Here is a 54,655-nt window from a genome sequence, read left to right on the forward strand (position 1 = left end):
TGGGGCGCTCGGCTCGCCAGTCCCCCCCGAAGCGGAAATCGAACCAGCCCAGCGCACAGGCCAGCGCGATGTCGCCGACGTTGGGGGTGCCGGAATAAGGCGTGACTTCCGCCTCCAGCGCATCGATCGCGCGGAGGCGCTTGCCGGCCTGATGTTCCAGCCAGCGCGGCTCATGCTTCTCCTGCGGCCGGAAGCGCGCCTCATAGAGAATGAGGATGCCCGCATCCATCATCCCGTCCACGAGGGCCTCCCGGCGCAGGACCTTGATGCGCGCGGCCGGCTCGGTGGGCAGGATGCGACCGTCGCCCGCCAGATGGTCCAGATAGGCGAGGATCACCGACGAATCGAACAGGACCTCTCCATCCCCGGTCAGCAGGGCGGGAATCTTCCCGAGCGGGTTCTGCTGGCGCAGCGTGTCGTTGGGGTCGAGCGTGTCGGCGGCCTCCAGCTCGAGCGGAATGCCGAGAATGCCGGCGGCGACGCGCACCTTGCGCACGAAGGGAGAGGTCGGGGAGTGGCGGAGCAGCATGGGAGGGGGCATCCGGATGAGAATGCCCTTCCCTAGATCGTTTGAGCCCGTTGTGAAAAGAGCAAATCGCGCGGGCTCAGGGCGCGGGGGTGACGGTGACCACCGTTGTGTTGGTGTGCTTCCTCTTTTGGCCGCCCGCGCTTCCTTGCACGGTCAACTCTGCGCGCAAGCGACGAACCATGCCGTCTTCTACGTCAATCTTCTGGTTCAGACGAACGTCCAAATTCATCTGGCGGAACGCCTCTTCGACCATTCGCTCGTTGATGGCGGGAGCGGACGGTTGGTCGGCCGCAACCCGCCGTAAGATCGACAGCATCATTTCGCGAAAGGAGGCCGGGTCGGGCGCGACAGTGGCTAGAATGGTGAAGTGTTCCGGCCTCGCATCGAAGGTGAGTCGCTGGACCCTCTCGCTTCGCAGGGTGCCGCCGAAAGGACTGGGTAGAACGCTGTCGGTTCGCTGTTCGACGCCGGGTGTCAGGCCGGTGTTCTGCCACTCGGCGAGCATTGGAAGTGGATCAAGCCAGATAGTGGCCACATGCCCGTCCTTGGGTTGCAGCAGGGAGGACATCGCTTGCCGCAGAATGGCGGCGGTCTGCGGTTTATCGGCGAAGGGAACCGCGATGCGCTCGACGACGGCGCTGGCGAGCGGGCGCACCTCGGCTTCATTCACCACGCGCAGCGGCTTTCCGGCAGGGTCGGTGATGCCCTCCACTGTAATGTCGCGGAACACGGCGAAGGCGGCTGCGGTAAGTTTCTCGGTTTCAATATTGCCGTCCGAATTGACCTCGCGCAGCACTCGCGTCACGCGATATCCCGCGCCCTCGCGCGCCGTGTAGGCAACTTCATAGCGCATGGTCGTCCGCGATTGGCGCGGAGTGGAGCCGCTTGCGTCGGAGTCGATGGTCTCGGTAACGATTTGCCACCGGCTGCCGATCGCCGGTGCGAACGGCTGGGCCCATTGCGTAGCGGCGGGAGTCGTCTGGGGTGCGGGCTTCTCCGCCCCCTGCGAAGCTGGCTCGGCGATGGCGGGGCCGGCGAGAAGCAATGCTGCGACGAGGCCAAAGGTCCTCACGCGCATGGGCCTCCCCTGCAGCCGCCGCCGTCCCTCTGCCCCGAGCGCTCCGTGCCGCGCGACTATCCCCGTCATGCCCTGACCCCCGAGCCGGGCTCAACCCCCGGCGGTAAGCCAGGATACACGCACGCGGCCGGCCCCGTCCCGCGCCAGCAGGGGCGCGAGGGCGTTGAGCACCGTTTTCATCTCATCCGCCAGCGTGAAGGGCGGATTGACGATGATGAGGCCGGAGCCGGAAAGCGTGTCGAGCGCACGCACCTGCGCGAAATCCAGCTCTACCCGGAGGGTCTTCGGCAGCCTCAGGTGGGCCACGTCGCGGCGGAAAGCGTCCACCGCGCGCAGGTCCTTGATGGGATACCAGAGCATGAAGATGCCAGTGGCGAACCGCCTGTGCGCCGCTTCCAGCCCCGCCACCATGCGCTGGAACTCGCCGGGCTCCTCGAACGGCGGGTCCACCAGCACCACGCCGCGCCGCTCGCGCGGGGGGAGGTGGGCGGCGAGCGCCTGCCAGCCGTCCTGGGCGAGGATCTTCACCCGGCCCTCGGCGCGCGGGTCCTCGCCCACGCGCTTCTCCAGCTTCACCCGCTCTTCCTTGTTCAGCTCGCAGAACAGGAACTTGTCCTGCGGCCGCGACAAAGCGAGGGCGAGGGCCGGCGAGCCGGGATAGAGCTTGCGGCCGCCTTCCCGCAGAGCGCGCACGCAATCGAGATAGGGCGCGAGCAGCGCCGCGGCGGGGGCGGGAAGGGTGCCGGCGTCCTGCGCGGCCAATACCGCCTCGATGCCCGCATCCGCCTCGCCGGTCTTGCGGGCGTTGATGCCGTCGAGGTCGTAGAGCCCGGTGCCGGCATGGGTGTCGAGCACGCGATAGGGCGCATCCTTCTTGCCGAGATAGGCGAGCACGCGCGCCAGCGCGGCGTGCTTCATGACATCGGCGGGATTTCCGGCGTGGAAGGCGTGGCGATAGTTCATCTCGGCTCGGCGGTGCGCGGAAGGGAATGTGGATGGCGCGGGCAGCTGTGACGTAACGGTATTGTGGCCCTCGTGACGCCGTGCGACCGTCCCGGCGTGACGCATGGACGCCGGCGCGTCAAGCGGCAGGGCTCTGCGCGCGGCCCCGCGTCCGCAGGAGGGAAACATGAAGCCTCTCGTTTTCGCGCTGTCCCTTTTCGCCACGCTCGCCGTCGCCGTGCCGGCCTCGGCCCAGCAGATCCCCTCCCTCGTCGGCACCTGGAAGGGGCCGAGCGACGGGGTGGGCATGGAAATGGGCTATGTCACCGCCGAATACGGCCTGGTGGTCGAGGAGCAGCGCGGCCGCTCCTTCAAGGGCAAGGTGATCTATCCGGTGCCCGGCGGTACCAAGTCCGAGCCCATCCATGGCACCATCACGCCGGACCTGAAGACCGTCTATGTGGTGGGCGACGACGGCTTCCACATCGGCACGCTGCAGCCCGACGGTGCGTTCGACCTCTGCTATCTGGAGGTGGACGATGACGACGCGCTGGCCTTGTGCGCGCGCCTCACCAAGCAGCCGTAAAGCAGGTTCGCCAACCGGCCGGCGGGTGCCTCAGCGCCCGCCGCGCACCGGCGGCATCACCATGCGCGAAAGGCGGCAGGCGCGGCGGTCCACCTCTGGGCAGGGCTGGAAGGCGAGGTCGCGGCTGAGGCACACACGCACTTCCCGGAGCCGGCGCCGGTCGCAGTCCACCGAGATCATGCCGGCGTCGAGGCCGGGATTGGCGGCGCGGAAGGCGTCCTCCACCTCCTGCGGCGACACCATCCGGTAGTCATCGAGGCGGGTGAAGTCCGTGGGGATGACGACCTTCGCCTTCGCCGCGCGCACCTGATCGAAATAGGCTTGCGGCGTCAGGCCCGAGCAGGTGCCGTGCTTCTTCCACTCATAGATGACGAGGCGCCGGCTCGGCATCACGTCCAGCATGGAATTGACCAGCGGACCCGGCACATAGGGCGGCGGGTTCTGGCAATATTGCGGGAAGCCGCGCGCATATTGCGGCCACAGGCCGTGCACCACGAAGGCATAGGGGCGGGTAAGCGAGCATTGCGGCTCGCTGTCCGCGCGCTTGCCCTGGTCCTCGCAATAGGTGGGCGACCAGGACAGGGAGAGGACGTAGAAATCGAACGCGCCGGGCTGGCCCTCGGCCCGCGCCGGCTCGATCGCGGCAAGCGCCAGAAGCAGTGCGAGGCCAGCGGCAAGCCGGCCTGCAAGAGCTGCGAGGGCTCGCGTCACGGACCCGCCATCTTGCAGGACGGGGCGTAGGCGTAGTTGCGGTCGAGACCGACCACGCACCATTCCACGCCCCAGCTGGCGCCGATGAAGCCGCCGTCCTCGATGATGGAATAGTAGATGGCGCGCTTCTTGAGATCGTTGGTGAAGACGGTGCCGCGGCAATAGCGGCGCGGCTGGTATTCCGGTCCCCACGGGCGATAGGCGATCTCGTGCACCTTCTCGAAATCGGTGATCGAGAGCGTGGAGGCCCAGAAGCGTCGCTCGGTCTCGGCGAAGCGGGTGGCGATGAGGTCGAGCGCTTCCTGGCTGTCGCAGGCCGGGATGACGCCGGAATAGTTGGGGCCGGAAAGCCAGAAATTCAGCTCGGCCAGATTCGCCGCCTTGGCCGGGGCGACGGAGGCCGGCGCAAACGCCAGCGCAGCCACGGCCGCCGCGGCGGCGATCCGGCCGATCGAGGCGCCCACGGCTGCGCGCACGCGCTTCATCTTGCCGCCAGCCTGTTCGCCAACGGCCTTCGCGCCCAGCGCCCGCTCACCCATGGTCGTCTCCACTTCGGCCTTCCGCCCCTCCGGGCGTACCTCGGCGGGACGATGCGACCGGCTTTTGCCGCGGTCAAGGACGCGGCGGCAACACCTTAAGAGAAAATGAACGATCGGTTCGGTGGAGGGTGTCGTGCTCTCGCCGGAAAAGATGGGCAAGCTCACGCAATCCGACTCGCGCGGGAGGAGCCCCATGCCGCAAACGACGCCCCATCTCGTGGCCGCCGGCCGGAGCAACCCTGAGCCCTCCCGCCTGCCGCGCTTCGCCACCGGGCGGGAGGCGGCGCTGGAGATGCGGCCCGACCAGCCGGTCTATTGCTTCCGGCCGGACGTGCTGGCGGAGGACGCCGCGGCCTTCGTCAAGGCCTTCCCCGGCAAGACGGCCTATGCGGTGAAGACCAATGGCGAGCCCATGGTGCTCGACGTCCTGGCGCGCTCGGGCATCAATGCCTTCGATGTGGCCTCCCCGGCCGAGTTCGCGGCCGCCCGTGCAGCGGCACCCGGGGCGGAGCTGTTCTACATGCACCCGGTGAAGGCGCAGTCGGATATCCGGCTCGCGCTGGAGCACTACCGCATCCGCGCCACCGCCCTCGACCATGAGGACGAGGTGGCGAAGATATTGCGCATCGTCCGGGCGCTCGATCTCGACCCGGAAGACCTCACCCTGTTCGTGCGCATCGCCTCCAAGGGGGAGGCGGCTTATGAGCTGTCGCGCAAGTTCGGCGCGGCGCCGGGCCATGCGGCGGAACTGCTCCAGCGCATCCATGGCCTCGGCATCCGCTGCGGGCTCTGCTTTCACGTGGGCAGCCAGGTGGAGGACGTGGACACCTACGCCCGCGCCGTCGCCACCGCGGCCGAGGTGCGCGACGCGGCGAAGGTGCCCATCTCGGTGCTGGACGTGGGCGGCGGCTTTCCAGCCACCTATGCGGTGGACCCGCGCCGGCCGGTGCCGCCCATGCCGCCGCTCAATGAGATCGTCGGCGGGCTGATGGGGGCGGTGGAGCGGCATGGCTTTGCCGGCGTCCCGCTGGTGGCGGAGCCGGGGCGGGTCATCGTCGCCCGCGCCTTTTCGGTCATCGTGCGGGTGCTGCTGAAGAAGGGCCAGCGGCTCTATATCAATGACGGCGTGTGGTCGTCCTTGTCGGATTCGTGGACCGGCAAGATCCTGCTGCCGGTGCGTCATATCCCCGATCCCGCCCGCCGCCGCCGGCCGGGGCGGCCGGACGTGATGGCGCCGTTCCGCATCTATGGCGCCACCTGCGACAGCGTGGATGTGCTTTCACGCCCCTTCTATCTGCCGGAGAGCGTGGACACGGGCGACTGGATCGAGATCGGCCACATTGGCGCCTATTCCCTCTCCCTGCGCACCCGCTTCAACGGCTTTTATCCCGACACCTTCGTGGAGGTGACGACGCCGTTCGACGCCGGCGAGGCGCCGGACGGCTTCGCAGAGCCGGAACGGCGGGGCGGGGTGGAGAGGTAGGCCCCCCGCGCTAGAACCAGATCTTCTGGGTCTCGCGGCCCTTGTAGAGGTCGGCGACGTATTCGCCGTAGCCGTTGAAGAGCACCGTGGGGATGCGCTGGCCGGTGGCGATGTCCTCTTCGGTGGCCTGGCTCCAGCGGGGATGCGGCACCTTGGGGTTCACGTTCGCCCAGAAGCCGTATTCGGAGCCCTGCAGCTGCTCCCAGAAGCTCACCGGCTGCTTGTCGGTGAAGGTGAAGCGGACGATGCCCTTGATGGACTTGAAGCCGTATTTCCACGGCAGCACCAGCCGGAGCGGCGCGCCGAACTGGTTGGGTGCGGGCTTGCCGTAGACGCCGGTGACGAGGAAGGCGAGTTCGTTGGTCGCCTCTTCCAGCGTCAGGCCCTCCACATAGGGCCACGTGTAGCGGAAGTCCCGCTGGTTGGGCGCCACCTTCGGATCGAGGAAGGTCTCCATCTTGATGTATTTCGCGCCCGAGGTGGGGGCGGCCAGCGCCACGAGGTCCTTCATGGGAAAGCCGGTCCACGGCACCGCCATGGACCACGCCTCGACGCAGCGGTGGCGATAGAGGCGCTCCTCGAACTTCACCTTCTTGAAGAGGTCGTCGATGCCCATCTCCTGGGGCTTGTCCACGAGACCGTCGATCTTCACGAGCCACGGCCGGCGCTGGAAGCGCGTCATGGAGGGGCCGACGACCTTGCCGTAGCTGAACTCGTAATAATTGTTCACGAGGCTGGAGCGCGCCTCCGGCGTCACCGGCCGCTCGAGCGTGTAGCGCGGATTCTGCGGCGCGGGATAAAGGCTGGCCGAGGGATCGGGCACGTCGCTGACGCGCTGGGCCGCGGCGGGGCTCGCGAGGGTCCCGGCACCCAGGCCAGCGAGAAGCATCGCGCCCGCGCCCATGGCCTGCCGGCGGTTGAGATAGACGTCCTCGGGCGTCGCCGCCGATTCGGGAAGTTCCCAGCCGCGCCTTGATCTGATGAGCATTCAGTGTCCTCCGTCGCGGCGCCAAGATCGTGGGGGGCCGACGAAGGGGCAAGTCACAGCGACGTGTCTCACACGGGCGTGTAGGCGTTCACTGAGGGGCGGCGGCGGAGGGTTCGAGCGTCAGCGTGGCGCCGGCGATGGAGAGGCTGAGGCCGCTGTCGGAGGAGACGCTGAGCGGCTGAAGCGTCACCTGCTTGGTGGCGTCATCGGAGGCGAGCATGTTGGCGGAAAAGCCCGGGCCGAGAGAGAAGCCCGTGGAGAGGCCGACATAGCGCCCCGCCAGCGCGCCGGGCGCCACGGCCGGGGAGGTGGCGATCACCGCCCACAGCATGCTGGCCTGGTCGGACACGCCGAAGTCGAGCCCGACCCGTTCCATGGTGCCGCTGTAATAGTGATTGACCCCCATGGAGGGCCGGTATTCGCACTTCACGGGTCGGGTGGAGCCGAAGCCGTAGCCGGTGGCGAAGGCGCTGCGGCATTCCAGCAGCCCGGCCGCCATCTGGGGCATGGCCGGGCCGGCGCCGAAGGCCGGGGGCAACGCCAGCGTCGCGGCGAGGCCGGCGCCGGCGAGCGCGACCGCCACGGAACGAGACAGGAAACTGGACATGCCGAACCCCTCCGCACAGGGATGGCGCCATGGCCGGAACACGCCCGTCCCGGCTGAGGCAAAGCTCACTCTGCCACGAAGGCTGCGGCCCTTTTGTGGTGGGCCGCGAAAAGCGTTCAGTTCGGCAGCAGAACCAGGGTGAGGTCGGCGATGCCGGCCGCCACGTCCGCGCCCACCATGCCTTCCACCGAGACGGTCTGCAGGGCGATCTGGTTGCTGGAGCCGCCGAGCAGCACGTTGGCGCCAGCGCCGATGGTCCAGGCAGCATCGGCCGAGACGCCGATATAGCTGCCGGCGATGTCGCTCGGGCTGGGCCGGGCGGTGGGGGCGAACACCGCCCAGGCCAGCGTGTCGGTCGCGAGCACGCCGAGGTCGATGCCGAAGCGGGAGATGGTGCCCTTGTAGCGCGACAGCACCACGTAGGGCTGCGCCGCGTTGTCCCGGAATTCGCAGGCCGCCTCGCGCATGGAGCCGAGCACGAAGCCGATGGACGGCGCCACCTTGCACACCAGCATGCCCGACTGCACCAGCGGACCCGTAGGCGGCGGCGGCAACTGAACCGGCGGGAGGGGCTGGGCGGCGGCCGGCGTCGCGGCGGCGAGGACGGTCGTGGCGGCAAGAAGGGCGGCGGCGATGGTGGCGCGCATGGAAGATCCCCCGGATGGCGACGAGAGAGACCTACGTGGCGGCGGAGTCTCGCGCAATCCCGCCGTTCCGATGGCGTGGCGCGTGCGGACTCATCGTGCGGGGCCGGGAGAATCAGGGGCTTGAAAATGCTCGCGCCCCCGGTTGGGCCGGGGGCGCGGGGCAAGGTTGCGAATGGGGGCAGATTCCGCTGCGGCAGGCGGCCCGAGGGCTCGGCCTGCCGCAGGGCGGGCCGAATCAGCGCAGGGTGAGGTCCGACACGCCGAGGGCGAGGTTGAGACCGGTCTGGCCTTCGAGCGACAGCGGCTGCAGCGCGAAGGTGTTCTGCGAACCGCCCACCAGCACGTTGGCGCCGAGGCCCACGCCGATGGAGGCCGAGCCGGTGGCGCCCACATAGGTGCCGCGCAGCGCGCCGGCGGGAACCTTGGCGGACGGAGCGAACACGCCCCACACCAGCGTGCCGCGGCCGTTCACGCCGACGTCGAGGCCGAAGCGGCGCACAGTGCCCTGATAGGTGGCGCGCTTGACGCCGTGCACGGCGGGACGGAACGCGCAGCTCATCTCGCGCACCGAGCCGATCACGAACGCAACGTTGGGCGCCATGTTGCAGGTCAGCGTGCCCACCTGGACGCGGGACTGGGCCGAAGCGGGAAGCGCGCCGGCGACGAGCACGGCGGCAGCAGCGAGGCCGGCCTTGAGAACAGTCTTCATGATGTCGTTCCTCCTGTGGGAAGCGGGCGGGTCGAATCCGGCGCCCGACGACCGCGCAGCCTTAGCCCAGACTTCACCGCTGCGCCAACGCTCCAGTTGGCGCGAGGTTCCGTTTTCCCGCTGCTGTTGCAATTCGCACCCTGCCGAAAGGTCACTTTCGCGGGAGGTGGGGCGGGCCGGTGTGCCGGCGGGTCGAACGCGAGCGGCGGGTGCCGCTCGCGATGCGTGGGTCAGACCAGGGAGCCGCAGAAGCGCTGGATGCGCCGGCAGGCTTCCTCGAGGTCCGAGGTGGCGGTGGCGTAGGAGATGCGGAAGGCCGGGCCGAGGCCGAAGGCCGAGCCATGCACCACCGCGACGCCCTCGGCATTGAGCAGCTCCGTGGCGAACACCTCGTCGTCGGTGATCTTCACGCCCGAGGGGGTCGTCTTGTCGATGGTGCCGGCGCAGGACGGGAAGACGTAGAAGGCGCCTTCCGGCTTCGGGCAGGTGAGGCCCTTGGTCTGGTTCAGCATGGACACCACGAGATCGCGGCGCTCCTTGAACACCTTGTTGTTGGCGGCGATGAAGTCCTGCGGCCCGTCCAGCGCCTCGAGCGCCGCCCACTGGGCGATGGAGGAGGGGTTGGAGGTGGACTGGGACTGCAGCGTCCCCATCGCCTTGATGAGCGCCTCCGGCCCGGCGGCGTAGCCGATGCGCCAGCCGGTCATGCAATAGGCCTTGGACACGCCGTTCATGGTCAGCGTGCGGTCGTAGAGCGCGGGCTCCACCTGCGCCGGGGTGACGAACTTGAAGTCGTCATAGACGAGGTGCTCGTACATGTCGTCGGTAAGGATCCACACGTGGGGATGCTTCACCAGCACGTCGGTCAGCGCCTTCAGCTCGTCGAAGCTGTAGGCCGCGCCCGAGGGGTTGGACGGCGAGTTGAAGATCAGCCACTTGGTCTTGGGCGTGATGGCGGCTTCCAGCACCTCGGGACGCAGCTTGAAATTGTCTTCCAGCGTCGTCATCGCCGGCACCGGGGTGCCGCCGCAGAAGTTCACGATGTCCGGGTAGCTCACCCAATAGGGGGCCGGGATGATGACCTCGTCGCCGGCATCCACGGTGGCGAGAAGGGCGTTGAACAGCACCTGCTTGCCGCCGGTGCCAACCGACACCTGCGAGGGCTTGTAGTCGAGCCCGTTCTCGCGCTTGAACTTGCGGCAGATGGCGGCCTTCAGCTCGGGAATGCCGTCCACGGCCGTGTACTTGGTCTCGCCGCGACGGATGGCCGCGATGGCGGCTTCCTTGATGTTTTCGGGCGTGTCGAAGTCCGGCTCGCCGGCCGAGAGCGCGATGATGTCCCGCCCCGCCGCCTTCAGCTCCCGCGCCTTGTTCGAGATGGCGATGGTGGGGGAGGGATTGATGCGCTTGAGGGCGGACGAGAGGAGGCTCATGGCCTTTGGGCTCCGGGACGCGCGATCGTGGGCGGAGCGGATGCCGCGGCACGGGCGCAACGATGACAGGTCGAGGGCCGGCCGGATGCCGGCGCGCGGACACTAGTTCAGAGCCTTGCCGCGAACAAGCAAGGATCGTGAATGTCGCGCCACGCCGGATTGATGGATCGCCATGCGGTGCAGGCCACTGCCATCGGGGCTTGCGGCCGCCGGGGCCTGCCGCCACATGCTGGAGCGTCGGGGGTGGGAGGACGGTTGAGGTGCTGACGCTCTATTCCACGCAGTCGTCGGGTAATTCCTACAAGGTCCGCCTGATGCTGGCGAAGCTGGGCCGGCCGTTCCGTCTCATGGAGGTGGACATCTTCGCCGGCGAGCACCGCACGCCGGAATTCCTCGCCATGAATCTGGAGGGGCGGGTGCCGCTCCTCGATGTGGACGGGCGCTTCCTCGCCGAGTCCAACGCCATCCTCTTCTATCTCGCCGAGGGCACGCCGCTTCTGCCGGCCGATGCCTTCGCCCGCGCCGAGGTGTTGCGCTGGATGTTCTTCGAGCAGAACAGCCACGAGCCCGGCATCGCCACCGCCCGCTTCTGGCTGCGGCAGGTGCGCGGCGGGCGCGAACTGCGCGCCCATGATGTGGACCGCTGGATGGAGGAGGGCTACGCGGCGCTCAAGGTGATGGAGCGGCACCTCTCGACGCGCCGCTATTTCGTCGGCGATGCGTTAACCATTGCCGACATCGCTTTGTTCGCCCACACCCACGTGGCGGAGGAGGGCGACTTTTCGCTTTCTGCCTTTCCCGCCGTGCGCGACTGGCTTGCCCGCGTCGCGGCGGAGCCGGGGCATGTGGACATGGGCTGGCGGCCCGAGACCGAGGTGGCCGTTCGGCCCTCGCCTGAGCGACGCGATGGCGCGGCAGAACAGCGGGGATGGCTCGCGCGTCCGTGAGCGTCCGACATCATCTTGCCATCATCCGTGAAGGCTAAGCCGCGGTGGCGCCACGATTCTTTTCCACCTTGCCTTGCGTCGGCGGAACTGATTCGCCCTGAGACACGTTGCTTGAGAGCGCGCGGACCCAAGGGGATGAGGAGGCTGCCCCAATGAGCGAGACCATCATGTCCGGACGTTGTGACGTCGGCGGTCCCATGGAAGCAGGGCACTTCTCCCTGACCCGCCGCGCCGTGCGCCAGTCGCCGGCGGATCCCGAGCTTCTGGCCCGTGCCGTGCGCGCCCACAAGGAAGGCGACGCGCTGGCGCAAGCTGTTTTGACCTTCGCCCTCATGGTCGCCATCGGCGCCGTGGCGCTGGTGCTGGGCGGCCGTGCGGCGATGGCAGGGGATCTTATCGTCGGCAGCGTGAGCGATTCTTCTGGTTTCCTCCTGTCCCTCGGCGCGGTCGGCGGTGCAGTTCTCCTGTCGGCTGTCGCGGCCCGGCGCCTTGCGACCTCTCGTATCGCGACCTCCCGCAGCGAAGCCCGGACGCGTGCGCCGCGTTGATCCGGCGTCTCGACACACGCCGTCCCCGCTGAACGCCGTGTTGCCGGAGGCGCAGCTTGCCGCCGGGCCGCGCGCCAAACGACGGCGCGGCATGGGTGGAGCGGCCCTCGGCTCCATCCTTCTCCTCATCCTGCTTGCAGCGGCGACCTACGCCTTCGCCCAACCTGTGGAGGCTCGGCTCGGCGGTGAACAGGTCCGCGTGGTGCCGTTCGCCAGCGGCCTGCAGACCCCCTGGAGCATCGCCTTCCTGCCCGATGGCCATCTCCTCGTCACCGAGCGCGACGGACGGCTGCGCCCCATCGATGCGACAGGCAAGGTGGGTGCGCCCATCTCCGGCGTGCCGCAGGTGGCCGCGCGCGGGCAGGGCGGCCTGCTGGACGTGGTGCTGGACCCCAAATTCGCGCAGAACCGGCTGATCTATCTCAGTTACGCCGAGCCGAGGCCGGAAGGCGCAGCCACCGCGGTTGCGCGCGGCAAGCTCTCCGACGATCTCACCCGCCTCACCGATGTGGACGTGATCTTCCGCCAGCAGCCGGCGGTGTCCGGCGGCAACCATTTCGGCTCCCGCCTGGTGTTCGCGCCGGATGGCATGCTGTTCGTCACCCTCGGCGAGCGCTTCAACTATATGGACAAGGCGCAGGACCTCTCCACGACCTTGGGCAAGGTCGTTCGCATCGCGCCGGATGGGTCCATTCCCTCCGACAATCCGTTCGTGGACAAGGACGGCGCGCGCCCGGAAATCTGGAGCTACGGCCATCGCAATGTGCAGGCCGGCGTCATCGAGCCCGCGACCGGCCGGCTGTGGACCGTGGAGCACGGCCCGCGCGGCGGCGACGAGGTAAACAAGCCGGAGGCGGGCAAGAATTACGGCTGGCCGGTGATCGGCTATGGCCGGCACTATTCCGGCGCCCAGATCGGCGTCGGCACGGCCAAGGAGGGCATGGAACAGCCCCTGTTCTACTGGGACCCCTCCATCGCCCCCTCGGGAGCGGCCTTCTACAGCGGCGATGCGCTGCCGGGCTGGCGTGGCCAGCTCTTCGTCGGCGCGCTGGCGGGTCAGGCGCTGGTGATGGTGAAGGTGCGCGACGGTGCCGTCCTCGGCGAGGAGCGGCTGCCCCTCGGCAAGCGCATCCGCGACGTGCGCATGGGGCCGGATGGCGCGCTCTGGCTCGCGGCCGAGAGCACGGGCGAGATCCTGCGCGTGGTGCCGGCGGGCCGCTGACCGGATTCCCTCCCACCCCTAAAGCGACCTAAGATCGGCCGGCCGCAGCCGCACCGCACCCGACCCGGAGTTCCCATGGCCTCGACCCTGCTCGCCCGCAACGCCCTCGTGCTCGTGACCATGGACGGCGAACGGCGGGAGATCGCGGGCGGCGGGCTCTATGTGGAGGATGGCCGCATCGTCGCCGTGGGCCGGCCGCAGGATTTGCCGGCGAGCGCCGACGAGATGATCGACCTGTCCGGCCATGTGGTGATGCCCGGCATGGTCAACACCCACCACCACATGGTGCAGAGCCTGACCCGCGCGGTGCCCCGGGCGCAGGATGGCGAACTCTTTACCTGGCTGAAATCGCTCTATCCGCTGTGGGCGGGCCTCACCGGCGAGATGGTGGAGGCGGCGACGGAAACCGCCATGGCGGAGCTGATCCTCTCCGGCTGCACCACCTCGTCCGACCATCTCTACATCTATCCCAACGGCGCGCGACTTGATGATTCCATTCGCGCGGCGCGGCGGATCGGCATGCGCTTCCATGCGGCGCGGGGCGCCATGACCATCGGCGAGAGCAAGGGCGGCCTGCCGCCTGACCGGGTGGTGGAGGACGAGGGCTTCGTGATGAAGGACGCGGAGCGGCTGATCGGCGCCTATCATGACCCCGACCGCTACTCCATGCTGCGCATCGTGCTCGCGCCCTGCTCGCCCTTCACGGTGAGCCGCGACTTCATGCTGGAGACGCTGAAGCTCGGCCGCGACAACAATCTGACCCTCCACACCCACCTCGCCGAGAACGACTCGGACGTCGCCTTCTCGGAACAGACCTTCGGCATGGGCCCCACCGAATATGTGCGCTCGCTGGGCTGGGTGGGGCCGGATGTCTGGCACGCCCACTGCGTGAAGCTGGACGACGACGGCATCGCCCTGTTCGCGAAGACCGGGACGGGCATCGCCCATTGTCCCTGCTCCAACATGCGCCTCGCCTCGGGCATTGCGCCGGTGAAGCGCTTCCTCGCGGAGGGCATCCGCGTGGGACTCGGGGTGGACGGCTCGGCCTCCAACGACAGCGGCCACATGCTGGGCGAGGCCCGGCAGGCGATGCTGCTGCAGCGCGTCGCCTCCGGTCCCGACGCCATGAGCGCGCGCACGGCGCTGGAGATGGCGACGCTGGGCGGCGCGCGGGTGCTGTGCCGCGACGACATCGGCGCGCTGGCGCCGGGGATGGCGGCGGACTTCATCGCCTTCGACATGGCGCGCCTCGCCTATGCCGGGGCGCTGCACGATCCGGTGGCGGCGCTGATCTTCTGCCAGCCGCAGGATGTGTCGCTCAGCGTCATCAACGGGCGGGTGGTGGTGCGCGACGGGCGGCTCCTCACCGTGGACCTTGCCGCCGTGGTTGCGCGGCACAACGCCATGGCCGCCGAACTGGCGCGTCTCGCCTCAGCTTGATAAGACGACCCGCGGCGGCTGGCGGCCCGCCGCCCCGGTGCCGGAAACGGCGCCGCCCTGTGCAGACGACCGTCCGGAGTTGACGATGGGCAAACGCATCGTCGCGGTGCGCTACAGTCCCGACTGGCTCGCCCTGACCGACGACGACACCCGCCGCTTCCTGCGCCGCCACCATATCGACGAGAATCTGCTCGTGGATTTCATGGCGCTGTGGGACAGCAACCTGAAGGTGGATTACCGCAGCTTCCGCGACGAGATCGCCAAGCTCTCCCGCGCGAGCTTCGCCGCCGTGCGGGGCGCCGAGGTGATCCCCCACGAGGTGCTGCGCGAGACCAAGCGCGCCCCCGACGATCTCATCGCCTTCGTGGACGACGACGACTGGCTCTCCCCCGGCCTGTTCGAGGAACTGGAGAAGGCCTGCCCGCGCCCGCTGAACGGCATCTGGTGGGGCTCGATCCTGGTTGGTCCGCAGCTGACCACCTATGAGGAATCGCAGACCGTGCCGCTGATCGAGCTGCGGCCGCTGAAGCGGGTGATCTACACCAACAACTACGCCGTCACCGGCCGTGCGCTGAACCACCACGGCTATCCGCGCCTGTTCGAGCACTATCACGCCGACCGGCGCTTCGGAAAATTCTGGTGGCCGCCCAAGAAGGTGCCGCTCTATCTCTCGGCCGCCTCCAAGCACCCGTGCTCCACCGTCTCGGTGCAGTTCTTCATGGCCCAGCCGCAGTTCCGCGCCGACCCGCGCCGCCATGTGGAGCGCTTCGCGGATCAACTGGCCGAAGCGGTGATCCCCGCCGAATACGGCTGGCTGAAAGAACCGGTGGATGCCGTCGAGGCACTGGTGCGCCGCGCGCTGGGCTGAGGTTCTGGCGACGCTCGGGCGCCGGGCGGGGGCTGTGTCCGCCCGCCCCGGCGCCACGCTGTCAGAACTTGTGGAAGATGAAGAAGGCGCCAGCCGAGATGAAGGCGAAGCCGAGCAGGTGGTTCCAGCCCAGCGGCTCCTTAAGGTAAAGCACCGAAAAGCCGGCGAAGACGACGAGGGTGATGACCTCCTGCATCGTCTTGAGCTGTGCCGTGGAATACACCTCCGAGCCGAAGCGGTTGGCCGGCACGGCGAGGCAATATTCAAAAAAGGCGATGCCCCAGCTCGCGACGATGGCGAGAACGAGCGGCGCCGACTTGTGCTTGAGGTGTCCGTACCAGGCGAACGTCATGAAGACGTTCGAGGCCACGAGCATGACGATGGGGAGAATTTGGGGAGGCAGGAGGTTCGTCAGGGGGGGCATAAGGCTGTGTTCCGGCGGATCTGAACCGATCCGCCGTCTAGCACGGAATGCGCGGCGGCGGGCCGTGCCTACTTTGGCTTTTCAGCCGCCTTCGCCTGCGGCGTGACTGACGCCGCGTTGGCTGCCTGCGCGTCAGGCTTGTTGGAGGTCACGGCGAGGCTGGTCACGCCGGACATGAAAGAACATGCCTGATGGTAGGATTGCGCATCACGCAGCGCCAGGGCGACCGAATAGTCCGTCAGCGTCGCGTTCTTGCGATTGGCGATGATCTGGTCGCGAATGCGGGTGCGATTGGCCTGGATCTGGTTGGCGATCAGCGACACCAATTGGTTCTGCATCAACGTGCTGTCGCTAAGCGTATCGGTGCCCTGGGCCAGGGCGGAGACGAGATTGAGCGCCTGCGCCGCCTGTCCGCCAGCAAATGCGCCAACGGTGGAGGCGACCATCGCGATTTCGCCGAGGAAGAGCTTACGGTGCGACACCCGGACATAGAGATCGTCGATAAAGGCTTCGCACAGCACGTCCGACCGCTGCATCAGCGCATCTTGGACGAAATCGCGGTTCGCTGTGCTGCGCTGGGCGAAATCAAGGATATCCCAGTCGATCAGCGGGACATAGCGACCGGAAAATGCCGATGGCTGTGGCGCGACAGTTTCACCGGCGGCCGAAGCGGCTGGTAGCGCAGTGACGGTGCGTCCATTCTGCTGGTCCACGTAGGACAGTCGCAGGTTGTAGTCCACGAGGGTGGTGGGGCGCATGGGTGCCCGCATCCCGGCTGGCAGTGATTCGCATCCAGTCAGGGCGAAGCCCGTGACGAACATCAAAATTGTGGTGCCCCGGCGCCCGAATTCCATCTGCATGATTGCCTCCCCCTCCACCCATGATGGAGGGACGGGGGGTATCTGCAATTAAAAGTAGTTGTTTGTTAATCATTCTATCATTGCGTGTCTTTTTTGCACCAGAGGTCCAGTGCGGCAGACCCGGCACGTGGGTTGTCGGTGCCGCCTTTTCATGGTGGGTCATCGCCCCCATATTCCCCCCATGGCCAAAGCATCCCGTCCCGGAAAGCTCGGTGAGCGCTCCCAGCGTCATTTCGAGCCGGCGCCCCAGCAGGCGCTCGATCCCGCCGTCGCCAGTTCCCTGGCACAGTCCCTCGGTCTGAACCCGGGCGACCTCACGGTGGATTTTGAATCCGCCGGCGCCTCCGCCACGGTGCAGGCGCTGGCCAAGCTGATCGAGACCGGGCGGCCCGAGGTCACCGGCCAGACTTGGGTGCCGCACCGTCCGCCGCGGCCGGAGAAGTCGGAAGGCGGCGTTGCCTTCACCATGAAGAGCGACTTCGAGCCCGCCGGCGACCAGCCGCAGGCCATCAAGGAGCTGTGCGCGCAGGCCGAGGCAGGGGAGCGCGACCAGGTGCTGCTCGGCGTCACCGGCTCGGGCAAGACCTTCACCATGGCCAAGGTGATCGAGCAATTGCAGCGCCCGGCCATCGTGCTGGCGCCCAACAAGACGCTCGCAGCGCAGCTTTACGGGGAGTTCAAGAGCTTCTTCCCCGACAATGCGGTGGAGTATTTCGTCTCCTACTACGATTACTACCAGCCCGAGGCCTATGTGCCCCGGACGGACACTTATATCGAGAAGGAATCCTCCATCAACGAGCAGATCGACCGCATGCGCCATGCGGCGACGCGCTCTTTGCTGGAACGGGACGACGTGATCATCGTCGCCTCGGTGTCGTGCATCTACGGCATCGGCTCGGTCGAGACCTATTCGGCCATGACCTTCGACATCAAGGTGGGCGAGCGCATCGACCAGCGCTCGCTCCTCGCTGATCTGGTGGCCCTGCAATACAAGCGCATCCAGTCGGATTTCGCCCGCGGCACCTTCCGGGTCCGCGGCGACAGCGTGGAAATCTTCCCCGCCCACTATGAGGATCGCGCGTGGCGCGTCTCCCTGTTCGGCGACGAGGTGGAGAGCATCGCCGAGTTCGATCCGCTCACCGGCCAGAAGAGCGGCGACATGAAGAGCGTGCGCGTCTACGCCGCCTCGCACTATGTGACGCCGCGCCCGACGCTGATCCAGGCCATCTCCGGCATCAAGGCCGAGCTGAAGATGCGGCTCGACGAATTGTACAAGATGGGCCGCCTGCTGGAGGCCCAGCGGCTGGAGCAGCGCACCCGCTACGATCTGGAGATGATGGAGGCCACGGGCTCCTGCGCCGGCATCGAGAACTATTCGCGCTGGCTCACCGGCCGCAAGCCCGGCGAGCCGCCGCCCACCTTGTTTGAATACGTGCCGGACAACGCCCTCGTCTTCATCGACGAGAGCCATGTGACCGTGCCGCAGATCGGCGCCATGTATCGCGGCGACTTCCGCCGCAAGGCGACGCTGGCGGAATACGGCTTCCGCCTGCCGTCCTGCATGGACAACCGCCCGCTCCGCTTCGAGGAATGGGAGGCCATGCGGCCGCAGACGGTGCATGTCTCCGCCACCCCCGGTCCGTGGGAAATGAACCAGACTGGCGGCGTGTTCGTGGAGCAGGTCATCCGCCCCACCGGCCTCATCGATCCGCCGGTGGAGGTGCGCCCGGCGCGCACGCAGGTGGACGACCTCCTTGGCGAGGTGCGTGCGGTGGCCGCCAAGGGCTATCGCACCCTCGTCACCGTGCTGACCAAGCGCATGGCCGAGGACCTGACCGAATATCTGCATGAGAACGGCATCCGCGTGCGCTACATGCACTCGGACATCGACACCATCGAGCGCATCGAGATCATCCGCGACCTGCGCCTCGGGGCGTTCGACGTGCTCATCGGCATCAACCTGCTGCGCGAGGGCCTCGACATTCCCGAGTGCGGCCTTGTCGCCATTCTCGACGCGGACAAGGAAGGCTTCCTGCGTTCGGAGACCTCGTTGGTGCAGACCATCGGCCGCGCCGCGCGCAACGTGGACGGCCGGGTGGTGCTCTATGCGGACCACATCACCGGCTCCATGGAGCGGGCCATGGCGGAGACCTCCCGCCGGCGCGAGAAGCAGGTGGCTTACAACACCGAGCACGGTATCACGCCGGAGAGCGTGAAGAAGGCCATCGGCGACATCCTCAATTCCGTCTACGAGCGCGATCACGTGCAGGTGGACGCGGGCCTCGCGGAGGAAGGGGCGGCCTTCGGGCACAATCTCAAGGCGGTCATGGCGGATCTGGAAAAGCGCATGCGCGCCGCCGCCGCCGACCTCGACTTCGAGACCGCCGCCCGCCTGCGCGACGAGATCCGCCGGCTGGAGGCCACCGAGCTGGCCGTCTCCGACGATCCTCTGGCGCGGCAGGAGGCGGTGGACGACCGCACCGGCGGCTTCAAGGGGGCGCGCAAGTACGGCAAGGCCGCGAACCTGCCGCCGAAGGAGGAGGCCGGGCGCCTGTTGCCACGGGGCCGGGGCAAATCGTCCGCCAAGGGTCGGGCGGCACCGTCCGACGACGAGGGCATGGGGGAGGGGCAGGCGCCCTATGCGCCGCCGGAAATGCCCATGTATGCGCCGAGGTCCGGGACCGCTCGCGCGCACAAGCCGTCACTGGACGACATGGGGCCGGGCACCGACCGCGCGGTGCCTCTCTCCGAAGACAGCTTCCGCCCCGGCCCGAGGCCCGATCCCGGCACCAAGGGCTATCGCAAGGGCGGGAGACGGAAGGGGTAGGGCGGCAGCCCTCGCGACCAGCGCCGGCTCAGGCCCTGCGTTCGCCGATGAAGGCCATGCGCTGCTGGTTGTGGCCCACGTTCGGCTGGACCCGCCGCGCCGCGAGGCCGGCGTCCTCGATCAGCTCCAGCATATCGGCCTCCTCGTAAGTGGTGAGGCCGAGCTGGGAGCGCAGCTTGCGGTAGGGCGAGACGGCGGTGCGGGCGAGGCCGGCCACCGCCGCCAGCAAGAACTTCTCCCGAACGGCGAGCCTGAGCAGCGCCTCGGCATCGGCCAGCGCGCTCACATGGGGCGGGATGACGTCGGCGATGAGCAACTGCCCGCCCGGCGCCAGCAGCCGCCGCCATTCCCGGGCGAAGCCGGCGAGCTGCTCGCGGGAGAGATACTGCGCCACCGAATTGCAGATGATGAGATCGAAGCTGCCATTTGGCAGGGCCGAGACCTCCTCGGGGGCCATCACGTCGATGCTGGGGGCGGCGACGAAACGCCCCTTCAGGCGGCGGCGCACTTCAGGCGCGGCATCGGTGAGCACCAGGTGAGCGCAGCGCAGCGCCAGCTCTGCCGAGGCGAGGGCGTCGCCGCAGCCGAAGTCCAGCACCCGGGCATGCGGCCCGGGCAGGAAGCCGACCAGATCCGCGGCGACGGCGGCGTAATGCACTGCCTTGTGCCGGTCATTCACATAGATCGCGTGACTACCGTTCCAGAACGAAATCCAATCGGCCATCAGGGACTTTCCGAAAGCAGGACGGCGACGCGGTCAGCGCGCGAACTGGATGCCGGCCTCGGTCTCGCCGATGGCCCGGTCCACGAGGTCGATGGCGCGCTCGCGATGGCCACCCTTGTTGGGCTCCGCCTGCTGCAGGAAGGCGCGGGCGGTGCGCAGCGCTTCCAGCGCGCGCTGCATGTTGGGCTGGTCGGCGAAGGCCGACTGGACGAGCCCGGCGGTGGCAAGGCCCGCGGCGAAGGTCAGGGCGAGCGTCAGCGGGCGCAGGGTGGGGCGGATCATGATGTCTCTCACGGTTGCGAGAAGCGGCGGCCGGTGGCAGCGAAGTCGTACCACACGCTGGGGAAACGGCACCAGCAACACGGCGCCATCATGGCGGCGGCCCCCTCCAACGCGAACGCCCCGCCGTGGGTTCCCGGCGGGGCGTGCGTTACAGGGTCAAACGTGAACTCACCAGCGGCAGTGCAGGCCGCCGTACGGGCCGCGCCAGCAGCCGCCGCCGCCCCAGCGGCCGGGTCCGGGGCCCCACCAGCGGTGATAGTGCCACCAGTCGATGAACAGGCTCGCATTGGCGCCGGCGAGGGGCTTGTCCTCGCTGAGGAGCTTGTAGTCGTAGGTCAGCGTGTCGCCGGTGAGCACCGGGTTGGAAAGCTCGACCACCGACAGGTTGGGCTCGCCGTTCACCGTCACCGAGAGGGTGGCGTTGGGCGGGTCCTTCTGGAAGCTGTCCTTGCCCTCGTTCCAGATCTTGATGAAGGTCGCCGTGGAGGCGTCGCCGGTGATCCGCTCGGGACGGTCGGCGAACATGATGACCTGCGGCGCGACGCCCTTCAGCGTGATGGTCTTGTCGGTGACGGTGATGGAATCCGCCACCTGCACGAACAGCCACTGGACGCCCTTCAGCTCTTCGATGTTGACGGGCGGGCCACTCATGCCGCCGGCGGGTCCGCCGGCCAAGGGGGCGTTGGCAGCGGGGGCGGTGGCGGGCGCCCCCTGTGCGAAGGCCCCGCTGACGGCACAGACGGCCCCCAGCAGCGCTCCTAGGATCAGGCGTTTCATTGGAAGTGTCTCCCGCGGGCGGTGGGGTCCGCGACGCGCAGGGGGACTCTACAACCGTTGCGCCCCTTGAAAAGGCGGCGGCGCAAGCTTGGCGGTATTTAGAGAGCGTTAATCTTAATGCCGGCGCTGGTTTCGCAAAACGCAACGGCCGGCGCCCGTTGCCCTAGCGGTAGTTGACCCAGAACACGCCCACGCTCGGGTTGGCGGCGCGGATGCCGGCATCGTTCGAGGTATAGACCTTGGGGCCGGAGATGCGCGCCTGCGCGCTGTCGGATGCGGTGGCCGAAAGCGCAAGCTGCACCCCGAGCACGCAGCCGCCACCCAGGTTGCCGAGCCGTCCGCCCCGCCAGTCCGCCACCACGCCGCCGGCGTTGCCGCCGAAGCCCTGGATGCGGAACGGCTTGCCGTTGGCCCGCTCGAGGTCGGCGAGGCTGGCGCCGATGCCGATGCCGTTCACGGTCCAGGCCGAGCTTTCGGTGAAGGCGACGCGGCGCGGCGCGGCCATGTTGGCCGGGTCCTTCCAGGCGATCTCCAGGCTCAGGGCGGGATCGTTGGGCAGAAGGATGATGCCCGGCGCGGTGCTGCCGTCCGGCGACATGATGTTGCCGGTGATGACGTTCGCCTGCCCGAAGTCGGCGGCGATGTTGGTGGCGGTGGTATTGGGCGCGAAGGGCCCCGTGCACTCGAACTGGCGCGGCCCGGCGGTGGGCTTGGGGATGGAGACCACCGTCTCCGAATAGTCGCCGAAGGCGTCGGTCTGCTTCACCACGCCGGTGCCCCAGCTGTCCGGATTGCCCTGGCAGGCGGCGAGGGCGAGGCAGAGGGCCGCGAGGGGCAGGGCAGAGACGCGGGAAAAGACCATGGGAACCTGCGGCGCCGGACGGGAGGGGGCGCGCCTTGCGCTGAGAGGCCGCGAACGGCCGGGCAGCACGCCGGTGAACATCTTTCTTAGCCGGTCCCCCTTCGGCCCGCCAGCCCCTGCGGCGGTAGCCGTCTCCGGGGCCGTCATCGGCAATTCACGGGCCGTCCGCTTTCTGTCACGCTGTTGCCGGGGGAGACGTCGATGAACGAGATGCGGGACCTGCGCGGGCTCGACCACAAGCGCTCGGTGCAGGACTATATCGATGAAACGCCCGTCTGGCGGGACGGCACGCGGGTGGCTGCCACCCCCATGACCGCCATGCAGTGGCGCATCTGGTGGCTGGCCGCGGCGGGCAAGTTCTTCGAGGGGCTGGTGGTGTTCATGACGGGCGTGACGCTGCCCCTCATGGCCCGCGAGTTCGGCATGAACGCCTTCCAGCACGGCCTCGTGGGCGCGGCGAGCCTCGCCGGCATCCTGGTCGGGGCGCTGCTGCTGGGCGGACTCGCCGACCAGTTCGGCCGCAAGCTGATGTTCGTGTCCGAGATGGTGATCTTCATCATCTTCCTCGCGCTTCTGGCGGTCAGCCCCTCCTTCGTCTGGACCGTGGTGTTCCTGTTCGGCATCGGCATCGCGCTCGGCTGCGACTATCCCACCGCCCATCTCGTGATCTCCGAAAGCATCCCGTCCCTGGCGCGCGGGCGGCTCGTGCTCAGCGCCTTCGGCTTCCAGGCGGTCGGCGCGCTCACCGGCACGTTGCTTGGCTACCTGGTGCTGTCCAACATGGAAGAGGTCTCCGCCTGGCGCCTCATGTACGCGGCGGCCATCCTGCCGGCGGTGGCGGTCGCGGTGGCCCGGCTGTTCGTGCCGGAAAGCGCGAGCTGGCTGCTCGCCCACGGCCGGGTGGAGGAGGCCCAGCAGGCGGCGCAGCGCCTGCTCGCCCGCTCGCCGCAATATCCGAAATTCATCGAGCTGACCCATCGCCACCACGGCCATGCCGGCGCCGCCACCCACGATCACGAGCGCACCCCGGCCGCGCTTTTCAGGACACCGCACATCCGGCGCGCCACCATCCTCGCCGCCGTGCCGTGGTTCCTGCAGGACCTGTCCACCTACGGCATCGGCATCTTCACCCCCACCATCCTCGCCGCCGCCTTCGGTCATCAGGCTGCCGCGGGGCGCAACCTGAGCGATCTGGTCTCCGCGGACCTGCTCGCATCAGAGGGTGCGGCGCTCATCGACCTGCTGCTGCTCGTGGGCATCGGGGTGGCGGTGGCGCTGTCCGACCGCATCGGCCGCATCCCGCTGCAGATCGCCGGCTTCGTCGGCTGCGCGGCGGGGCTGCTGGTGGCCGCGCTCTCCACCTATTACAGCGGCGACCGCGCAGTCACGATGGTGGTCATCGGCTTCATGCTGTTCAACTTCATGACCAATCTCGGCCCCAACGCGCAGACCTACCTGATCGCCGGCGAGGTCTTCCCCACCCGCATCCGCGGCATGGGGGCGGGCTTCGCCGCCGCCTTCGCCAAGATCGGGGCGGTGCTCACCGCCTTTCTGTTCCCGATCCTGCTCGCGGACCTCGGCACCCGCACGCTGCTGCTTATGCTGATCGGCGCCTCACTGCTGGGCGCGGTGGTGACGTGGCACTATCGCATCGAGACGCGCGGGCGCAGCCTCGACGATATCGGGAATTGACTATTCCGCCGGCTCGGGCACGGCCGCGTTCCACCACGCATCGATGGAGGCCAGCACCGCCGGCCGCAGCTCGGCGAGGTCGCCGGCGAAGCCCGCCCATTCGGCGGTGATGCTGGGTGAGACCGAGGTGATGACGGAAAGTTCGGCCGCCACCGCGGCATGGAAGGCGGCGGTGAGGCCGCGGCCCTCGGCCTCCTGCCGGCCGAACTTGGAGAGCACCACCACGGTGTCGGACAGGTCGCCGCCCTCGGCGAGGCGATCGGCGATGGCCCGTTCCACCCCGGCCGAGGCGGCGGCAAGGCCCGCCGGATCGAGGCTGCACCCGGCCGCGCCGGGGCCGAGATCCTGATGCAGGCGGTTGGTCTCGCCGGAGACGAGATCGAGCATCAGCACATCCTCATGGGCGCAGCCGGGGGTGAGGTGCTCCACCACGCCGAGCACGCGCACGCCCTGCGCGGCAAGGCGCCGCGCCGCCTCCGCCAGCAAGGACTGGATCGCTTCCCGGTCGCCGCCCTGAAGGGCGAGGATCATCGGCCGTTCGTCCCCCGTCATCGCGAAAATCCGTCTGCTCCGCCGTTTCCGGCCGTTCACCGTGCGCGCCCCGCAGCCGAAGCTGTATCGTGCGCACCATAACACGTCCGCCCGGCGAGGGGCGAGGCTTCCGCTCCCTACCGCGCCACCATCTCGTCCCATCGTGGCCACAGATTCGGCCTATGGGCGGCGGCTTCCCCATTCGCGGAGATGCCCCCGCCGTGATTCGCCCCGTTTTGCGCCCGTTCCTTCTGCCCCTGCTCCTCGCCGCCGCCGCACCCCTCACGCCGGCATTCGCCGGCCCCAGCCGGCACGACGACATGATGCTCCATGTGGACCCCGGCACCCGCATCGAGCAGCGCTGCAACGCCCGCGCCATGGGCGAGGTGGGGCGAGAGCACAAGGACATGCGGCCGGAGGAGGTGGTGGCCTACGCCTTCGCCGATCCCAAGCTCGGCGATTTCCGGCACGGCGACGCCGCCATTTCCGCCCCCGGCGCGGCCATCCGCAGCCGCCAGCACTGGTACCATCTCGCCTACCGCTGCAAGACCAGCCCGGACGGCATGGATGTGGTAGCCTTCAGCTACACGCTGGGGTCCGAGGTGCCGCGGCAGGACTGGGACGCCCACAGCCTGGTGCCGTGACCCGAGACATTCGGTGCAAGAAATCTGATCCGAGGCCATCGATGACCGCCGATCCGCAGGATGAGGCTTCCCCCGCCGCGCCACCCGTCCGCAGGCGGCGCATCCGCAAGGCCGCGGTGGGGGCCGGGGCGGTGGGCGCGGGCACCGTGGGCGCCGGGTCCATGGGGGCGGGCTCCATCGGCGCCATCGCCATCGGCGCGCTGGCCTTCGGCGCGCTCGCGGTGGGGGCCGTCGCCATCGGCCGCCTCGCCATCGGCCGCGCCCGCATCCGCCGGCTGGAAATCGACGAACTGGTGGTCGGGCGCATCCACCGGAAATAGGGGCCGCCGGCCGGCCCCCTCAGCCGCGCGCAGCGCTGCGGTGGGCGAAGGCCCAGACGCGGTAGCCGGTGAAGGTCCACATCATGGTGATGCCGGTGGTGAGGAACTGGGCCAGCAGATAGAACAGCCCCGCCTTGTCCACGAACAGCCACATCAGGGTTCCGTTCAGCACGAAGGCCACCCCCGCCACCACGATGAAGCGCGGCACCGCCCCGGCGTGGGAGCGCGTGGCGTCGAAGGTGAAGCGGCGGTTGAGGACGTAGGACACGATACCGCCCACCACGAACCCCACCGCCGAGCCGAGCACGGGGCCGACGGCATCCATCTCCACCAGAATGGCGAGGGTGGAGAAATGGGCGAAGGCGGCGGTGAGACCCACGCCGACGAATCGGGCGAACAGGCCGATCAGGTCGCCATGGCGCGCGCGGTATTCATTGACCGTCCGGGCGAGGGAAGGCGGCAGCACAGGCGTCTCCGGCAGGAAGGCTTACAGGAATCCTCAAGGCCGAGGCGGCGCGGGGCAGGCGCCGGACACCCCGCGGGGATGTGTATTCCCGGCGCGGCGTCATCTCGGTGACATGGCTTCCGTCGCCGCAAATTATGGTCTAAGGAAGCCCATCAGCGCCAAGGGCCCGGGAAATTGCGCAGGTGTGACATCCGTGAGGTGTGACATCCGCGCTGCCTCCCGCCCGCGCGCAAGTCTGGGAGCAGGCCCCGGCCAAGCTCGTACCTTTCTGGGGCGCGTGACCCGCGGCCCTTTTTTTGCGCCCGGCGGGCGCTAGGAAGGCGCGGGCGCCGCGACGGGGCGGCTCCTGATGGAAACGGATCCCGTTGTCCTCGCCGGCTGAGCGGCGCGGGTGGCGGCGGTCGAGGGCTCAAAGACGGATATGCCGAAACGCACCGATATCGAAACCATCCTCATCATCGGCGCCGGTCCCATCGTGATCGGGCAGGCCTGCGAATTCGACTATTCCGGAACGCAGGCGGTCAAGGCGCTCAAGGAGGAGGGATACCGGGTCGTCCTCGTGAACTCGAATCCCGCGACCATCATGACCGACCCGGACATGGCGGACGCGACCTATATCGAGCCCATCACCGCCGAGATCGTCACCAAGATCATCGAGAAGGAGCGCGGCGACCGCTCCAAGGGCTTCGCGCTCCTGCCCACCATGGGCGGCCAGACCGCGCTCAACTGCGCGCTGTCGCTCAAGAAGATGGGCACGCTGGAAAAGTATGACGTCGAGATGATCGGCGCCACCGCCGAGGCCATCGACAAGGCCGAGGATCGCGAGCTGTTCCGCGAGGCCATGACCAAGATCGGCCTCTCGACGCCCAAGTCCCGCCAGATCAAGACCCTGCCGCAGGCGCTCGAGGCGCTGGACGAGGTGGGCCTGCCCGCCATCATCCGCCCGTCCTTCACCATGGGCGGCACCGGCGGCGGCATCGCCTACAACAAGGCCGAGTTCATCGAGATCATCGAGCGCGGCATCGATGCCTCCCCCACCAACGAGGTGCTGGTGGAGGAGAGCGTGCTGGGCTGGAAGGAGTATGAGATGGAGGTTGTCCGCGACAAGGCGGACAATTGCATCATCATCTGCTCCATCGAGAACATCGACCCGATGGGCGTCCACACCGGCGATTCCATCACGGTGGCGCCGGCGCTGACGCTGACCGACAAGGAATACCAGATCATGCGCGACGCATCGCTTGCGGTGCTGCGCGAGATCGGGGTCGAGACCGGCGGCTCCAACGTGCAGTTCGCGGTGAATCCCGAGGACGGCCGGCTCATCGTCATCGAGATGAACCCGCGCGTGTCGCGCTCCTCGGCGCTGGCGTCGAAGGCCACGGGCTTTCCCATCGCCAAGGTCGCCGCGCGCCTCGCCGTCGGCTACACGCTCGACGAGATCGAGAACGACATCACCGGCGGCGCGACCCCGGCCTCCTTCGAGCCCACCATCGATTATGTGGTCACGAAGATCCCGCGCTTCGCCTTCGAGAAGTTCCCGGGCGCCGAGCCGACCCTGACCACCGCCATGAAGTCGGTGGGCGAGGCCATGGCCATCGGCCGCACCTTCCAGGAATCGCTCCAGAAGGCCCTGCGCTCGCTGGAGACGGGCCTCTCCGGCCTCGACGACATCGAGATCGAGGGCCTCGGCCAGGGCGACGACAAGAATGCCGTGCGCGCCGCGCTCGGCACGCCGACCCCGGACCGCCTGCTCTATGTCGCCCAGGCCATGCGCCTCGGCCTCTCCGACGAGCAGATCCACGCCGCCTGCAAGATCGACCCGTGGTTCCTCGCCGAGATCCGCGGCATCGTGGAGATGGAGCAGAAGGTGCGCCGGCTCGGCCTGCCGGAGACGGCCGGCCAGTTCCGCCGCCTCAAGGCCATGGGCTTCTCCGACGCCCGCCTCGCCACCCTCGCCGGCCTCCACGAGGGCGAGGTGCGCGCGCGGCGCCACGCGCTCGACGTGCGCCCGGCCTACAAGCGCATCGACACCTGCGCGGCCGAGTTCGCCTCGCCCACCGCCTATATGTACTCGACCTACGAGACGCCCTTCGCCGGCAAGCTCGCCGACGAGGCGCAGCCCTCGGAGCGGGAGAAGGTCATCATCCTCGGCGGCGGTCCCAACCGCATCGGCCAAGGCATCGAGTTCGACTATTGCTGCTGCCATGCCGCCTTCGCGCTGAAGGATGCCGGCTATGAAGCCATCATGGTCAACTGCAACCCGGAGACCGTCTCCACCGACTACGACACCTCGGACCGGCTCTATTTCGAGCCGCTGACCGCCGAGGACGTGCTGGAGCTGATCGCCCGCGAGAAGACCAAGGGCACGCTGAAGGGCGTCATCGTGCAGTTCGGCGGCCAGACGCCGCTCAAGCTCGCCAAGGCGCTGGAGGATGCGGACGTGCCGATCCTCGGCACCTCGCCCGACGCCATCGACCTCGCCGAGGACCGCGACCGGTTCAAGACGCTGCTCGACCGGCTCAAGATCCGCCAGCCGGCCAACGGCATCTCCTACAGCGTGGAGCAGGCCCGCCTCGTCGCGGCGGAGCTGGGCTATCCCATGGTGGTGCGCCCGTCCTACGTGCTGGGCGGCCGGGCCATGCAGATCATCCGCGAGGAGAGCCAGCTCGGCGACTACCTGCTGGAGACCCTGCCGGGCCTCGTGCCGCAGGAGATCAAGGCGCGCTATCCCAACGACAAGACGGGCCAGATCAACACCGTCCTCGGCAAGAACCCGCTGCTGTTCGACCGCTACCTGTCCGACGCCATCGAGGTGGATGTCGATGCGCTGTGCGACGGCAAGGACGTGTTCATTGCCGGCATAATGGAGCACATCGAGGAGGCGGGCATCCATTCGGGTGACAGCGCCTGCTCGCTGCCGCCCTATTCGCTCTCGCCCGACACCCTCGCGGCGCTGGAGAAGCAGACCGCGGCCATGGCGCTGGCCCTGGGCGTCGGCGGCCTGATGAACGTGCAGTACGCCATCAAGGGCGACGAGATCTACGTGCTCGAAGTGAACCCGCGCGCCTCGCGCACGGTGCCGTTCGTGGCCAAGGTCATCGGCCTGCCCATCGCCAAGATCGCGGCGCGGGTGATGGCCGGCGAGAAGCTGGCGAGCTTCAACCTCGTGCAGCCCAAGCTCGGCCATATCGCGGTGAAGGAGGCGGTGTTCCCCTTCGCCCGCTTCCCGGGCGTCGACACGGTGCTCGGCCCGGAGATGCGCTCCACCGGCGAGGTGATGGGCCTCGACACCGATTTCGGCGTCGCCTTCGCCAAGAGCCAGCTGGGCGGCGGCACCAAGGTGCCCAAGTCCGGCACGGTGTTCGTCTCGCTGAAGGACGGCGACAAGATCCGCATCCTGCCCACCATGAAGATGCTGGTGGACCTCGGCTTCAAGATCATCGCCACCTCGGGCACCCAGCGCTTCCTGGAGGAGCACGGCGTGCCGGCGGCGAAGATCAACAAGGTGCTGGAGGGCCGCCCCCACATCGTGGACGCCATCAAGAACGGCGGGGTCCAGCTGGTGTTCAACACCACCGAGGGCGCGCAGGCGCTCGCGGACAGCCGCTCGCTGCGCCGCGCCGCCCTCTTGCAGAAAGTGCCGTATTACACCACGCTGTCCGGAGCCATCGCTGCGGCGCAGGGGATCAAGGCCTATGTGGGCGGCGACCTGACGGTGCGTCCGCTGCAGGGCTATTTCGGTGCTGAGGGCGGCAGCGCCCGCGTCAGCCCGCGGGGCGAGGCCTCCGTCGCCTGACCCCGCAAGGGAACACCGGATCGCGCGGGCCGTTGGGCCTCGACGCGTTCGTCGCGGCCGTCCGGCGTCTCAAGGCGCGGGACGGGAGCATCGCCCGGGGGCCGTCATGCGCCCGAGCCGGGACAGTCGCCGCAGCCGGGGGCCGAAAGGCTCCACGGGGCGGCTTTCTTTTCGACGCCGGCACCACCTGTGGGCTTCCGGCGCACCGAGCAGTTTCAGGAGGTCTGACAAGGACCCATGGAGAAGATTCCGATGACGGCGGGCGGCTTTGTCGCCCTCGAGCAAGAGTTGAAGCAGCGTCAGCAGGTGGAGCGTCCGCGCATCATCAACGCCATCTCGGAGGCGCGCGCCCATGGCGACCTGTCCGAGAACGCGGAATATCACGCCGCCAAGGAGCAGCAGTCGCTGAACGAGGGCCGCATCGCCGAGCTGGAGGACAAGATCTCCCGCGCCGAGGTGATCGACGTGTCGAAGCTCTCCGGCGACATCGTCAAGTTCGGCGCCACGGTGACGCTGGTGGACGAGGACACCGAGGAAGAGAAGGTCTGGCAGATCGTCGGCGACAGCGAGGCTGACGCCAAGGCCGGCCGCATCTCCATCTCCTCGCCGGTGGCCCGCGCGCTCATCGGCAAGAAGAAGGGCGCTTCCGTGGAGGTCGTCACCCCCAAGGGCGCCCGCTCGTTCGAGATCGCGGACGTGCGCTGGGCCTGAGCGGCCTTCGGGTCTCGCCGGTCTCGTGCCTCGGCGACTGGAGCGGAGCGGAAGGAGAGCCGTGGGCCAGCGCAATGCGTCGCCGAAGGCGGCTTTATCCTGAGGCGCTCCGGGCGATTGCCGGCTTCGCCGACTTTTCTGCTGGACCCCGGATCAGCGCTCCACCTGCGGTGTCGCTTGTCCGGGGAACGGTGAAGCCCCGATCACTGCCTCACGCCCCCTTCGGCAGCCCGGCTTCCAGCGGCACGATCGGCGCGTCCTTGGACTGCTTGAGGGTCAGGGCGGTCTTCACGTTGCGCACGTTAGGCGCGGCGGTGATGTCCAGCACGAAGGTCTGGAAGGTGCGCAGGTCCGGCGCCACGCACAGCATCAGGAAATCCACGTCGCCCGAGAGCATCCAGGCGCTGCGCACCAGCGGCCAGCCGGCGATGCGCTCCTGGAAGGCGGCAAGGTCGGCTTCCGCCTGGCTGATGAGATGCACCATGGCGAAGGCCATGAGGTCGTAGCCGAGGCGCTTCTCATCGAGCAGCGCGCGGTAGCCCTCGATGATACCTTCCTCCTCCAGCGCACGCACGCGCCTGAGGCAGGGCGGGGCGGAGATGCCCACGCGCCGGGACAATTCCACGTTGGTCATGCGACCGTCCCGCTGCAGCTCGTCGAGGATCTTCCAGTCGACAGCATCGAGGCGAACGGTCAAGGCACGGCTCCTTCGGGACGGGGGCGCAGACGCGGCGGACAGGGGCGTAACGTCCGCGCACCTTAGTCGCCGTATGCGGCAACGCAACGAAATAATATTGCGTCGTTTGCATTGCGAAGAGACAGAAGCTGCCGCCTTGTGGGGGAAGAAGGGAGCCCCTACATTCGGGCATAGCTCGCGCTGCGGCCATCGGACGGCCGCCCCACGGCCCGTCCCCTCTCTTGTCGCGGTTTTTCCATTTCGAGCTTCTGGTTTTCGAGGACGTCATGACCACCCACAGCGCCAAGGTCGTCATCATCGGGTCGGGTCCGGCCGGCTATACCGCGGCCATCTATGCGGCTCGCGCAATGCTGGAGCCGGTCCTGTTCGAGGGCATCCAGCCCGGCGGCCAGCTCACCATCACCACGGATGTGGAGAATTATCCCGGCTTCGCCGACCCCATACAGGGCCCCTGGCTGATGGAGCAGATGCGCGCCCAGGCCGAGCATGTGGGCACCAAGATCATCGCCGACCACGTGAACAGCCTCGATCTCTCCAAGCGGCCGTTCCGCATGGAGACCGAATCGGGCGACACGTGGCTTGCCGACGTGGTGATCCTCGCCACCGGCGCCCAGGCGCGCTGGCTGGGGCTCGAATCGGAGGCGGCGTTCCGCGGCTTCGGCGTTTCGGCCTGCGCCACCTGCGACGGCTTCTTCTACCGCGGCAAGGAAGTTGTGGTGGTGGGCGGCGGCAACACGGCGGTGGAGGAGGCCCTGTTCCTCACCAATTTCGCCTCCAAGGTCACGCTGGTGCATCGCCGCGACGCCTTCCGCGCCGAGCGCATCCTGCAGGATCGCCTGTTCGCCAACCCCAAGGTGAATGTGGTGTGGCACTCCGAGGTGGCCGACGTGGTGGGAGAGACCGGCGACATTTCCAAGGTCACCGGCGCGCGCCTGCGCGACGTTCGGACCGGAACCCTCACCGAGCTACCCGCTGACGGCATATTCATCGCCATCGGTCATGCGCCTGCCACAGAGCTGGTCAAAGACCAGTTGAAGCTCAAGGAGAGCGGATACGTGTGGACGGCGCCCGATTCGACGGCGACGTCCGTGCCGGGCGTGTTCGCCGCCGGCGACGTGGCCGACGATGTGTATCGCCAGGCGGTCACGGCTGCCGGGCGGGGCTGCATGGCGGCGCTGGAGGCGGAGCGATTCCTCGCCCACCACAGCGTGGCGCAGGCGGCAGAATAGGACGCCCGGGCGCGGGAACGCCCGGTGCGGATTTAAATGGGTTCAAGGAAGGCCGCGGGGCGGGGGCCCGCAGCTTCTCCCGAAACAAGCGAAAGAACAGCGCCACCTCGCCGGCCGGATGCCGGTGATGCTCAAGGGGCTCGGGCCGGATGGATTGGGACAAGCTTAAGGTCTTCCACGTGGCCGCGGAAGCGGGCTCCTTTACCCATGCCGGCGAGACGCTGGGGCTCTCCCAGTCGGCGGTGAGCCGGCAGGTGTCGGCGCTGGAGGCGGAACTGAAGGTTCCGCTGTTCCACCGCCATGCCCGCGGGCTCATCCTCACCGAGCAGGGCGAGCTGCTCTACCGCACCGCCCATGAGGTGTTCCTCAAGCTGGAATCGGCGCGGGCCCAGCTCACCGACAGCCGCGAGAAGCCCAACGGCGACCTGCGCGTCACCACCACCATGGGCCTCGGCACCCACTGGCTCACCGCGCGGGTGGGCGAGTTCGTGGAGCTGTTCCCGGACATCCGCATCCAGCTCATCCTCACCGACGAGGAGCTGGACCTTGCCATGCGCGAGGCGGACGTGGCCATCCGCATGCGCCAGCCAGTGCAGCCGGACCTGGTGCAGCGCAAGCTCTTCACCGTCCATTTCCACGCCTATGCCTCGGCCGACTATCTCAAGCGCCACGGCCATCCGCGCACGCTGGATGAGCTGGACAAGCACCGCATCCTGCTGCTCGGCGGGCCGATCCCCTCCTATTTCCAGGGGCTGAACTGGCTGGAGCATGCCGGCCGCGACGGCTCGACCCCGCGCATTCCCGCCTTCGAGGTCAACAACGTGCTCGGCCTCAAGCGCGCGGTGGAGCGCGGCGTGGGCATCGGCACCCTGCCGGATTATCTCTCCGACGATTCCACGTCCCTGGTGCAGCTCTTCACCGATCGCGAGACGCCCAAGCTGGAGGCATACTTCACATATGCTCAGGAAATGCGCTCGGTGGCCCGGATTCAGGTCTTCCGCGACTTCCTGATTTCCAAGGCGCAGCGCTGGAATTACTGATTTATGACATGTGCTGGTGTTATGGTAGGGCGAAGATTGCCCAGCCAAGCGCTGGGCACATGCCTGATATGCGATCAGTATACGTTGCGTTCTGCCTATTCGGGGAGCATCTTTGCCTTGCGCTGATCGCATCCTGTGCGGTGCATCAGCTGTTCCCCTCTGGAAGGTTCGCTGCTCTGCAGCGATACTTGCCGGGTCCCCTCCAGGACCCGGCATTTTTCTTTTGTGCGGTTGATTTTTGAGGGTGCCGCAGCGGCGCTTTTCCCCCAATGTCAGGCGCCGGCCCTCAGGCCGGGGCAAAACGACCGGGGTGTGTCATGGCACTTCTCAAGCGTGGGCTCGCGGGCGAGCCGGTGAAGATCCTTCAGGCGAAGCTCGGCGTGACTGCGGACGGCCAGTTCGGCCCCGCCACCGAAGCCGCCCTCAAGGCCTACCAGACCCAGCACGGCCTCGCCGCGGACGGCATCGCCGGGCCGGACACCTTCACGGCCCTCGGCCTGCCCGAGCTGGTGCTGCTGACCGTGGGCACCAAGGGCGAGGCGGTGAAGAAGCTGCAGACCGCGCTGGGCATCGCCGCCGACGGCGCCTTTGGCCCCGGCACCGCCAAGGCGGTGAAGGAATTCCAGGAGAAGAACGGGCTCGACGCGGACGGCATGGCCGGCCCCGACACGCTCGCCAAGATCCCGGCCTTTGCCGGCGTCTTCTCTCCGGAAGCGGTGGCCAAATCGCAGGCCGCGCCGGGCACCATCTCCACCGATGCCAAGCCCGCCGAGGCCGGCGCCACCGCCGCGCCCAAGAAGAGCATCTGGCAGACCATCACGTCCTTCTTCTCCTGAGCGCAGGCGGGGCGCGGGAACAGCGGTGACGCCCGGGCGTTGGCCCGGGATGAACCTTTCCGCCCGCGTCCCCCCGCTGCGCTCCGGCGCCCAATTCGACTCGGCCGCCCGGATGGGCGGCCCGTTCCCGCCGCCCGAGCCCGGCCGCCCGCCCGAGCCGCCCATCCTGCCCCCCGATCCGGTGGAAGACCCGCCGGAGTTTCCGGAGCCGGGGCCGGACCTGCCCCCGCTGCCCGAGGGCGACCCCTCCCGCGAGCCGCGCCAGGACCCGATCCCGGAGCCGCCGCCGCTGCGCGATCCCATCGATCTGCCGGAACCGCCCTCGCGCATGAGGTGAGGCGGCGCTGGCGGGCGCCCGACCCGCGCCCTATGCTGAAGCCATGCAACGCAGCATGGCCAAAGCCCTGATGGATCGACTGGTGAAGCCCGCCGCCCTCGCCCTGACCATAGCGGGGCTTCCGCTCGCGGCCGACGCCCGCACCGACCGGCCGGACCTGTTCGTGGATGTGGCAGGCGTGGTGCCGGACGCGGTGTTCGACGTGCGCTATTTCTCGAGCGACAATTTCGTGGGAACGCGGGTGGATGGCTACGGCGCCGCCCGCTGCTTCCTCACCCGCCCGGCGGCCGAGGCGCTGGCCAAGATGGCGGCGGAGGCGAAGAGGAAGGGGCTCGGCCTCAGGATTTTCGATTGCTACCGGCCGGCCCGCGCCGTCGCCCATTTCGCCCGCTGGGCGAGCGATCTCGCCGATGAGAAGACCAAGCCCACCTATTATCCCGACGTCGCCAAGAAGGACCTGTTCGCGGAAGGCTATATCGCCGCCCGCTCCGGCCATTCGCGCGGCTCGACGCTGGACCTGACCTTGTTCGATCTCGCGACGCGGCGCGACCTCGACATGGGCACGCCGTTCGACCTGTTCAGCCCGCGCTCCTGGCCCGATTCCGTCGCCGTCACCGCCGCCCAGCGCGCCAACCGCCGGCTGCTCGCCGAGCTGATGTCGCAGAACGGCTTCAAGCCGTTCGACAAGGAATGGTGGCACTTCACCCTGAAGGACGAGCCCTTCCCCGACACCTATTTCGATTTCCCGATCGAGTAGGGAGGGTCGCCCTCAGTTCGGCGCGATCTCCTCCACCTTCAGGCGGCGGCCGAAGGTGTCGAAGAAATCGCCTTCGTTCAGCACCAGCCGGTTCTCGCGGATGCGCTGTTCCAGCGCGCGCAGACGGCTTCGGGCCTCGGCGTTTTCCAGCGGCCCGCCGTCCTCCACCTGCGCGAAGAAGGCGGCGCCGTCCCAGGCCTGACGGGAGCCGGCGAACAGGGCGATCATGCCGGCCCAGTCCACCTCGTCGCCGATGATGTTGAGGAAGGTGGAGGCGAGGGGCTTCACCTCCGGCTCGGCGATGCGCACCAGCACCACCAGCGCGGTGAAGCTGCCGTGGTCGGCGAAGGTGCGGGTGAGCCAGTCGTCGAAATCGGTGGCCATCGGCTTTCAGAAATCCACGAGGGGCGTGTCGGGAAGATAATGCTCGAACAGGTACCAGAAGGCGCTCTGCCGGGTCGTCGCGTACCAGTCCTCGAAGTCCGCAAGGGCGGCTTCCGGCGCCGCCGCACTCTCCATCTCGAACAGCGCCACGGCGACCGGGGCGAAGCGCGCAAGCACCTCGGCGCGGGCCTCGCTGTCGTCGGACCAGCCGAGCCGGGCGCGCAGCAGCGCCTGTCCGGCGGCGGCCGCCATCTCAGCATCGCCGATGCCGTCGAGCGTGGCGGCGAGGGACCGCATCAGATCGGCCCGGCGCCAGGCATGGGCCCGCTCGCGCGCCAGCTCCTCGGTGCGGCGCGCGGCCTCGGCGCGATAGGCCGTCTCGGCCACGTCGGCCGCGACCTTCGCCGCGTCAAGGCGGGCGAGCACGGCAGCGCGCGCTTCGATGGCGGGATCGGGCGCGGCCTCGGTGCCGGGGGCGGGCAATGTGGTCTCGGGGATCATGATCCCTTCCCGTAGCTGCGGGGGCGCGCATCGGGCGCGGGGGGCTTCGGATTTGGCGCAGCGGAATTTGATGCAAGGGAATTTGGCGGAAGAGAGTGGGAGTCGAACCCACCAAGGACCGGCTCGCGGCCCCTCCCGGATTTGAAGTCCGGACGCCCCACCAGGGACGCTTCTCTTCCCCGCGACGGCGCCGCCGCGGTGATATCAGGCGCATCGTCCGCCGCTCCGGCGAACAGGTCCAGCCGGAACGGATTGATGCGCCTCAGATCGCCACGGCGCAAGGTGAGGCCGTGACGGTCGAAGAATTCGAGGATCTGGATCGCCACCTTGCGGCCGTTCTGCACTTCGTCGCGGAAGGCGGCGGCGGTGAATTCGTCCTTCATGCGCTCGCCGGAGAGCCGGGTGATGATCTCCACCATCTCCGACACCACCGGGCGCAGGAAGAAGTGGTCGTGGGCCACCTCGTCCACCCGGCCCATGCGGCCGAGCAGCTTCATGAGCCGCCGCACCTCCGGCTCGGGCACGGCGAGGAGGCCGGCGATGTCGCGCACGCGGGGCGGGCGGAAGCGCTCCTCGCCGGTGAGCAGCGGCTTGATGCGCGCCCACAGCGCCTCGTCGGCGGCGGCGAGCTTCACCGAGAAATCCGCCCGGCGCACCCACGCGCCCTCCTGCCGGATGGTGCCGGCGGGCAGGGCGGCGAGCGCAGCGAGGAAGGCGGCGGCCGGCAGGCGCGGCTCCAGCATCATGCGCAACCGCTCCCGGCCGAGGCCGGGCAGGTCCGGATTCGCCGCATGGAAGGCGTCGAGGGCGGCCATGACGCTGGCGGAGAAGGTGGCAAGCGTTGCCTGCGTCAGCGCCAGCGTGGTGGCCCCCGCGGCGAGCCGGGCGAGTTCGAGCCGCGCCACCAGAGCCTCCACCTCATCGGCGGAGAGCGCCCGGTCGCGGGCGAAGGCGTCGAGGTCGGCGAAGTGCGGCGGCACGGCCAGAAGCCCGGCCAAAGCTTCGGCGGGATCGCGCTGCGCCAGCGCATCGAGCTGGGCGATGCGCTCGGGCGTGCGGCGCTTGCGGCGCGGGCCGCGCAGATCGAGGAAGCGGCCGCCACCGATGGTGCGCTGGGCCGAGGTGTCGCGGATAACGAAGCGGTCTCCCGCCGCCGCCGCGATGGGCTCTTCCAGCACCAGCTGCACCTTGCCGGTGCCGCCGGGGGCGATGGCATCGCCGAGCAGCACGAGGCGCGCGCCCACCTCGCGCGCGGCATGGTGCAGGCGCACCGGCAGCCACTGGGCGATGGGGCGGGGCTCGCCGGCGAGCACCTTCAGCTCGGCGTCGATATGGTCGGCGGGGGCGTGAAGCGCCGGGTCCAGCACCACGTCGCCGCGGGAAATGGCGTCCTTGGAGATGGCCTCGCCCGCGAGGTTGATCCCGCAGCGGTCGCCGGCGACTCCGGTGTCGGCCACGCGATCCTGCGCGCGGATGGAACGCACGCGGGCGGAGAGGCCGGAGGGGCTCACCGTCACCCGGTCCCCCACCTTCACCGCGCCGGAAAGCACGGTTCCCGTCACCACCGTGCCGGCACCGGACAGGGTGAAGCTGCGGTCCACGGCGAGCCGGAAGCGCCCGCCACCCGCCCGCCGGCCGAGGGCGCGCGCCGCATCCACCAGCGCCTCGCGCAGCGCCTCCACCCCATCGCCCCGCGCCGCCGCGACCGGCAGGATGGGCGCGCCGGCAAGGCCGGTGGGGGCGAGCAGGGCGGTGATCTCGGACTCTACCGCGGCGAGGCGATCGGGATCGGCAAGGTCGGCCTTGGTAAGGGCGACGATGCCCTTATCGATGCCGAGCAGATCGAGGATGGCGAGGTGCTCGCGCGTCTGCGGCATCACCCCGTCGTCGGCGGCCACCACCAGCAGCGCGAAGTCGATGCCGCCCGCGCCGGACAGCATCGTGTGCACGAACTTCTCGTGCCCGGGCACATCCACGAACCCCAACACCTCTTCCCCCACCGGGAGATAGGCGAAGCCGAGGTCGATGGAGATGCCGCGGGCCTTCTCTTCCTTCAGGCGGTCGGTATCGACACCGGTGAGGGCACGCACCAGCGTGGTCTTGCCATGGTCGATGTGTCCGGCCGTGCCGATGATCACCTAGGGCAGCTCCCCCAGCGGAATGGCAGCGCGGCGCTGGGCGGCGGCGGTCTCTTCCGGGTTCAGCGTGGCCTGCACCGCATCGAAGAAGCGGTCGGCGAGGGCGCTGTGGCCCGCGCGGGCGCGCAGCAGCCAGGCGAAGGCGGCGATCTTGTCGTGCGGCACGCCGGCACCGAGATGATAGGCGGCGCCGAGCATGGCCTGCCCATCGGCGTCGCCCGCCTCGGCCCCCTTGCGCCACCATCGGGCGGCTTCCACCGGATCGCGATCGGTGCCCAGCGCGTTGTGGGCGATCATGCCGAGGCGCGTCATGGAGGAGCCGATGCCCTGCTCCGCCGCGGCCATCGCCCAGCGTCGGGCTTCGGTGGCGTCGGGGGGCATCACTTCGCCCTCCAGCAGCATCCAGCTCAGCATGTCCTGCGCGGGGGCATCGCCATCCTCGGCGGCGGCGCGATAGAGGTCGGCGGCGCGGGCATAGTCCTGCGCCACGCCCTGGCCCTTGAAAAACAGGGTCGCGAGGTTGCGCCGGCCCACCGGATCGCCGCCCTCGGCGGCCAGTTCCAGCCAGCGGCGGGCGAGGTCGAGGTCCTGATCGACGCCGAGGCCGTCCACGAAGCAGGCGCCGATGTTGTTCTGGGCGCGGGCATTGCCGGCGCGGGCCAGCGGCTCCCAGATGTTGAGCGCGGCCTCATACTGGCCGGCGGTGGCCGCCGCCAGCGCCTCGGCCATCAGCTCCTCGGGTGTGCGGGGATCGGCGACCGGCTCTTCCGGCGCCGCCTCGGTGAAGGCGGGCTCGGTGTAGGAGACCGCGGCATAGCTTGCCTCGGCGGCGTAGGTCTCGACGAAGTCGGGTGCCGAAACCTCGGGTGCCGCGACCTGAGGTGCCGTCACATGCGGCGCGGGTTCGGGCGCGGGGGCCTCGAAGGCGGGCGGCGACGGCTCTTCCGCCGGCGTGCTCGGCGCGCGGGCGAACACGATCTCCTCGAAATTCAGCTCCACCGCCGGGGCCTCCGGCTCGCGCGCGGGCGACGTGACGACAGGCGGCGCAACGGCGGGCGCGGCCGGCTCCGGCTCGGAGACGGGGGCGAAAGGGTTCTCCTCCCAGATGCGCTCGCCGAGGCGGGGGCGGCGCGGCGCGGGGGCGGCGGGGCGCTCCTCCGGGGCGGCGGGGCGCGTGGGCGCAAGGCCGCTCGCGATGTCGCCGAGCAGGGCGTCGAGGTCCACCTCGGCCTCGCTCGGCGGGCGGCGCTCGCTGGCCCGTTGCAGCCGGGGCATGGGCGGATGGACGTGCGGGGGGCGGGGCGGCGTGCGATCTTGAACGGGGCGATCCTGCGGCGCGTCGGTCGGGCCTTCCGGGTCTTCCGGTCCCCCGCCCTTGCCCTTCAGTCGGTCAAGCCAGCTCATGTGCCCCCTCCAAAGCGGTCACGGACGCGACAAGCGCCGCTTCGTCCTCAAGGCATCTCACATCCAGCACCAGCGCCTGATCGTCAATCCGTCCGATGACCGGAACCGGCAGGCGGCGCAGCGCATCGGCGAGCCGGCCGATGGCGCCGCCGCTGCCGTCGCGGGCGCGGATGGCAAGGCCCACGCCCTCCAGCGTCTCCAGCGGCAGCGCGCCGGAGCCGATCTGGCTGCGGCAGGGCACGCTCTCCACGGTGAAGCGATCACCGAGGGTGCGCGCGAAGTGCGGCACCAGCCGGGCAGCTTGGGCGGCGAGATCCTCGCGCGCGCGTGTGAGGTAACGAAGTGTGGGAAGGCGGGACGCGAGGCGGTCCGGATCGCGGTAGAGCCGCAGCGTCGCCTCGATGGCGGCGAGGCGCACCTTGTCCACCCGCAGCGCCCGCTTCATGGGGTTCTTGTTGATGCGGGCGATGAGATCGCGCCGCCCGACGATGAAGCCGGCCTGCGGGCCGCCGAGCAGCTTGTCGCCGGAGAAGGTCACGATGTCCGCGCCCTCCGCCAGCGCCTCCCGCACGGTGGGCTCATGGACGAGGCCGTAGCGGGAGAGGTCGGCGAGCGTGCCGGAGCCGAGGTCGTTCACCAGCGGCACGCCGCCGGCGCGGGCGATCTCGGCGAGGTCGCGGGGCGGCACCTCGGCGGTGAAGCCCTCGATGCGGTAGTTGGAGGTGTGGACCTTCAGGATCACCCCCGTCTCGGGGGCGATGGCGTCGCGATAGTCGCGCGGGTGGGTGCGGTTGGTGGTGCCCACTTCCGCCAGTTCCGCGCCGGCCCGGCGCATGATCTCCGGCATGCGGAAGGCGCCGCCGATCTCGATCAGCTCGCCCCGCGAGACCAGGGCAGGCTTTCCCGGCGACAGGGTGTTCAGCACGATGAGGACGGCGGCGGCGTTGTTGTTGACCAGCGTCGCGTCCTCCGCGCCGGTGAGTTCGCAGATGAGGCCGCGCACATGGTCGTCGCGCTCGCCGCGGCGGCCGCCGTCGAGGTCGTATTCCAGCGACACGGCGTTGCGCATGGCGCGGGTGGCGGCCTCGATGGCCTCCTCCGCGAAGATGGCGCGACCGAGATTGGTGTGGAGCACCGTGCCGGTGAGGTTGAACACCGGCTTCAGGCTGGGCGCGGCGGCGGCATCGAGACGGGCGAGGGCGGCGGCGGCGATCTCCTCGGGCGTCGCGGGGGCTCCAGCGCCGGCCCTGAGCGCGGCGCGGCGCTCGTCGAGGGCGTCGCGCACCGCCTGCGTCGCCGCCTGCCGGCCGTGCCGTTCCACCGCGGCGCGGGCGGCCTCCGCCTTCAGCACCTGGTCCACCGAGGGGAGCAGGCGCAAAGGCGGGGCGGGGGCGAGGGCCGCCGGGGCGTTCGTCATCCCGGGCCTCAATAGCCGAGGAGGAAGGGATTGAAGGCGGCGCGCCGGTAGGGGCCGTCCTTCTGCTTGATGTCGAGGGCGAGGCTCGCCACGTCGTCGGCGACGGGATCGAGGCCGTCGTCCTGCGCGAGATAGAACACCTTGGAATAGGCGTGGCAGGTGTCGCAGGTCTCGGCTTTCACCGCGCCATTGCCGCCCTCCACCTCCTGATAGCCGATGCCGGCGGTGGAGCCGCAGGCGGTGCAGCGCACCCGCACGAAATTCCACAGCGTGCCGCACAGGGCGCAGGCGCAATAGCGCGCACCGTGGGAGGTCGGCCAGTTGACGATGAGGCTGCCCACCGGCGGCCCGCCGCAGGTGGGGCATACGCCATCGCCCACCGGCACGAGCCTTGTGGCTTCAAGCTCCGAGGCGAGGCGGGCGAAATGGGCTTCCAGCGCCGCCGCCACATAGAGGTGCTCGGCCAGCGCCTCCTCCGGGATGGAGGAGGCGAGCACGTTGCGGATCATCTCGCCGCGCGCCACGTCGGAGGCCATGCGCACCCGCTCCAGCGCGGTGCGGGCGGCTTCCGGCTGCTCGATCTTGGTCGCCTCGGCCAGCGCGCGCTCGAACAGGGTGTCGAAGGCGGCGTCGGGGGTGAAATGGCTGCGGTCGAGGGGCGGCATCTCGTTTGCGCGGGCGCGCTCGACCTGGGCGGCCTCCACCGGCTCGGGCGCTGGCGTCGCGGCGACGGCGGCGTGCTGCGCCTCGCTGAGGCCGGCGAGGAAGGTGAGATAGGGCGAAAGGGGATGGTTCTGCGCCAGATGCCGGAAGCGCGCGGCGCGGCGCGCGAACAGGGTCGAGGGGTCCGGCAAATAGGCGAAGGTCGGGGCCGTCACGCCCTCCAGCACGGAGGGATCGGGAATGGGCGCCGACGCGGGGCCGAAGGTACGCGACATGATGGACCTCACGAACCTCACGGGTCACGTGGACGGGCATGAACCTCCCGGTCGCACGCGGCGGCCGGGAGGCCATTATAGAGCCAAGACCTATTCCGCGGGAGTCCCGCGGGTGCCCGACTTGCGGGAGCCGACCAGCTCGCGGAACCACTTCCTGTGGTGCCGCCACGCCCAGCCGCCCGTCACCTGTCCACGGGTCATGGCGCTGATGGTGCCCTTGACCCAGATGGCAGCGTATACGTGGACGATCCACACGCAGATGATCGCCACCGCAGCCAGCGCATGCACCAGAAGCGCGATGCGCTGCTGCTCGATGGTGGTGTAGGAGGCGAAATAGACCTGCCAGATCACCACACCTGAGGTGATGAGCACCGCGATGAGCAGGCTCATGCCCCAGAACACCATCTTCTGCCCGGCATTGTACTTGCCGAGCTCCGGCAGCTTCTCCTCATGGCCGGCGATGACATCGCGGATGCGGCGCATCCAGGTGCCGTCCTCGCTCTTCCAGAGGTTGGCCTTCCAGAAGCGCAGGAACATGCCGGCGAAGGAGAAGAAGAGCACGACGCCGATCCAGGGATGGATGGTGCGCGTCATCTGCCCGCCGCCGAACAGGCCGGTGAGGAAATAGAGGCTGGGGTGGAACAGGGCGAGGCCGGAAATGGCCAGCAGGATCAGGCTGATGGCCGTCACCCAGTGGTTGATGCGGGCGCCCACCGTGTAGCGGTCCACCTGCACCGGGCGACCCGGATGAACCGCGTCGCCTTTCTCCAGATCGTAGGGTGCGCTCATGAGCGGCCTCCGGACGACAGCTTCTCAGCCGCCAGCTTCTCGGCGTTCGCCTCGTCTTCCGGCGACACCTTGTTGGCGCCGTTGACGAGGTAATGCAGCGCGCCGGCGAGGGCGGCGAAGCCCATGACGCCGAGGCCCACATACTTGGTCACACCCTTCCACGCCTCGACGATGGGGCTGATGCGCGGATTGTCCGGCAGGCCCGCATAGATCGAGGGCTTGTCGGCGTGCTGCAGCACGTACATCACGTGCGTGCCGCCCACGCCGGGCGGATCGTAGAGGCCCGCATTCTTGTAGCCGCGGGACTTCAGATCCTTGATGCGGCCCTCGGCCCACTGCTTCATCTGCGTCTTGGTGCCGAAGACGATGGCCTGGGTCGGGCATGCCTTCTGGCAGGCGGGACCCTGGCCGACCGCCACGCGGTCCGAGCACAGCGTGCACTTGTAGGCCTTGTGATCGACCTGCGAGATGCGCGGGATGTTGAAGGGGCAGCCCTTCACGCAATAGCCGCAGCCGATGCACTTGGCGTGGTCGAAGTCCACGATGCCGTTGGAATACTGCACGATGGCGCCGGGCGCCGGGCAGGCCTTCAGGCAGCCCGGATCGGCGCAATGCATGCAGCCGTCCTTGCGGATGAGCCATTCGAGATTGTCCGTCTCGGGGTTCACCCACTCGGTGAAGCGCATGAGCGTGAACGAAGCGGGCGTCAGGTCCGGCGGGTTGGTGTAGGTGCCGTTGAAGGTGCCGATCTCCTCATGGAGCTCGTTCCATTCGAGGCACGCCGCCTGGCAGGCCTTGCAGCCGATGCACTTCGACACGTCGATGAGCTTGGCCACCGGCTCCTTGAACTCGACCTGCGAGGGGGAACCGGAGGCCGAGCGGCGGACGAGGTCCGCATCGCTCAGCTTGGGCGCCACGGGGGCGGTGGTGGGGTTCGGAATCGGAGGAAACATGGCTGGTTCTCCTTTTCCTTACGCCACCGGCCCGGTGGAGGGCTCGATGTTGACGAGGAACGCCTTGAACTCCGGCGTCTCGATGTTCGCGTCACCCACGAACGGGGTGAGCACGTTGGCCGGGAAGCCCTTCTTGGCGGCGCCGACGAAGCCCCAGTGGATGGGGATGCCGACGACGTGGATGGGCTTGCCGTCCACCATCAGGGGACGGATGCGCTTGGTCACGTAGGCCTTGGCGAAGACGGAGCCCCGCTTCGACCACACGCGGACCCAGCCGGCGTTCTGGATCGACTTCTCCTTCGCCAGTTGCTCGGAGATCTCCACGAAGAACTCGGGCTGGAGCACCGAATTCACGTGGTTGTTCTTCGTCCAGTAGTGGAAGTGCTCGGTGAGCCGGTAGGAGGTCGCCGCATAGGGGAACTCCTTCGACGCCACGTCCGCGAACTGGGCGAAGTCGTCCTTGAACACGCGCGCCACCGGGTTGCCCCGCACCTTGGGGGCGATCAGGTTGGCGACCGGGCTCTCGAACGGCTCGTAATGCACCGGGAACGGTCCGTCCCGCATCATGCCCCGGGTGAACAGGCGGGAGACGCCTTCCGGGTTCATGATGAACGGGCCCACATCCTGCGGCTTGGCGGTGGGGGCGATGTCGGGCACGTCGTAGCCCGTCCATTTCGCCCCGTCCCACCAGATCAGCTTGCGGGTGTCGTCCCAAGGCTTGCCGTCGATGTTGGCGGACGCGCGGTTGTAGATGATGCGGCGGTTCGCCGGCCAGGCGAACGACCACTTCAGATACGCGCCGGTGTCGTCGGGATCGGAATTGTCCCGGCGCGCCATCATGTTGCCCGCCTCGGTGTAGCAGCCGGAATAGATCCAGCAGCCCGCCGCGGTGGTGCCGTCGTCGCGCAGCACGCCGAACGTCGGGACCTGCTTGCCCGCCTCAAGGACCTTCTTGGTGGGGTCGTTGGGGTCGAGCACGTCCGAGACCACATAGCCGTTGAGCTCTTTCGCAAGCTCGTCGGGCGAGGGCTCGTGCGGGTCCTTGTAGTTCCACGTCAGGTTGACGATGGGATCGGGGAAGGCGCCGCCGTCCTTCTTGTACATCTCCTTCAGGCGCAGATGGATCTGCGCCATGATGTAGATGTCCGTCTTGGCCTCGCCCGGAGGGGTCCCGGCGGCCCAGTGCCATTGCAGCCAGCGGCCCGAATTCACCAGCGAGCCGTTGTCCTCGGCGAAGCAGGTGGTGGGCAGCTGGATGACTTCCGTCTGGATCTTCGACGGATCGGCCTGGTTGTAGACGCCGTGGTTCTCCCAGAAGCGCGCGGTCTCGGTCTCCAGCGGATCCATGATCACGAGGAGCTTGAGCTTGCCGAGCGCCTCCGCGAGCTTGGCCTTGTTGGGGAAGGCCTGCAGCGGGTTGAAGCCCTGGCAGAAGTAGATGTTCATCTTCCCCTGCTTCATCATCTCGAACGCGCGCAGGATGTCGTAAGACGGCACGTCGAGCTTCGGCAGGTAGTCGTAGGCCCAGTTGTTGTCCGCCGTCGCCGACGCACCCCACATGGCCTTCTGGAACGACACGAAGAACTTCTTGTAGTTCTGCCAGTAACTCATCTGGTTGGGACGCAACGGCTTGAAACCGCGCGTCGACATGTAGGCGTTGAAGTCCGGCTCCTTCTCCGTCGGGATCGTGAGATAGCCCGGGATCAGGTTGGACATCAGGCCGATGTCGGTGAGGCCCTGGATGTTGGAATGCCCGCGCAGGGCGTTCATGCCGCCGCCGCGCACGCCGATATTGCCCAGGAGCAGCTGGATCATCGCCATGCAGCGGATGTTCTGCGAGCCCTTGGAATGCTGGGTCCAGCCGAGCGCGTACATGGAGGTCATCGTCTTGGTGGGCGACGAACACTCCGCCATCATGGACGCCACCTTCAGGAACTTGTCCTTGGGCGTGCCCGTGATGCGCTCGACCATCTCCGGCGTGTAGACGGAAACGTGCTGCTTCAGAAGGTTGAAGACGCAGCGGGGATGCTGGAGCGTGTCGTCCACGACCGCATAGCCGTCCGGGCCGATCTCGTAGTCCCAGGTGGAGCGGTTGTAGTCCCGCTTCATCTCGTCATAGCCCGTGAACAGGCCGTCCTGGTACCCGAAGCCTTCCTTGACGATGTAGCCGACGTTGGTGAACGCCTTCACATAGTCCCACTGAATCTTGTCGTTCTGGATCAGGTAGTTGATGACGCCCAGCAGGAAGGCGATGTCGGTGCCTTGCCGGATCGGGGCGTAATAGTCCGCCACCGCGGCCGAGCGCGTGAAGCGCGGGTCCACGACAACGAGCTTGGCGCCACGGGTGGCCTTCGCCTCCGTGACCCACTTAAATCCGCACGGGTGCGCTTCGGCGGCATTGCCGCCCATGATGACGACCAGATCCGTGTTCTTGATATCGGTCCACGAATTGGTCATCGCGCCACGGCCAAAAGTTGGGCCCAAACTGGACACCGTGGGGCCGTGTCAGACGCGCGCCTGATTGTCGAAAGTCAGAATTCCGGTTGAGCGCACCACCTTGTAGGTGGCGAACGCGGTTTCGTTGGTGGTGGCGGAGGCGGCGAGGAAGCCGGTGGTGAGCCAGCGGTTCACCGTCACGCCGTCCTGGTTCTTGGCGATGAAGTTGGCGTCGCGGTCCGCCTTCATGGCCTTGGCGATCTTGTCGAGCGCCTCGTCCCAGGAAATCTTCTCGAACTTGTCGGAGCCCGCGCGCCGGATCATGGGCTGCTTGAGGCGCTGCTCGGACTTCACGATGTCGAGCAGGGCCGCGCCCTTCGGGCAGAGCGTGCCACGGTTGGTGGGGTGGTCGGTGTCACCCTCGATATGGGTGATGTCCGCCTTCTCGCCCTTGGCGAGATTGCCCTTGGAGAAGATGAGGATGCCGCAGGCCACCGAGCAGTAGGTGCAGGTGTTGCGCACCTCGGTGGTGTTGACGAGGCGGAAGGGCTTGATGGAGGAGGCCAGGGCCTCCTCGATGGGACCGAATCCCAACGCGCCCAGCGTCGTTCCCGCCACGCCCGCGCCCGCCGTTTTCAAAAACTGGCGCCGCGAGAGCTCCATGTTCATCGAAGGAAACCTCCGACCTTTCGTGCCCCGACCGGGGACGGTTTCGGGCGGCCTTCGGGCCGCTCCGGGGGCTGGATCACCCAGCGTGAGCGGACGGTATTTTGGAACTGGAATGATGTCAATTTAGGCCCGCGCAACTCCGCGTGTTTGAACGAAAATCGCCTTGTTGTCGCATGTTGCGATGCCGAAGGCGCCGTTTCCATGCTACCGCTCATTCCGTAACGGAATATGGGTTTGCGGCTCAGCTTGATTGTGCGCTGCCGAAGCGGGGCTGACATCACGGAAAGGAGCGTTGACCGCGCTCGTGCCCCTGACGCAGAGTGCCCGCGTGAAGGTCGGATCGGCTCCCGCGGGACGGGGCGCACAATCTATCCATCCGGATACAGGACTTCCCGCGCCGCTGCATCGCATGCGGCGCCTCGGGTCCGTCGTGCCATGCCCGGCGCGCGGGGCGCTGGCGCTCGCCCTCGTTCTGGTGGCCACCCCCCTGTGCGCCGCACCTGCGGCGGAGGAGGAGCGCGCCCCGCCGGGGCTGCTGGCGACCGTCGAGGGCTGGCCGCCCGCTCCCGCGCTCGCCCTCGATTCGCTCGACGGCGGGGTGGTGAGCCTCGCCGCGGACGCGCCGCCGACCATCGTGCATTTCTTTGCCACCTGGTGCGCGCCCTGCCGCACCGAGCTTCCCGCCCTCGCCGGTTTCGCCCGCTTGAGCGGCGTGCGCGTGCTGCTGGTGGACGTGGCCGAGCCCGCCGACCGCATCCGCCGCTTCTTCGCCGAGGGAAGCGCCGGCGCCGCGCCCGGCCCGGTCCTGCTCGACCAGAACCGCGCAGCGGCGCGGGGCTGGGGCGTCAGCCTCCTGCCGGCGAGCTTCGTCGTGATCTCCGGCCGTCTCGCGCTCGCCCATGAGGGCGAAGTGGACTGGGCCGATCCCGAAACCCCCGCCGCGATCACGGCCGCGGCGGGGGCCTCCACAAGAACCCAGCCGAAAGAGTTCCAGGGAGAACAGACCCGATGACCACCCGTCGCGATCTTCTGAAGGCCGGCGCGCTCGCCGGCGCTGCCGCCATCCTGCCCCGCGCGGCCTTCGCGCAGGCGGCTCCCGAGACGCGCGTGTTCGCCCCCACGGTGGGCAATTGGCGCAGCTTCCAGATCACCACCACGGTGGAGATCCTGAAGCCGGCGGGCACGGTGCAGGCCTGGCTACCGGTGGCCTCCTTCTCCAATCCAGACTGGTTCAAGCCCGGCGAGAACAGCTGGACCACCAATGCCAAGAGCGCCAAGATCGTGCGCGACGCCCGCTCGGGCGCCGACATGCTGCATGTCGCCTGGGCCGAGGGAGAGCCCGCGCCGAAGGTGGAACTCATCAGCCGCGCCACCACCCGCGACTTCGCCGTGGACCTCACGAAGCCCGGCAAGCCCACCCCGCTTTCCGCCGACGATCGTCGCCGCAACACCGAGGCCACCGACCTCATCCCCACCGACGGCATCGTGAAGGCGACGTCCGACAAGATCGTCGCCGGCAAGGCCACCGAGCTGGAGAAGGTGGGCGCGATCTTCCAGTGGATCGTCGAGAACACCTATCGCAACCCCGCCACCCGCGGCTGCGGCATCGGTGATATCGCGGCGCTGCTGAAGAGCGGCGATCTCGGCGGCAAGTGCGCGGACCTCAACGCCTTGTTCGTCGGCCTCGTGCGGGCCCAGGGCATCCCGGCCCGCGACGTCTACGGCCTGCGCGTGGTGCCCTCGCGCTTCGGCTACAAGAGCCTCGGCGCCAATTCCGAGATCGTCACCAAGGCGCAGCACTGCCGGGCCGAGGTGTTCCTCTCCGAGTTCGGCTGGACCCCCATGGACCCCGCCGACGTGCGCAAGGTGGTGCTGGAGGAGCCCCCGGGCAAGCTCGCCATCGACGATCCCAAGGTGGTCGCCGCGCGCAAGGCGCTGTTCGGATCGTGGGAGGGCAACTGGTTCGCCTACAACACGGCGCACGACGTGGCGCTGCCCGGCTTCGACGGGCCGCATCTCGGCTTCCTGATGTATCCGCAGGCCGTCAGCGCCGGCGGCCTGCTCGACTGCCTCGACCCGGACAATTTCAAATACACCATTCGCGCCGCTGAAATCGCGGTGTGACCCAGACGCCGGTCAGGGCGTGGTCCTCGCCGTGGCGGCGCTCAGCGCCGCCCGGCGGGGACATTGTTTCCGGCCCCGCGGCCGATCTCCTTCTTCGAGAACCCATCCCATGCTCGACGTGCCCCACGCTTCTCCCGCTCAGCCCGCGCCGGTGCGCCTCACCAGCCTCGCCCATGGCGGCGGCTGCGGCTGCAAGCTCGCGCCGTCCGTGCTGCAGGAATTGCTGGCGGGGCAGGCGCCCGGCGGGCCGTTCGAGCGGCTGCTGGTGGGCACCGAGACGGGGGATGACGCGGCGGCCTACGATCTCGACGGCGAGACGGCCATCATCGCCACCACCGACTTCTTCATGCCCATGGTGGACGATCCCGACCATTTCGGCCGCATCGCCGCCACCAACGCCATCTCGGACGTCTACGCCATGGGCGGCGAGCCGCTGATGGCCCTTGCCATCCTCGGCATGCCGCTCGGCAAGATCGACACCGCCACCGTGCGCGCCATCCTCGCCGGCGGGCAGGCCATCTGCGCCGAGGCCGGCATTCCGGTGGCCGGCGGCCATTCCATCGATTGCCCGGAGCCGGTCTATGGCCTCGCGGTCATCGGCCGGGCGCCCAAGGCGCGGCTGCGCCGCAATTCCACGGCGCGCGTGGGGGATGCGCTCATCCTCACCAAGGCGCTGGGCGTCGGCGTCTATTCCGCCGCCTTCAAGAAGGAGGCGCTCTCCGCCGCCGCCTATGACGAGATGATCGCCTCGGTGACGAAGCTGAACCGTGTCGGCGCGGCCCTCGGCAAGGAAGCGGCGGTGAGCGCCATGACCGACGTGACAGGTTTCGGCATTCTCGGTCACGGGCTGGAGATGGCGCGCGGCTCGGGCGCGACGCTGGTGATCGAGCGCGCCGCGCTGCCCTGGCTCTCGGAGGCGGAGGCGCTGGTGCAGCGGGGCTTCGTCACCGGCGCCTCGCACCGCAATTGGGCGAGCTACGGCGCCGAGGTGGATCTTCCCGAAGGCACGCCCGACTGGCAGCGCCACCTCCTCACCGATCCGCAGACCTCCGGCGGCCTGCTGGTGGCCTGCGCGCCGGAAGAGGCCGACCGGCTCCGCGCCGTCATCCGCGCGGCGGGCTATCCGGCGGCAGCGCGCATCGGCCGCGTGGAGGCCGGGCCGGGGCGGGTGCGCATCGCCGACTGAGGCGACCAGCGGAGCCGCGACGGGTTGCCGGCGCAAGAATCGAGGAACCATGCGGCGTGGCAGGTCGTTCTCCCGGCGGAAGGAGAACGGACATGCCCTATTCCGACGCCTTGAACGCCTATTCGGCGGCGCCCCGGCGCCCGTCTCCCGTCGTGCTGCCGTCCCCCCGCACGGCGCGCATCTGCGCCACGGCCATCGTCGGCGGCATCATGTTTCTTCTGGCCTCCGGCGTCCCCGCCCCGGCCTCGGCCCAGACTGCCGCGCCTGCGGCGCAGACCGGCGCCTGTGAGGAGCCACCCCACACCGCTGCAACGCCCCCCGCGCACGGGCCGGATTCCGGCACCAAGCCCGGTAGCGAAGGCTCCACCGCCTGGAGCGGCGGCACCGGCGGCTCCTATACCGGCCTCACGCCCCACGCCGGCACGCCGGCATCGCCCACCCGCCAGCCGGACACGGTCTCTGGCGTCAATCCGAAGCCGGAGCCGCAGGGGAAGTGCTGACGCGCGGCTCCTGCCTCATCCAGCGGATTTCGCCGAGGTCGTAGCCGAGTTGGTGGCGCACCACGGGGGCGTCCGCGTCTGACGCATCGCCCGTGCGGGCGCTCACCCGCCGCACCAATTCTTCCGTCGGTACGTCGAGCCAGATGCCGGCGAACGGCACGGCGGCGTCCCTGGCCACCTGCTCGATGGCGTCCCGCTCCTCCGGGCGCGCATGGACGGCATCCACAATGACCGAATATCCGCTGCCGAGGACCCGCCGCGCGAGCGCCCGAAGCCGCTCATAGACGCGCGGGCTCACTTCGGCCGCATAGGCTTCCGGAGGCAGCTTTTCCGTTTCCGCCACGTTGAACAGGCGCTTGCGCTCGATATCTGACCGCACGATGACCGCGCCGGGCGCCCGCGTGCCGAGGCCCGCCGCCGCCTTCGCCGCCCACGTGCTCTTGCCACTGCCCGACAGCCCGCCCACGGCGAAGAGCGTGGGCTGGATGGGTCGCGTGCCGCCGAGGAGGGCCAGCGTTTCCCGGAAGAAATGGGCGACCCGCCCCTCCGCCTCCGTTCGCTCGTCGCCCTTGAGATGCGTGAACCCCGCCGCCTCCACCTTCGCCCGGATGCCCGCGCGCAGGCTGAGGAAGAGCGGAAGGGCGGCGAGGCCTTCGATGTGGGCGTCGTCGCTGGCCCAAAGGTAGCGGTTGAAGATGGCATTGGCCTCATCCCGCAGGCCGCGCTGCCAGAGGTCCATGAGCAGGAAGGCGAGGTCGTAAAGGACATCGCAGGTGGCGATGGCGTCGTTGAACTCGATGGCGTCGAACAGCACCGGCCTGCCATCGAGGCGCACGATGTTGCGCAGGTGCATGTCGCCATGGCAGCGGCGGACGAAGCCGGCCTGCGACCGCGCCGCCAGCAGCGGCCGCACCCGCGCCAGCGCCGCGCGAGAGGCCTCGGCGAGCCGCGCTACGTCATCCGGCGGGAAGAGGTCCGGCCGGGCGGAGAATTCGGCGATGTTGTCTTCGAGATAAGTGGAGAGCGCGCCGGCCGTGTCGAAGCCCCGGCGCTCGGGCGCGGCGGCGTGGGCGTTGACCACCATGGCCGCGACGGCCTTGACCAGCTCGGGCGTGAGGCCGCCGCGACCGGCGATGCGGTCGAGGGTGAGGTCGGTATCGAAGCGGCGCATCTTCACCGCATAGTCCACCGCCCCGCCGTCCCCACCGAGTGCGAGGCCATGGGCGGTGCGCACGATGGGCACCACGTCGAGATAAAGGCCCGGCGCGCCCGCGCCCGATATCTCCACCTCGGCGGCGCAGGCGGCGCGGCGCTTCTCCAGCGTCGAGAAATCCATGAAGGGGAAGAAGACCGCGCGCTTCACCTTGTAGGCGAACGGCCCGGCTAGGAAGACGGCGGCGCCGTGGGTGTCGATGCGGACGATTTTCTCCGCAAGCCCATGGGTCGCGGGATCGGCCAGGAGGGCGAAGACGGCGCCCTGATCGGCGACCACATGGTCGCCGGCGGTCTTCTGGGGCGGTTGCGGTGCCGTCATGATCGCCTCGCACCGGAAGGAAGCCGCCCCGCAGGGTGGGGGCGGCGCGCAGCTTACGGCGTGATCGCCACCTTGAGCACCCCATCGCGCTGGTTGGCGAAGAGGTCGTAGGCGGCCTCGATCTCGTCCAGCTTGAAGCGGTGGGTGACGAGGGCGCGGGCGTCCACCCGGCCGGAGGCGACCACGTCCATCAGCCGCCGCATGCGCTCCTTCCCGCCGGGGCAGAGGGAGGTGATGATGGCGTTGTCGCCGAGCCCCGCTGCGAAGGCGTCCAGCGGAATCCTCAGGTCGCCCGAATAGACGCCCAGCGAAGAGAGCGTGCCGCCGGGCCGCAGCACGCGCAGCGCCGCCTCGAAGGTCTCCTGCCGGCCGAGCGCCTCGATGGCCACGTCCACGCCTCGCCCGTCGGTGAGGCGCAGGATTTCCTCCACCGGATCGACCTTGGAGAAGTCCACCACCAGGTCGGCGCCCATGGCACGGGACATTTCCAGCCGCGCGGCGACGCGATCCACCGCGATGATGCGCGTCGCGCCCATGAGCTTGGCGCCCGCCGTGGCGCACAGGCCGATGGGCCCCTGCGCGAACACCGCCACCGTGTCGCCGATCTTCACCTTGCCGCTCTCGGCGCCGGCAAAGCCGGTGGACATGATGTCCGGGCACATGAGGACCTGTTCGTCGGAGAGGGTCTCCGGCACGGGGGACAGATTGGTCATGGCGTCGGGCACCACGAGATATTCCGCCTGGGCGCCGTCGATGGTGTTGCCGAAGCGCCAGCCGCCCATGGCCTTGAAGCCGTGCTTCGTGCGCGGGCCGTCCTGCGAGCACTGGCCGCAGAGGCAGGCATTGGAATAGCCGGACGGCGTGATGGCGCCAGCGATGACGCGCTGGCCTTCCTCGAAGCCCTCCACGGCAGAGCCCAGCTTCTCGATGATGCCCACCGGCTCGTGGCCGATGGTGAGGCCCCTCGCCACCGGATACTCACCCTTGAGGATATGGACGTCGGTGCCGCAGATGGTGGTGGTGGTGATGCGGATGAGCGCGTCCAGCGGGCCGACATCGGGGATGGGCTTCTCATCCAGCACGATGCGGTTCTTCTCGACGAAGACGGCTGCCTTCATCTTGGCGCGGCCGGGGCGCTGGCGTTCCACGTAGGCGGCGGGGGAGAGGGGATCGGTGAGGGTATCGGCCATGGCGTTCCTGCCTTTCCGTCGGGCCGCATGCGCGGCTGCCCAATGGTATTTTAATATTGGTCCGGTGACGGCGGGGCATTGATGCCCGTCAACGCGGGCGACACGGTTTCGGCACCGGAGGGCCAGAGTGTAGACTGACGGAAGCGGCCCTTTTCGGGCCGGCCGACGATTTCAGACGGGGATTTTCATGACCGATCACAGCGAGCCGGCGCAGCTTGCGCCGGAGGCCATTGCGCGCTGGACAGGGTTGCCCGAGGACGCGCCGCTGCGGCTCACCCTCACGCGGGCCGATCTCGACAATCTGCTGCTGGGCCTGCGCACCCTCGCCATCGGCCAGAGCGAGCTGGCGGCGGCGCTGGTGGCGCACCTCAATCAGGACCCCGGCGCCTGCCACGAGGCGGTGATGCGGGCAGGAGACCTCTCCCGCGCCGCCTTCGGCCGCATCAACGGCTTCGCCGGCGCGATCATGGCCGGGGCCGTGCTCGAGGGGTGAGGCCGCGCGGCTGCCCGCGCGGCGTCTGACCGCGCCTTTCTCAGCCTCAGGCGAGGGCGCGCTCCCCCTCGACCGTCGCGCCGCTGCGCGCCTTCTCCACCAGATGGCCGGCGAGGCGGTGGGCCAGCGCCATGATGGTGAGGGTGAGGTGCTTGTCCGGCAGCACGGGAATGACGCCGCCGTCGCAGACATAGACGTTGTCGAGGTCGTGCAGCTTCAGGTCCGCGTCCACGACGCCCCGCTCGGGGTCAGCGGTGGTCGCCGTGGTGCCGGCATAGTGGATGCCGGTGCCGGTGTTGTCCCGCGAGGGATAGATGGAGGTCGCCCCGGCGTGGCGCAGCACCTGGCGGCCCCAGCCGTTCATGGCCTCCATCATGGCTTCCGCGCGCGGCGTGGCGGAGAAGTCCACGGCCACATGGCGCACGCCGAAGCGGTCGCGCGTCGCGCCCGGCCGCACCCGGTTGGCGGGGGTCGGCTCGCCAGCGCAGAACAGGCCGAGCGTCACGTAGGAATGGAACATGAAGCGGGCGAGCCGCTCCTTCATGAAGGGCGGAAAGCGCTTCATGCCGGCGAGATAATGCGGCACGTCCGGCACGCCGTGGATGGCATGGCCGATGAAGGGGAATTCCTCCCCGTCCGGCAGCCGGCCGCGCGACATGAGGATGAGCAGGTCGCCATAGCCGATGTCGAAATCCCGCCCCTTGCCCCACAGCTTCCAGAGCGAGGTGGAGAGCACGGCCTTGGGATTGTCCTGCAGGCGCAGGCCGAGCTGGCCGGTGGTGTTGCCCATGCCCTCGGGGGCGGCATCGTCGGCGGAATTGAACAGGATGCGCGGGCTCTCGATGGCGCCCGCCGCCAGCACCACATGATCGGCGGTGAGGACGCGCGCCTCGCCGGTGGCCATGTCGCG

Annotated in this window: 53 protein-coding genes, 1 tRNA gene and 1 pseudogene (2 of these 55 only partly in view); 23 read left to right on the forward strand and 32 right to left on the reverse strand. The window is 68.8% G+C overall.

What is annotated here, in order from left to right; genetic code table 11:
• The 3 genes from ACT535_RS24115 to ACT535_RS24125 form a co-directional block, all read right to left on the reverse strand.
• A protein-coding gene (locus ACT535_RS24115) for a glutathione S-transferase N-terminal domain-containing protein (RefSeq protein ID WP_476366307.1) crosses the window boundary here: on the reverse strand, positions 1-529 show its 5' portion. 71 nt of this gene lie to the left of the window's left edge; 529 of the gene's 600 nt are visible here — the first part of the coding sequence; it begins with the start codon at positions 527-529; its stop codon lies off the left edge, out of view.
• A gap of 76 nt (positions 530-605) precedes the next feature.
• Positions 606-1,607, reverse strand: a complete 1,002-nt coding sequence (locus tag ACT535_RS24120; RefSeq protein WP_476366308.1) for a hypothetical protein — start codon at positions 1,605-1,607, stop codon at positions 606-608.
• Between the two features lie 90 nt (positions 1,608-1,697).
• Positions 1,698-2,570 (reverse strand): 23S rRNA (adenine(2030)-N(6))-methyltransferase RlmJ, encoded by an 873-nt coding sequence (locus ACT535_RS24125; protein WP_476366309.1) that lies wholly within the window; start codon positions 2,568-2,570, stop codon positions 1,698-1,700.
• 166 nt (positions 2,571-2,736) lie between these two features.
• Here ACT535_RS24125 and ACT535_RS24130 point away from each other — a divergent pair, with 166 nt between their 5' ends.
• Positions 2,737-3,135 (forward strand): hypothetical protein, encoded by a 399-nt coding sequence (locus tag ACT535_RS24130; RefSeq protein WP_476366310.1) that lies wholly within the window; start codon positions 2,737-2,739, stop codon positions 3,133-3,135.
• 30 nt (positions 3,136-3,165) lie between these two features.
• Here ACT535_RS24130 and ACT535_RS24135 read toward each other — a convergent pair whose 3' ends face one another.
• On the reverse strand, positions 3,166-3,846 hold the full coding sequence (locus ACT535_RS24135; RefSeq protein ID WP_476366311.1) for a ribonuclease T2 family protein: 681 nt from the start codon (positions 3,844-3,846) through the stop codon (positions 3,166-3,168).
• Positions 3,843-4,331 (reverse strand): hypothetical protein, encoded by a 489-nt coding sequence (locus ACT535_RS24140; protein WP_168462538.1) that lies wholly within the window; start codon positions 4,329-4,331, stop codon positions 3,843-3,845. The genes ACT535_RS24135 and ACT535_RS24140 overlap by 4 nt, the downstream gene beginning before the upstream one ends.
• A 307-nt stretch (positions 4,332-4,638) precedes the next feature.
• On the opposite strand from ACT535_RS24140, the gene ACT535_RS24145 reads away from it, so the two are divergent.
• On the forward strand, positions 4,639-5,868 hold the full coding sequence (locus tag ACT535_RS24145) for a type III PLP-dependent enzyme domain-containing protein (protein WP_476366381.1): 1,230 nt from the start codon (positions 4,639-4,641) through the stop codon (positions 5,866-5,868).
• A 10-nt stretch (positions 5,869-5,878) separates the two neighbouring features.
• Here ACT535_RS24145 and msrP read toward each other — a convergent pair whose 3' ends face one another.
• From msrP to ACT535_RS24170, 5 genes are all read right to left on the reverse strand, one after another.
• The gene (gene msrP, locus ACT535_RS24150) at positions 5,879-6,856 is read right to left on the reverse strand and encodes a protein-methionine-sulfoxide reductase catalytic subunit MsrP (RefSeq protein WP_476366312.1); all 978 of its coding nucleotides are present in this window, start codon (positions 6,854-6,856) and stop codon (positions 5,879-5,881) included.
• Positions 6,857-6,944: 88 nt separating this feature from the next.
• Positions 6,945-7,463: a DUF992 domain-containing protein gene (locus ACT535_RS24155; protein WP_476329049.1), complete on the reverse strand. Its 519-nt coding sequence runs from the start codon at positions 7,461-7,463 to the stop codon at positions 6,945-6,947.
• 116 nt (positions 7,464-7,579) lie between these two features.
• Positions 7,580-8,110: a DUF992 domain-containing protein gene (locus ACT535_RS24160; protein ID WP_476366313.1), complete on the reverse strand. Its 531-nt coding sequence runs from the start codon at positions 8,108-8,110 to the stop codon at positions 7,580-7,582.
• A 235-nt stretch (positions 8,111-8,345) separates the two neighbouring features.
• On the reverse strand, positions 8,346-8,819 hold the full coding sequence (locus tag ACT535_RS24165) for a DUF992 domain-containing protein (RefSeq protein ID WP_168462454.1): 474 nt from the start codon (positions 8,817-8,819) through the stop codon (positions 8,346-8,348).
• Positions 8,820-9,049: 230 nt separating this feature from the next.
• Positions 9,050-10,252 (reverse strand): pyridoxal phosphate-dependent aminotransferase, encoded by a 1,203-nt coding sequence (locus tag ACT535_RS24170; protein ID WP_476366314.1) that lies wholly within the window; start codon positions 10,250-10,252, stop codon positions 9,050-9,052.
• 260 nt (positions 10,253-10,512) lie between these two features.
• On the opposite strand from ACT535_RS24170, the gene ACT535_RS24175 reads away from it, so the two are divergent.
• From ACT535_RS24175 to ACT535_RS24195, 5 genes are all read left to right on the forward strand, one after another.
• Positions 10,513-11,199, forward strand: coding sequence for a glutathione S-transferase family protein (locus ACT535_RS24175; RefSeq protein ID WP_476366315.1), 687 nt, complete (start codon positions 10,513-10,515; stop codon positions 11,197-11,199).
• Between the two features lie 152 nt (positions 11,200-11,351).
• A complete protein-coding gene (locus ACT535_RS24180; RefSeq protein WP_168462457.1) occupies positions 11,352-11,747 on the forward strand; it encodes a hypothetical protein in 396 nt (131 codons plus the stop codon).
• A gap of 91 nt (positions 11,748-11,838) precedes the next feature.
• Positions 11,839-12,969 (forward strand): PQQ-dependent sugar dehydrogenase, encoded by a 1,131-nt coding sequence (locus ACT535_RS24185; protein WP_476366316.1) that lies wholly within the window; start codon positions 11,839-11,841, stop codon positions 12,967-12,969.
• Between the two features lie 75 nt (positions 12,970-13,044).
• Positions 13,045-14,409 carry an 8-oxoguanine deaminase gene (locus ACT535_RS24190; protein ID WP_476366317.1) on the forward strand — a complete coding sequence of 455 codons (1,365 nt, stop codon included), beginning with the start codon at positions 13,045-13,047 and terminating at the stop codon, positions 14,407-14,409.
• Positions 14,410-14,494: 85 nt separating this feature from the next.
• Positions 14,495-15,277, forward strand: coding sequence for a hypothetical protein (locus tag ACT535_RS24195; protein ID WP_476366318.1), 783 nt, complete (start codon positions 14,495-14,497; stop codon positions 15,275-15,277).
• Between the two features lie 61 nt (positions 15,278-15,338).
• Here ACT535_RS24195 and ACT535_RS24200 read toward each other — a convergent pair whose 3' ends face one another.
• On the reverse strand, positions 15,339-15,701 hold the full coding sequence (locus ACT535_RS24200) for a DMT family protein (protein WP_210254740.1): 363 nt from the start codon (positions 15,699-15,701) through the stop codon (positions 15,339-15,341).
• 68 nt (positions 15,702-15,769) lie between these two features.
• The gene (locus ACT535_RS24205) at positions 15,770-16,561 is read right to left on the reverse strand and encodes a hypothetical protein (RefSeq protein ID WP_168462461.1); all 792 of its coding nucleotides are present in this window, start codon (positions 16,559-16,561) and stop codon (positions 15,770-15,772) included.
• Between the two features lie 181 nt (positions 16,562-16,742).
• Between ACT535_RS24205 and uvrB the strand changes: the two genes are divergently transcribed.
• A complete protein-coding gene (gene uvrB, locus ACT535_RS24210; RefSeq protein ID WP_476366319.1) occupies positions 16,743-19,388 on the forward strand; it encodes an excinuclease ABC subunit UvrB in 2,646 nt (881 codons plus the stop codon).
• 28 nt (positions 19,389-19,416) lie between these two features.
• Here uvrB and ACT535_RS24215 read toward each other — a convergent pair whose 3' ends face one another.
• The 4 genes from ACT535_RS24215 to ACT535_RS24230 all read right to left on the reverse strand — a co-directional run bounded on the left by ACT535_RS24215 (position 19,417) and on the right by ACT535_RS24230 (position 22,033).
• Positions 19,417-20,112: a class I SAM-dependent methyltransferase gene (locus ACT535_RS24215; RefSeq protein WP_476366320.1), complete on the reverse strand. Its 696-nt coding sequence runs from the start codon at positions 20,110-20,112 to the stop codon at positions 19,417-19,419.
• Between the two features lie 33 nt (positions 20,113-20,145).
• Positions 20,146-20,394 (reverse strand): hypothetical protein, encoded by a 249-nt coding sequence (locus ACT535_RS24220; RefSeq protein ID WP_476329021.1) that lies wholly within the window; start codon positions 20,392-20,394, stop codon positions 20,146-20,148.
• Between the two features lie 168 nt (positions 20,395-20,562).
• Positions 20,563-21,171, reverse strand: a complete 609-nt coding sequence (locus ACT535_RS24225; protein ID WP_476366321.1) for a hypothetical protein — start codon at positions 21,169-21,171, stop codon at positions 20,563-20,565.
• A gap of 163 nt (positions 21,172-21,334) precedes the next feature.
• Complete coding sequence (locus ACT535_RS24230; RefSeq protein ID WP_168462466.1) at positions 21,335-22,033, reverse strand: hypothetical protein; 699 nt, start codon at positions 22,031-22,033, stop codon at positions 21,335-21,337.
• 201 nt (positions 22,034-22,234) lie between these two features.
• On the opposite strand from ACT535_RS24230, the gene ACT535_RS24235 reads away from it, so the two are divergent.
• Entirely contained in the window at positions 22,235-23,725 is a 1,491-nt protein-coding gene (locus ACT535_RS24235) for an MFS transporter (RefSeq protein ID WP_476366322.1), read from the forward strand.
• On the opposite strand, the gene ACT535_RS24240 is transcribed toward ACT535_RS24235, so the two are convergent.
• A complete protein-coding gene (locus ACT535_RS24240) occupies positions 23,726-24,277 on the reverse strand; it encodes a DUF2478 domain-containing protein (RefSeq protein ID WP_168462468.1) in 552 nt (183 codons plus the stop codon).
• A gap of 200 nt (positions 24,278-24,477) precedes the next feature.
• Between ACT535_RS24240 and ACT535_RS24245 the strand changes: the two genes are divergently transcribed.
• Both ACT535_RS24245 and ACT535_RS24250 read left to right on the forward strand, forming a co-directional pair.
• Positions 24,478-24,900, forward strand: a complete 423-nt coding sequence (locus tag ACT535_RS24245) for a DUF930 domain-containing protein (RefSeq protein ID WP_476366323.1) — start codon at positions 24,478-24,480, stop codon at positions 24,898-24,900.
• Between the two features lie 41 nt (positions 24,901-24,941).
• Positions 24,942-25,220, forward strand: a complete 279-nt coding sequence (locus ACT535_RS24250) for a hypothetical protein (protein ID WP_476366324.1) — start codon at positions 24,942-24,944, stop codon at positions 25,218-25,220.
• Positions 25,221-25,239: 19 nt separating this feature from the next.
• On the opposite strand, the gene ACT535_RS24255 is transcribed toward ACT535_RS24250, so the two are convergent.
• Entirely contained in the window at positions 25,240-25,686 is a 447-nt protein-coding gene (locus ACT535_RS24255) for a GtrA family protein (RefSeq protein WP_210254739.1), read from the reverse strand.
• Positions 25,687-26,107: 421 nt separating this feature from the next.
• Here ACT535_RS24255 and carB point away from each other — a divergent pair, with 421 nt between their 5' ends.
• Together carB and greA are read left to right on the forward strand one after the other, a co-directional pair.
• A complete protein-coding gene (carB, locus tag ACT535_RS24260) occupies positions 26,108-29,482 on the forward strand; it encodes a carbamoyl-phosphate synthase large subunit (RefSeq protein WP_168462469.1) in 3,375 nt (1,124 codons plus the stop codon).
• Positions 29,483-29,719: 237 nt separating this feature from the next.
• The gene (gene greA, locus ACT535_RS24265) at positions 29,720-30,193 is read left to right on the forward strand and encodes a transcription elongation factor GreA (protein WP_029557132.1); all 474 of its coding nucleotides are present in this window, start codon (positions 29,720-29,722) and stop codon (positions 30,191-30,193) included.
• A gap of 211 nt (positions 30,194-30,404) precedes the next feature.
• Here greA and ACT535_RS24270 read toward each other — a convergent pair whose 3' ends face one another.
• The gene (locus tag ACT535_RS24270) at positions 30,405-30,890 is read right to left on the reverse strand and encodes an Lrp/AsnC family transcriptional regulator (RefSeq protein WP_168462470.1); all 486 of its coding nucleotides are present in this window, start codon (positions 30,888-30,890) and stop codon (positions 30,405-30,407) included.
• 266 nt (positions 30,891-31,156) lie between these two features.
• Here ACT535_RS24270 and trxB point away from each other — a divergent pair, with 266 nt between their 5' ends.
• From trxB to ACT535_RS24295, 5 genes are all read left to right on the forward strand, one after another.
• A complete protein-coding gene (trxB, locus tag ACT535_RS24275; protein ID WP_168462471.1) occupies positions 31,157-32,119 on the forward strand; it encodes a thioredoxin-disulfide reductase in 963 nt (320 codons plus the stop codon).
• Positions 32,120-32,268: 149 nt separating this feature from the next.
• Entirely contained in the window at positions 32,269-33,159 is an 891-nt protein-coding gene (locus tag ACT535_RS24280; protein ID WP_024277513.1) for a LysR family transcriptional regulator, read from the forward strand.
• Positions 33,160-33,476: 317 nt separating this feature from the next.
• On the forward strand, positions 33,477-33,995 hold the full coding sequence (locus tag ACT535_RS24285) for a peptidoglycan-binding domain-containing protein (protein WP_168462472.1): 519 nt from the start codon (positions 33,477-33,479) through the stop codon (positions 33,993-33,995).
• Positions 33,996-34,044: 49 nt separating this feature from the next.
• Entirely contained in the window at positions 34,045-34,332 is a 288-nt protein-coding gene (locus tag ACT535_RS24290; RefSeq protein ID WP_476366325.1) for a hypothetical protein, read from the forward strand.
• A gap of 55 nt (positions 34,333-34,387) precedes the next feature.
• Positions 34,388-35,089: a M15 family metallopeptidase gene (locus ACT535_RS24295; protein WP_476366326.1), complete on the forward strand. Its 702-nt coding sequence runs from the start codon at positions 34,388-34,390 to the stop codon at positions 35,087-35,089.
• A 12-nt stretch (positions 35,090-35,101) separates the two neighbouring features.
• On the opposite strand, the gene ACT535_RS24300 is transcribed toward ACT535_RS24295, so the two are convergent.
• The 10 genes and pseudogenes from ACT535_RS24300 to fdnG all read right to left on the reverse strand — a co-directional run bounded on the left by ACT535_RS24300 (position 35,102) and on the right by fdnG (position 46,718).
• Positions 35,102-35,473, reverse strand: coding sequence for a hypothetical protein (locus ACT535_RS24300; protein ID WP_476366327.1), 372 nt, complete (start codon positions 35,471-35,473; stop codon positions 35,102-35,104).
• Between the two features lie 6 nt (positions 35,474-35,479).
• Positions 35,480-35,974 carry a hypothetical protein gene (locus ACT535_RS24305; protein WP_476366328.1) on the reverse strand — a complete coding sequence of 165 codons (495 nt, stop codon included), beginning with the start codon at positions 35,972-35,974 and terminating at the stop codon, positions 35,480-35,482.
• An 83-nt stretch (positions 35,975-36,057) separates the two neighbouring features.
• Positions 36,058-36,153: transfer RNA gene (locus tag ACT535_RS24310), tRNA-Sec, on the reverse strand.
• Positions 36,154-36,243: 90 nt separating this feature from the next.
• Positions 36,244-38,112, reverse strand: a pseudogene (gene selB, locus ACT535_RS24315) (selenocysteine-specific translation elongation factor); the annotation flags it as partial.
• Positions 38,113-38,841 (reverse strand): tetratricopeptide repeat protein, encoded by a 729-nt coding sequence (locus ACT535_RS24320; protein WP_476366382.1) that lies wholly within the window; start codon positions 38,839-38,841, stop codon positions 38,113-38,115.
• A 661-nt stretch (positions 38,842-39,502) separates the two neighbouring features.
• Positions 39,503-40,933, reverse strand: a complete 1,431-nt coding sequence (gene selA, locus ACT535_RS24325; protein WP_476366329.1) for an L-seryl-tRNA(Sec) selenium transferase — start codon at positions 40,931-40,933, stop codon at positions 39,503-39,505.
• A gap of 8 nt (positions 40,934-40,941) precedes the next feature.
• Positions 40,942-41,871 (reverse strand): formate dehydrogenase accessory protein FdhE, encoded by a 930-nt coding sequence (fdhE, locus tag ACT535_RS24330; protein ID WP_476366330.1) that lies wholly within the window; start codon positions 41,869-41,871, stop codon positions 40,942-40,944.
• A gap of 90 nt (positions 41,872-41,961) precedes the next feature.
• The gene (locus ACT535_RS24335; protein WP_168462478.1) at positions 41,962-42,660 is read right to left on the reverse strand and encodes a formate dehydrogenase subunit gamma; all 699 of its coding nucleotides are present in this window, start codon (positions 42,658-42,660) and stop codon (positions 41,962-41,964) included.
• Complete coding sequence (gene fdxH, locus ACT535_RS24340; RefSeq protein WP_476328993.1) at positions 42,657-43,613, reverse strand: formate dehydrogenase subunit beta; 957 nt, start codon at positions 43,611-43,613, stop codon at positions 42,657-42,659. Before fdxH ends, ACT535_RS24335 begins: the two co-directional genes overlap by 4 nt.
• An 18-nt stretch (positions 43,614-43,631) precedes the next feature.
• Positions 43,632-46,718: a formate dehydrogenase-N subunit alpha gene (gene fdnG, locus ACT535_RS24345; protein WP_476366331.1), complete on the reverse strand. Its 3,087-nt coding sequence runs from the start codon at positions 46,716-46,718 to the stop codon at positions 43,632-43,634.
• Positions 46,719-47,127: 409 nt separating this feature from the next.
• Here fdnG and ACT535_RS24350 point away from each other — a divergent pair, with 409 nt between their 5' ends.
• The 4 genes from ACT535_RS24350 (at position 47,128) to ACT535_RS24365 (ending at position 50,528) form a co-directional block, all read left to right on the forward strand.
• Positions 47,128-47,730, forward strand: a complete 603-nt coding sequence (locus ACT535_RS24350; RefSeq protein WP_476366332.1) for a TlpA family protein disulfide reductase — start codon at positions 47,128-47,130, stop codon at positions 47,728-47,730.
• Entirely contained in the window at positions 47,727-48,842 is a 1,116-nt protein-coding gene (locus tag ACT535_RS24355; RefSeq protein ID WP_168462482.1) for a transglutaminase-like domain-containing protein, read from the forward strand. The genes ACT535_RS24350 and ACT535_RS24355 overlap by 4 nt, the downstream gene beginning before the upstream one ends.
• 109 nt (positions 48,843-48,951) lie before the next feature.
• Positions 48,952-50,028, forward strand: a complete 1,077-nt coding sequence (gene selD / locus ACT535_RS24360) for a selenide, water dikinase SelD (protein WP_168462483.1) — start codon at positions 48,952-48,954, stop codon at positions 50,026-50,028.
• A 92-nt stretch (positions 50,029-50,120) separates the two neighbouring features.
• The gene (locus ACT535_RS24365) at positions 50,121-50,528 is read left to right on the forward strand and encodes a hypothetical protein (protein ID WP_476366333.1); all 408 of its coding nucleotides are present in this window, start codon (positions 50,121-50,123) and stop codon (positions 50,526-50,528) included.
• Here the strand turns inward: ACT535_RS24365 and ACT535_RS24370 are convergent.
• Together ACT535_RS24370 and ACT535_RS24375 are read right to left on the reverse strand one after the other, a co-directional pair.
• Complete coding sequence (locus ACT535_RS24370) at positions 50,494-52,062, reverse strand: bifunctional aminoglycoside phosphotransferase/ATP-binding protein (protein WP_476366334.1); 1,569 nt, start codon at positions 52,060-52,062, stop codon at positions 50,494-50,496. The genes ACT535_RS24365 and ACT535_RS24370 overlap by 35 nt on opposite strands.
• Before the next feature lie 53 nt (positions 52,063-52,115).
• The gene (locus ACT535_RS24375) at positions 52,116-53,180 is read right to left on the reverse strand and encodes an NAD(P)-dependent alcohol dehydrogenase (RefSeq protein ID WP_476366383.1); all 1,065 of its coding nucleotides are present in this window, start codon (positions 53,178-53,180) and stop codon (positions 52,116-52,118) included.
• A gap of 259 nt (positions 53,181-53,439) precedes the next feature.
• Here ACT535_RS24375 and ACT535_RS24380 point away from each other — a divergent pair, with 259 nt between their 5' ends.
• Complete coding sequence (locus tag ACT535_RS24380; protein ID WP_476366335.1) at positions 53,440-53,745, forward strand: hypothetical protein; 306 nt, start codon at positions 53,440-53,442, stop codon at positions 53,743-53,745.
• Between the two features lie 46 nt (positions 53,746-53,791).
• On the opposite strand, the gene ACT535_RS24385 is transcribed toward ACT535_RS24380, so the two are convergent.
• A protein-coding gene (locus tag ACT535_RS24385) for a GMC oxidoreductase (protein WP_476328977.1) crosses the window boundary here: on the reverse strand, positions 53,792-54,655 show its 3' portion. The gene runs 783 nt beyond the window's last position; the window shows 864 of its 1,647 coding nt (coding positions 784-1,647); the start codon falls outside the window, past its right edge; it ends in the stop codon at positions 53,792-53,794.

This window comes from Xanthobacter sp. DMC12 (genome assembly GCF_056314105.1).

What these genes read in the sequence shown, in the direction of transcription:
- ACT535_RS24120 (WP_476366308.1), bottom strand. Translation starts at nt 1,607, where the DNA reads ATGCGCGTGAGGACCTTTGGCCTCGTCGCAGCATTGCTTCTCGCCGGC.
- ACT535_RS24125 (WP_476366309.1), bottom strand. Translation starts at nt 2,570, where the DNA reads ATGAACTATCGCCACGCCTTCCACGCCGGAAATCCCGCCGATGTCATG.
- ACT535_RS24130 (WP_476366310.1), top strand. Translation starts at nt 2,737, where the DNA reads ATGAAGCCTCTCGTTTTCGCGCTGTCCCTTTTCGCCACGCTCGCCGTC.
- ACT535_RS24140 (WP_168462538.1), bottom strand. Translation starts at nt 4,331, where the DNA reads ATGAAGCGCGTGCGCGCAGCCGTGGGCGCCTCGATCGGCCGGATCGCC.
- msrP (WP_476366312.1), bottom strand. Translation starts at nt 6,856, where the DNA reads ATGCTCATCAGATCAAGGCGCGGCTGGGAACTTCCCGAATCGGCGGCG.
- ACT535_RS24155 (WP_476329049.1), bottom strand. Translation starts at nt 7,463, where the DNA reads ATGTCCAGTTTCCTGTCTCGTTCCGTGGCGGTCGCGCTCGCCGGCGCC.
- ACT535_RS24160 (WP_476366313.1), bottom strand. Translation starts at nt 8,110, where the DNA reads ATGCGCGCCACCATCGCCGCCGCCCTTCTTGCCGCCACGACCGTCCTC.
- ACT535_RS24165 (WP_168462454.1), bottom strand. Translation starts at nt 8,819, where the DNA reads ATGAAGACTGTTCTCAAGGCCGGCCTCGCTGCTGCCGCCGTGCTCGTC.
- ACT535_RS24170 (WP_476366314.1), bottom strand. Translation starts at nt 10,252, where the DNA reads ATGAGCCTCCTCTCGTCCGCCCTCAAGCGCATCAATCCCTCCCCCACC.
- ACT535_RS24180 (WP_168462457.1), top strand. Translation starts at nt 11,352, where the DNA reads ATGAGCGAGACCATCATGTCCGGACGTTGTGACGTCGGCGGTCCCATG.
- ACT535_RS24185 (WP_476366316.1), top strand. Translation starts at nt 11,839, where the DNA reads ATGGGTGGAGCGGCCCTCGGCTCCATCCTTCTCCTCATCCTGCTTGCA.
- ACT535_RS24190 (WP_476366317.1), top strand. Translation starts at nt 13,045, where the DNA reads ATGGCCTCGACCCTGCTCGCCCGCAACGCCCTCGTGCTCGTGACCATG.
- ACT535_RS24195 (WP_476366318.1), top strand. Translation starts at nt 14,495, where the DNA reads ATGGGCAAACGCATCGTCGCGGTGCGCTACAGTCCCGACTGGCTCGCC.
- ACT535_RS24200 (WP_210254740.1), bottom strand. Translation starts at nt 15,701, where the DNA reads ATGCCCCCCCTGACGAACCTCCTGCCTCCCCAAATTCTCCCCATCGTC.
- ACT535_RS24205 (WP_168462461.1), bottom strand. Translation starts at nt 16,561, where the DNA reads ATGCAGATGGAATTCGGGCGCCGGGGCACCACAATTTTGATGTTCGTC.
- uvrB (WP_476366319.1), top strand. Translation starts at nt 16,743, where the DNA reads ATGGCCAAAGCATCCCGTCCCGGAAAGCTCGGTGAGCGCTCCCAGCGT.
- ACT535_RS24215 (WP_476366320.1), bottom strand. Translation starts at nt 20,112, where the DNA reads ATGGCCGATTGGATTTCGTTCTGGAACGGTAGTCACGCGATCTATGTG.
- ACT535_RS24220 (WP_476329021.1), bottom strand. Translation starts at nt 20,394, where the DNA reads ATGATCCGCCCCACCCTGCGCCCGCTGACGCTCGCCCTGACCTTCGCC.
- ACT535_RS24225 (WP_476366321.1), bottom strand. Translation starts at nt 21,171, where the DNA reads ATGAAACGCCTGATCCTAGGAGCGCTGCTGGGGGCCGTCTGTGCCGTC.
- ACT535_RS24230 (WP_168462466.1), bottom strand. Translation starts at nt 22,033, where the DNA reads ATGGTCTTTTCCCGCGTCTCTGCCCTGCCCCTCGCGGCCCTCTGCCTC.
- ACT535_RS24235 (WP_476366322.1), top strand. Translation starts at nt 22,235, where the DNA reads ATGAACGAGATGCGGGACCTGCGCGGGCTCGACCACAAGCGCTCGGTG.
- ACT535_RS24240 (WP_168462468.1), bottom strand. Translation starts at nt 24,277, where the DNA reads ATGACGGGGGACGAACGGCCGATGATCCTCGCCCTTCAGGGCGGCGAC.
- ACT535_RS24250 (WP_476366324.1), top strand. Translation starts at nt 24,942, where the DNA reads ATGACCGCCGATCCGCAGGATGAGGCTTCCCCCGCCGCGCCACCCGTC.
- carB (WP_168462469.1), top strand. Translation starts at nt 26,108, where the DNA reads ATGCCGAAACGCACCGATATCGAAACCATCCTCATCATCGGCGCCGGT.
- greA (WP_029557132.1), top strand. Translation starts at nt 29,720, where the DNA reads ATGGAGAAGATTCCGATGACGGCGGGCGGCTTTGTCGCCCTCGAGCAA.
- trxB (WP_168462471.1), top strand. Translation starts at nt 31,157, where the DNA reads ATGACCACCCACAGCGCCAAGGTCGTCATCATCGGGTCGGGTCCGGCC.
- ACT535_RS24280 (WP_024277513.1), top strand. Translation starts at nt 32,269, where the DNA reads ATGGATTGGGACAAGCTTAAGGTCTTCCACGTGGCCGCGGAAGCGGGC.
- ACT535_RS24285 (WP_168462472.1), top strand. Translation starts at nt 33,477, where the DNA reads ATGGCACTTCTCAAGCGTGGGCTCGCGGGCGAGCCGGTGAAGATCCTT.
- ACT535_RS24290 (WP_476366325.1), top strand. Translation starts at nt 34,045, where the DNA reads ATGAACCTTTCCGCCCGCGTCCCCCCGCTGCGCTCCGGCGCCCAATTC.
- ACT535_RS24295 (WP_476366326.1), top strand. Translation starts at nt 34,388, where the DNA reads ATGGCCAAAGCCCTGATGGATCGACTGGTGAAGCCCGCCGCCCTCGCC.
- ACT535_RS24300 (WP_476366327.1), bottom strand. Translation starts at nt 35,473, where the DNA reads ATGGCCACCGATTTCGACGACTGGCTCACCCGCACCTTCGCCGACCAC.
- ACT535_RS24305 (WP_476366328.1), bottom strand. Translation starts at nt 35,974, where the DNA reads ATGATCCCCGAGACCACATTGCCCGCCCCCGGCACCGAGGCCGCGCCC.
- ACT535_RS24320 (WP_476366382.1), bottom strand. Translation starts at nt 38,841, where the DNA reads ATGGCCGAGGCGCTGGCGGCGGCCACCGCCGGCCAGTATGAGGCCGCG.
- selA (WP_476366329.1), bottom strand. Translation starts at nt 40,933, where the DNA reads ATGACGAACGCCCCGGCGGCCCTCGCCCCCGCCCCGCCTTTGCGCCTG.
- fdhE (WP_476366330.1), bottom strand. Translation starts at nt 41,871, where the DNA reads ATGTCGCGTACCTTCGGCCCCGCGTCGGCGCCCATTCCCGATCCCTCC.
- ACT535_RS24335 (WP_168462478.1), bottom strand. Translation starts at nt 42,660, where the DNA reads ATGAGCGCACCCTACGATCTGGAGAAAGGCGACGCGGTTCATCCGGGT.
- fdxH (WP_476328993.1), bottom strand. Translation starts at nt 43,613, where the DNA reads ATGTTTCCTCCGATTCCGAACCCCACCACCGCCCCCGTGGCGCCCAAG.
- ACT535_RS24350 (WP_476366332.1), top strand. Translation starts at nt 47,128, where the DNA reads ATGCGGCGCCTCGGGTCCGTCGTGCCATGCCCGGCGCGCGGGGCGCTG.
- ACT535_RS24355 (WP_168462482.1), top strand. Translation starts at nt 47,727, where the DNA reads ATGACCACCCGTCGCGATCTTCTGAAGGCCGGCGCGCTCGCCGGCGCT.
- selD (WP_168462483.1), top strand. Translation starts at nt 48,952, where the DNA reads ATGCTCGACGTGCCCCACGCTTCTCCCGCTCAGCCCGCGCCGGTGCGC.
- ACT535_RS24365 (WP_476366333.1), top strand. Translation starts at nt 50,121, where the DNA reads ATGCCCTATTCCGACGCCTTGAACGCCTATTCGGCGGCGCCCCGGCGC.
- ACT535_RS24370 (WP_476366334.1), bottom strand. Translation starts at nt 52,062, where the DNA reads ATGACGGCACCGCAACCGCCCCAGAAGACCGCCGGCGACCATGTGGTC.
- ACT535_RS24375 (WP_476366383.1), bottom strand. Translation starts at nt 53,180, where the DNA reads ATGAAGGCAGCCGTCTTCGTCGAGAAGAACCGCATCGTGCTGGATGAG.
- ACT535_RS24380 (WP_476366335.1), top strand. Translation starts at nt 53,440, where the DNA reads ATGACCGATCACAGCGAGCCGGCGCAGCTTGCGCCGGAGGCCATTGCG.